60 protein-coding genes (1 of these 60 cut by a window edge) are annotated in these 57415 nt (G+C 65.4%); 55 read left to right on the top strand and 5 right to left on the bottom strand.

All coding sequences use genetic code 11. The features are described from left to right. The 7 genes from LOC60_RS01935 to tuf all read left to right on the top strand — a co-directional run. Positions 1 to 128, top strand: partial view of a 3-oxoacid CoA-transferase subunit A gene (locus LOC60_RS01935; RefSeq protein ID WP_230021167.1) — the end only. The gene continues 556 nt to the left of window position 1, outside the view; 128 of the gene's 684 nt are visible here — the last part of the coding sequence; the start codon falls outside the window, past its left edge; it ends in the stop codon at positions 126 to 128. Then, the gene (locus LOC60_RS01930) at positions 125 to 790 is read left to right on the top strand and encodes a 3-oxoacid CoA-transferase subunit B (protein ID WP_230021166.1); all 666 of its coding nucleotides are present in this window, start codon (positions 125 to 127) and stop codon (positions 788 to 790) included. Before LOC60_RS01935 ends, LOC60_RS01930 begins: the two co-directional genes overlap by 4 nt. 19 nt (positions 791 to 809) lie before the next feature. Then, positions 810 to 1592 (top strand): IclR family transcriptional regulator domain-containing protein, encoded by a 783-nt coding sequence (locus LOC60_RS01925; RefSeq protein ID WP_230021164.1) that lies wholly within the window; start codon positions 810 to 812, stop codon positions 1590 to 1592. 341 nt (positions 1593 to 1933) lie between these two features. Beyond that, complete coding sequence (gene rpsL / locus LOC60_RS01920; protein WP_146361060.1) at positions 1934 to 2308, top strand: 30S ribosomal protein S12; 375 nt, start codon at positions 1934 to 1936, stop codon at positions 2306 to 2308. 1 nt (position 2309) lies between these two features. Then, entirely contained in the window at positions 2310 to 2780 is a 471-nt protein-coding gene (gene rpsG / locus LOC60_RS01915) for a 30S ribosomal protein S7 (RefSeq protein ID WP_146361062.1), read from the top strand. Positions 2781 to 2890: 110 nt separating this feature from the next. Next, positions 2891 to 5005, top strand: a complete 2115-nt coding sequence (gene fusA, locus LOC60_RS01910) for an elongation factor G (RefSeq protein WP_230021162.1) — start codon at positions 2891 to 2893, stop codon at positions 5003 to 5005. A gap of 219 nt (positions 5006 to 5224) precedes the next feature. Then, complete coding sequence (gene tuf, locus LOC60_RS01905; protein WP_230021153.1) at positions 5225 to 6415, top strand: elongation factor Tu; 1191 nt, start codon at positions 5225 to 5227, stop codon at positions 6413 to 6415. A gap of 49 nt (positions 6416 to 6464) precedes the next feature. Here the strand turns inward: tuf and LOC60_RS01900 are convergent, their stop codons facing one another. From LOC60_RS01900 to aroA, 3 genes are read right to left on the bottom strand one after another with little or no spacing between them, the layout of a single operon-like run. Then, complete coding sequence (locus tag LOC60_RS01900) at positions 6465 to 8477, bottom strand: oxidoreductase (RefSeq protein ID WP_230021150.1); 2013 nt, start codon at positions 8475 to 8477, stop codon at positions 6465 to 6467. Positions 8478 to 8484: 7 nt separating this feature from the next. Beyond that, positions 8485 to 9723 (bottom strand): acyl-CoA dehydrogenase family protein, encoded by a 1239-nt coding sequence (locus tag LOC60_RS01895; RefSeq protein WP_230021147.1) that lies wholly within the window; start codon positions 9721 to 9723, stop codon positions 8485 to 8487. Further along, on the bottom strand, positions 9720 to 12767 hold the full coding sequence (gene aroA, locus LOC60_RS01890; protein ID WP_230021144.1) for a 3-phosphoshikimate 1-carboxyvinyltransferase: 3048 nt from the start codon (positions 12765 to 12767) through the stop codon (positions 9720 to 9722). Before aroA ends, LOC60_RS01895 begins: the two co-directional genes overlap by 4 nt. 395 nt (positions 12768 to 13162) lie before the next feature. On the opposite strand from aroA, the gene LOC60_RS01885 reads away from it, so the two are divergent. From LOC60_RS01885 to glmM, 35 genes are all read left to right on the top strand, one after another. Next, positions 13163 to 18781, top strand: a complete 5619-nt coding sequence (locus LOC60_RS01885; RefSeq protein WP_230021142.1) for a hypothetical protein — start codon at positions 13163 to 13165, stop codon at positions 18779 to 18781. A gap of 85 nt (positions 18782 to 18866) precedes the next feature. After that, the gene (locus tag LOC60_RS16150; RefSeq protein WP_269440128.1) at positions 18867 to 18998 is read left to right on the top strand and encodes a hypothetical protein; all 132 of its coding nucleotides are present in this window, start codon (positions 18867 to 18869) and stop codon (positions 18996 to 18998) included. A gap of 508 nt (positions 18999 to 19506) precedes the next feature. Further along, positions 19507 to 19815, top strand: coding sequence for a 30S ribosomal protein S10 (rpsJ, locus tag LOC60_RS01880; protein WP_146361073.1), 309 nt, complete (start codon positions 19507 to 19509; stop codon positions 19813 to 19815). Between the two features lie 17 nt (positions 19816 to 19832). After that, the gene (gene rplC / locus LOC60_RS01875) at positions 19833 to 20489 is read left to right on the top strand and encodes a 50S ribosomal protein L3 (RefSeq protein ID WP_227918739.1); all 657 of its coding nucleotides are present in this window, start codon (positions 19833 to 19835) and stop codon (positions 20487 to 20489) included. 4 nt (positions 20490 to 20493) lie between these two features. Further along, positions 20494 to 21108, top strand: coding sequence for a 50S ribosomal protein L4 (rplD, locus tag LOC60_RS01870; RefSeq protein ID WP_227918737.1), 615 nt, complete (start codon positions 20494 to 20496; stop codon positions 21106 to 21108). Continuing rightward, positions 21105 to 21410: a 50S ribosomal protein L23 gene (rplW, locus tag LOC60_RS01865; protein ID WP_066295939.1), complete on the top strand. Its 306-nt coding sequence runs from the start codon at positions 21105 to 21107 to the stop codon at positions 21408 to 21410. Before rplD ends, rplW begins: the two co-directional genes overlap by 4 nt. 30 nt (positions 21411 to 21440) lie before the next feature. Continuing rightward, entirely contained in the window at positions 21441 to 22280 is an 840-nt protein-coding gene (gene rplB / locus LOC60_RS01860) for a 50S ribosomal protein L2 (RefSeq protein ID WP_230021140.1), read from the top strand. 12 nt (positions 22281 to 22292) lie between these two features. Beyond that, on the top strand, positions 22293 to 22574 hold the full coding sequence (gene rpsS, locus LOC60_RS01855; protein WP_104052734.1) for a 30S ribosomal protein S19: 282 nt from the start codon (positions 22293 to 22295) through the stop codon (positions 22572 to 22574). 38 nt (positions 22575 to 22612) lie between these two features. Then, the gene (gene rplV, locus LOC60_RS01850; protein ID WP_227918735.1) at positions 22613 to 22978 is read left to right on the top strand and encodes a 50S ribosomal protein L22; all 366 of its coding nucleotides are present in this window, start codon (positions 22613 to 22615) and stop codon (positions 22976 to 22978) included. After that, positions 22979 to 23821, top strand: coding sequence for a 30S ribosomal protein S3 (gene rpsC, locus LOC60_RS01845; RefSeq protein WP_227918732.1), 843 nt, complete (start codon positions 22979 to 22981; stop codon positions 23819 to 23821). Then, the gene (gene rplP / locus LOC60_RS01840) at positions 23822 to 24238 is read left to right on the top strand and encodes a 50S ribosomal protein L16 (protein ID WP_055239353.1); all 417 of its coding nucleotides are present in this window, start codon (positions 23822 to 23824) and stop codon (positions 24236 to 24238) included. Between the two features lie 2 nt (positions 24239 to 24240). Beyond that, complete coding sequence (gene rpmC / locus LOC60_RS16145; RefSeq protein ID WP_269440127.1) at positions 24241 to 24570, top strand: 50S ribosomal protein L29; 330 nt, start codon at positions 24241 to 24243, stop codon at positions 24568 to 24570. After that, the gene (gene rpsQ / locus LOC60_RS01830; RefSeq protein WP_279326965.1) at positions 24567 to 24872 is read left to right on the top strand and encodes a 30S ribosomal protein S17; all 306 of its coding nucleotides are present in this window, start codon (positions 24567 to 24569) and stop codon (positions 24870 to 24872) included. The genes rpmC and rpsQ overlap by 4 nt, the downstream gene beginning before the upstream one ends. A 384-nt stretch (positions 24873 to 25256) precedes the next feature. After that, a complete protein-coding gene (gene rplN, locus LOC60_RS01825; protein WP_055239356.1) occupies positions 25257 to 25625 on the top strand; it encodes a 50S ribosomal protein L14 in 369 nt (122 codons plus the stop codon). Positions 25626 to 25628: 3 nt separating this feature from the next. After that, positions 25629 to 25988 carry a 50S ribosomal protein L24 gene (gene rplX, locus LOC60_RS01820; protein WP_230021138.1) on the top strand — a complete coding sequence of 120 codons (360 nt, stop codon included), beginning with the start codon at positions 25629 to 25631 and terminating at the stop codon, positions 25986 to 25988. Then, complete coding sequence (rplE, locus tag LOC60_RS01815) at positions 25988 to 26557, top strand: 50S ribosomal protein L5 (protein WP_230021136.1); 570 nt, start codon at positions 25988 to 25990, stop codon at positions 26555 to 26557. The genes rplX and rplE overlap by 1 nt, the downstream gene beginning before the upstream one ends. Before the next feature lie 90 nt (positions 26558 to 26647). Further along, complete coding sequence (gene rpsH, locus LOC60_RS01810) at positions 26648 to 27046, top strand: 30S ribosomal protein S8 (protein ID WP_146361106.1); 399 nt, start codon at positions 26648 to 26650, stop codon at positions 27044 to 27046. 18 nt (positions 27047 to 27064) lie between these two features. Continuing rightward, positions 27065 to 27601 carry a 50S ribosomal protein L6 gene (gene rplF, locus LOC60_RS01805; protein WP_230021134.1) on the top strand — a complete coding sequence of 179 codons (537 nt, stop codon included), beginning with the start codon at positions 27065 to 27067 and terminating at the stop codon, positions 27599 to 27601. Between the two features lie 2 nt (positions 27602 to 27603). Continuing rightward, on the top strand, positions 27604 to 27987 hold the full coding sequence (gene rplR / locus LOC60_RS01800) for a 50S ribosomal protein L18 (protein WP_230021132.1): 384 nt from the start codon (positions 27604 to 27606) through the stop codon (positions 27985 to 27987). Between the two features lie 29 nt (positions 27988 to 28016). Further along, positions 28017 to 28697, top strand: coding sequence for a 30S ribosomal protein S5 (gene rpsE, locus LOC60_RS01795; protein ID WP_227918719.1), 681 nt, complete (start codon positions 28017 to 28019; stop codon positions 28695 to 28697). Next, on the top strand, positions 28697 to 28909 hold the full coding sequence (rpmD, locus tag LOC60_RS01790; protein ID WP_146361114.1) for a 50S ribosomal protein L30: 213 nt from the start codon (positions 28697 to 28699) through the stop codon (positions 28907 to 28909). Before rpsE ends, rpmD begins: the two co-directional genes overlap by 1 nt. Before the next feature lies 1 nt (position 28910). Continuing rightward, a complete protein-coding gene (gene rplO, locus LOC60_RS01785) occupies positions 28911 to 29366 on the top strand; it encodes a 50S ribosomal protein L15 (protein ID WP_230021131.1) in 456 nt (151 codons plus the stop codon). A gap of 244 nt (positions 29367 to 29610) precedes the next feature. Further along, positions 29611 to 30921, top strand: coding sequence for a preprotein translocase subunit SecY (gene secY, locus LOC60_RS01780; protein WP_230021129.1), 1311 nt, complete (start codon positions 29611 to 29613; stop codon positions 30919 to 30921). Next, positions 30918 to 31490 (top strand): adenylate kinase, encoded by a 573-nt coding sequence (locus LOC60_RS01775; RefSeq protein ID WP_230021127.1) that lies wholly within the window; start codon positions 30918 to 30920, stop codon positions 31488 to 31490. Before secY ends, LOC60_RS01775 begins: the two co-directional genes overlap by 4 nt. A gap of 46 nt (positions 31491 to 31536) precedes the next feature. Next, a complete protein-coding gene (gene map, locus LOC60_RS01770) occupies positions 31537 to 32361 on the top strand; it encodes a type I methionyl aminopeptidase (RefSeq protein ID WP_230021125.1) in 825 nt (274 codons plus the stop codon). Between the two features lie 301 nt (positions 32362 to 32662). Beyond that, positions 32663 to 32884, top strand: coding sequence for a translation initiation factor IF-1 (infA, locus tag LOC60_RS01765; protein WP_055239372.1), 222 nt, complete (start codon positions 32663 to 32665; stop codon positions 32882 to 32884). Between the two features lie 83 nt (positions 32885 to 32967). Beyond that, positions 32968 to 33081 carry a 50S ribosomal protein L36 gene (gene rpmJ, locus LOC60_RS01760; protein ID WP_012397712.1) on the top strand — a complete coding sequence of 38 codons (114 nt, stop codon included), beginning with the start codon at positions 32968 to 32970 and terminating at the stop codon, positions 33079 to 33081. 201 nt (positions 33082 to 33282) lie between these two features. Beyond that, on the top strand, positions 33283 to 33660 hold the full coding sequence (gene rpsM, locus LOC60_RS01755) for a 30S ribosomal protein S13 (RefSeq protein ID WP_230021123.1): 378 nt from the start codon (positions 33283 to 33285) through the stop codon (positions 33658 to 33660). A gap of 66 nt (positions 33661 to 33726) precedes the next feature. Then, positions 33727 to 34128, top strand: a complete 402-nt coding sequence (gene rpsK, locus LOC60_RS01750; protein ID WP_049829160.1) for a 30S ribosomal protein S11 — start codon at positions 33727 to 33729, stop codon at positions 34126 to 34128. Between the two features lie 176 nt (positions 34129 to 34304). Next, the gene (locus LOC60_RS01745; protein ID WP_230021113.1) at positions 34305 to 35315 is read left to right on the top strand and encodes a DNA-directed RNA polymerase subunit alpha; all 1011 of its coding nucleotides are present in this window, start codon (positions 34305 to 34307) and stop codon (positions 35313 to 35315) included. 65 nt (positions 35316 to 35380) lie between these two features. Next, positions 35381 to 35935 (top strand): 50S ribosomal protein L17, encoded by a 555-nt coding sequence (gene rplQ, locus LOC60_RS01740; RefSeq protein ID WP_230021111.1) that lies wholly within the window; start codon positions 35381 to 35383, stop codon positions 35933 to 35935. A gap of 38 nt (positions 35936 to 35973) precedes the next feature. Beyond that, positions 35974 to 36903, top strand: a complete 930-nt coding sequence (locus LOC60_RS01735; protein ID WP_230021109.1) for a tRNA pseudouridine synthase A — start codon at positions 35974 to 35976, stop codon at positions 36901 to 36903. 320 nt (positions 36904 to 37223) lie between these two features. Then, positions 37224 to 37667, top strand: a complete 444-nt coding sequence (gene rplM / locus LOC60_RS01730; protein WP_227918698.1) for a 50S ribosomal protein L13 — start codon at positions 37224 to 37226, stop codon at positions 37665 to 37667. Positions 37668 to 37706: 39 nt separating this feature from the next. Beyond that, positions 37707 to 38204: a 30S ribosomal protein S9 gene (gene rpsI, locus LOC60_RS01725; RefSeq protein ID WP_227918696.1), complete on the top strand. Its 498-nt coding sequence runs from the start codon at positions 37707 to 37709 to the stop codon at positions 38202 to 38204. A 434-nt stretch (positions 38205 to 38638) separates the two neighbouring features. After that, positions 38639 to 40009, top strand: coding sequence for a phosphoglucosamine mutase (gene glmM, locus LOC60_RS01720; protein ID WP_230021107.1), 1371 nt, complete (start codon positions 38639 to 38641; stop codon positions 40007 to 40009). A 43-nt stretch (positions 40010 to 40052) separates the two neighbouring features. Here the strand turns inward: glmM and coaA are convergent, their stop codons facing one another. Continuing rightward, positions 40053 to 41033, bottom strand: a complete 981-nt coding sequence (gene coaA / locus LOC60_RS01715; RefSeq protein WP_230021102.1) for a type I pantothenate kinase — start codon at positions 41031 to 41033, stop codon at positions 40053 to 40055. A 123-nt stretch (positions 41034 to 41156) separates the two neighbouring features. Between coaA and glmS the strand changes: the two genes are divergently transcribed. From glmS to treZ, 6 genes are all read left to right on the top strand, one after another. Beyond that, a complete protein-coding gene (gene glmS / locus LOC60_RS01710) occupies positions 41157 to 43043 on the top strand; it encodes a glutamine--fructose-6-phosphate transaminase (isomerizing) (RefSeq protein WP_230021100.1) in 1887 nt (628 codons plus the stop codon). 13 nt (positions 43044 to 43056) lie between these two features. Further along, complete coding sequence (locus LOC60_RS01705) at positions 43057 to 43407, top strand: holo-ACP synthase (RefSeq protein ID WP_230021099.1); 351 nt, start codon at positions 43057 to 43059, stop codon at positions 43405 to 43407. A 9-nt stretch (positions 43408 to 43416) separates the two neighbouring features. After that, positions 43417 to 44949, top strand: a complete 1533-nt coding sequence (locus tag LOC60_RS01700; RefSeq protein ID WP_230021097.1) for an NAD(P)H-hydrate dehydratase — start codon at positions 43417 to 43419, stop codon at positions 44947 to 44949. A gap of 74 nt (positions 44950 to 45023) precedes the next feature. After that, entirely contained in the window at positions 45024 to 47204 is a 2181-nt protein-coding gene (glgX, locus tag LOC60_RS01695) for a glycogen debranching protein GlgX (RefSeq protein WP_230021095.1), read from the top strand. Beyond that, positions 47201 to 49531, top strand: coding sequence for a malto-oligosyltrehalose synthase (gene treY / locus LOC60_RS01690; protein WP_230021094.1), 2331 nt, complete (start codon positions 47201 to 47203; stop codon positions 49529 to 49531). The genes glgX and treY overlap by 4 nt, the downstream gene beginning before the upstream one ends. Beyond that, complete coding sequence (gene treZ, locus LOC60_RS01685; RefSeq protein ID WP_230021093.1) at positions 49528 to 51270, top strand: malto-oligosyltrehalose trehalohydrolase; 1743 nt, start codon at positions 49528 to 49530, stop codon at positions 51268 to 51270. The genes treY and treZ overlap by 4 nt, the downstream gene beginning before the upstream one ends. A 31-nt stretch (positions 51271 to 51301) precedes the next feature. Here treZ and LOC60_RS01680 read toward each other — a convergent pair whose 3' ends face one another. Beyond that, positions 51302 to 51589: a hypothetical protein gene (locus LOC60_RS01680; RefSeq protein ID WP_230021092.1), complete on the bottom strand. Its 288-nt coding sequence runs from the start codon at positions 51587 to 51589 to the stop codon at positions 51302 to 51304. Positions 51590 to 51607: 18 nt separating this feature from the next. Between LOC60_RS01680 and mgrA the strand changes: the two genes are divergently transcribed. From mgrA to tsaD, 7 genes are all read left to right on the top strand, one after another. Beyond that, on the top strand, positions 51608 to 52654 hold the full coding sequence (gene mgrA / locus LOC60_RS01675) for an L-glyceraldehyde 3-phosphate reductase (RefSeq protein ID WP_230021091.1): 1047 nt from the start codon (positions 51608 to 51610) through the stop codon (positions 52652 to 52654). Beyond that, the gene (locus LOC60_RS01670; protein WP_230021089.1) at positions 52655 to 53179 is read left to right on the top strand and encodes a GNAT family N-acetyltransferase; all 525 of its coding nucleotides are present in this window, start codon (positions 52655 to 52657) and stop codon (positions 53177 to 53179) included. Then, entirely contained in the window at positions 53176 to 54444 is a 1269-nt protein-coding gene (gene alr / locus LOC60_RS01665; protein ID WP_230021088.1) for an alanine racemase, read from the top strand. Before LOC60_RS01670 ends, alr begins: the two co-directional genes overlap by 4 nt. Beyond that, positions 54441 to 55016, top strand: coding sequence for a tRNA (adenosine(37)-N6)-threonylcarbamoyltransferase complex ATPase subunit type 1 TsaE (tsaE, locus tag LOC60_RS01660; protein ID WP_230021087.1), 576 nt, complete (start codon positions 54441 to 54443; stop codon positions 55014 to 55016). Before alr ends, tsaE begins: the two co-directional genes overlap by 4 nt. A gap of 81 nt (positions 55017 to 55097) precedes the next feature. Continuing rightward, positions 55098 to 55766 carry a tRNA (adenosine(37)-N6)-threonylcarbamoyltransferase complex dimerization subunit type 1 TsaB gene (gene tsaB / locus LOC60_RS01655; RefSeq protein ID WP_230021085.1) on the top strand — a complete coding sequence of 223 codons (669 nt, stop codon included), beginning with the start codon at positions 55098 to 55100 and terminating at the stop codon, positions 55764 to 55766. 29 nt (positions 55767 to 55795) lie between these two features. Next, positions 55796 to 56281 carry a ribosomal protein S18-alanine N-acetyltransferase gene (gene rimI, locus LOC60_RS01650; RefSeq protein ID WP_230021356.1) on the top strand — a complete coding sequence of 162 codons (486 nt, stop codon included), beginning with the start codon at positions 55796 to 55798 and terminating at the stop codon, positions 56279 to 56281. After that, positions 56278 to 57360, top strand: a complete 1083-nt coding sequence (gene tsaD / locus LOC60_RS01645; protein WP_230021083.1) for a tRNA (adenosine(37)-N6)-threonylcarbamoyltransferase complex transferase subunit TsaD — start codon at positions 56278 to 56280, stop codon at positions 57358 to 57360. The genes rimI and tsaD overlap by 4 nt, the downstream gene beginning before the upstream one ends. The last annotated feature ends 55 nt before the right edge of the window (positions 57361 to 57415 follow it).

The following is a 57415-nucleotide window of genomic DNA, read 5'->3' as shown; positions in this document are numbered from 1 at the left end:
CCGCAATTGTGCAGGTCCGCGAGATCGTCGACATCGGCGAGATGGACCCTGAAGTAGTGGTGACCCCCGGAATCTACGTCAACAGCCTGGTCCGCGTGGACCGGGAGAAAGCGCCGGCTGCAGCATGAGCAACCAGACCGAAAAGCTGGGCAAGAACGACCTCGCCGCACTGGTGGCTGGTGATATCGCCCCCGGATCCTTCGTGAATCTGGGCATCGGCCAGCCCACCCTGGTCTCCAACTACCTGCGGCCGGAACAAAACATCACCCTGCATACCGAAAACGGGATGCTGGGCATGGGCCCGGAAGCCGCCGGCGGGGAGGTGGACCCGGACCTGATCAACGCCGGCAAGATTCCGGTGACCGAGCTGCCGGGTGCCGCCTATTTCCACCATGCGGACTCCTTCGCGATCATGCGCGGCGGGCACCTGGACGTGTGTGTGCTGGGCGCCTTCCAGGTTTCCGCCTCCGGTGACCTCGCGAACTGGCACACCGGTGCCCCGGATGCCATCCCGGCGGTCGGCGGTGCAATGGACCTGGCGACCGGTGCCAAGGATGTCTACGTGATGATGTCCCTGTTCACCAAGGACGGACTGAGCAAACTGGTGAAGGAATGCAGCTACCCGCTTACCGGCGTCGGGTGTGTGACCCGCGTCTACACTAGTGAAGCGGTCTTCCTGCTGAAGGAGGACGGTGTCCACGTCCGCGAGACCTTCGGCACCACGTTCGAAGAGCTGGCGGCAAAGATGGACATCCCGTTGATCCGCGGCGCCGCCGACAGCGGGAAGTAACTAATCACATGGGGGACAGGTGAGCGGGACGGTGCCGGCCAGCGACCAGTTTGTGCAGTCGCTGGCCCGCGGCCTGGTGGTGATCCGGGCATTCGACGCGGACAACGTGCAGATGACCCTGAGCGAGGTTTCCCGCCGGACAGGGCTGACGCGGGCCACGGCCCGCCGCTTCCTGCTCACCCTTGTGGAACTCGGCTACGTACGCACCGACGGGCGGACCTTTGAATTGACGGCACTGGTCCTGCAGCTGGGGTATTCCTATCTGTCCGGCCAGTCCCTGCCCCAGCTCGCGCAGCCGGTGCTGGAAGACCTGTCCCGGGAGATTTCCGAATCCACGTCGGCGTCCGTGCTGGACGGGGACGAGATTGTCTATATTGCCCGCATCCATACCCGCCGGCTGATGACCGTTGGCATCAGCGTGGGGACCCGGTTCCCCGCCTATGCCACGTCCATGGGCAGGGTCCTGCTGGCCGGGCTGCCGGAGGACCGGTTCGAGGACTATGTTTCACAAGTCCGTCTGCGCCCGCTGACGGAACGCACGGTCACGGACCCGGACCGGCTGCGCGTCCTGGTGGCGCAGGCGCGGGAACGGGGCTGGGCCATCGTGGACCAGGAGCTGGAACTGGGACTGCGCTCCGTGGCCGTTCCCGTCCTGGATCCCAAGGGGGAGGTGGTGGCTGCCCTGAACACCTCCATGCAGGCGACCGCGGGCCTTACCCTGGAAGAAGCGGCTGCCCGCGTGCTTCCGTACCTGCAGCAGGCCTCGGCCACGATCACCTCGGCCCTGAGTGCCCGCAGCTAGTGACGCTGCCCGCACTTTCCTCCGGAACCCGTTAAGTCTGCTAGACTGAAAACCAATTGTTTGTGTGGCAGTGGATGAAGGCCGCTCGCGTGCCCCCCGTGGAGAGATACTCGGGGGAATGCATTCCGAAAGGAATGGGCGGGCCTGTTTCCGGGTTGCGGGGTCCTTGCGCAACGAATGCCACACTTTTGCACGCCTACGGTCGCTTTCGGCGAGAATATCGGAACTTCTCGGGGCATTGCGGCAACGACTTGAAGCGCGTCGCCCCGGGATCGGCTCTTAGCCGGCAGCGGGGCGAGGCAACCAGAGAATTATCTCGAGAAAAAACGGAGAACACGAAAGTGCCTACGATTCAGCAGCTGGTCCGCAAGGGCCGCTCACCCAAGGTCTCCAAGACCAAGGCTCCTGCCCTCAAGGGCAGCCCGATGCGCCGTGGTGTCTGCACCCGCGTTTACACCACCACCCCGAAGAAGCCGAACTCGGCTCTGCGTAAGGTTGCACGTGTCCGCCTCAACGGCGGCATCGAAGTAACCGCTTACATCCCCGGTGTGGGTCACAACCTTCAGGAACACTCCATCGTGCTGGTGCGCGGTGGTCGTGTGAAGGACCTTCCCGGTGTCCGCTACAAGATTGTCCGCGGTGCCCTCGATACCCAGGGTGTCAAGAACCGCAAGCAGGCTCGCAGCCGCTACGGCGCGAAGATGGAGAAGAAGTAATATGCCCCGCAAGGGTCCGGCCCCCAAGCGGCCGCTCGTACTGGATCCCGTCTACGGCTCCCCGCTGGTCACGCAGCTGATCAACAAGGTTCTGGTAGACGGCAAGAAGTCCACCGCAGAGCGCATCGTTTACGGTGCACTTGCAGGCGCACAGGAGAAGACCGGACAGGATCCGGTTGCAGCCCTGAAGAAGGCCATGGACAACATCAAGCCGAGCCTTGAGGTCAAGTCCCGCCGCGTTGGCGGCGCCACTTACCAGGTTCCGGTTGAGGTCAAGCCGGGCCGTGCAACCGCACTGGCCCTGCGCTGGCTGGTTGGCTACTCCAAGGCCCGCCGCGAGAAGACGATGACTGAGCGTCTGCGCAACGAAATCCTGGACGCTTCCAACGGTCTTGGTGCAGCTGTGAAGCGCCGCGAGGACACCCACAAGATGGCCGAGTCCAACAAGGCCTTCGCCCACTACCGCTGGTAATACGCCAAGCTGACGGCAAACGCTGATGGCCCTGTGGCCCGCATTTTGCGGGCCCGGGGCTTCAGCCGGATAAGCGCCGTTGACGGAAGCAACCAAAAAAGGGAGAAACCGTGGCACTTGACGTGCTTACCGACCTGAATAAGGTCCGCAACATCGGCATCATGGCCCACATTGATGCCGGCAAGACGACTACCACCGAGCGCATCCTGTTCTACACGGGTGTCAACCACAAGATCGGCGAGACCCACGACGGTGCCTCCACGATGGACTGGATGGCACAGGAGCAGGAGCGGGGTATCACCATTACCTCCGCAGCCACCACGTGCTACTGGGACAACAACCAGATCAACATCATCGACACCCCGGGTCACGTTGACTTCACTGTCGAGGTTGAGCGGTCCCTGCGCGTCCTCGACGGCGCCGTTGCTGTCTTCGACGGCAAGGAAGGCGTTGAGCCGCAGTCCGAGACTGTCTGGCGCCAGGCCGACAAGTACGACGTTCCGCGCATCTGCTTCGTCAACAAGATGGACAAGCTCGGCGCTGACTTCTACTTCACCGTAGATACGATCATCAACCGCCTCGGTGCCAAGCCGCTGGTCCTCCAGCTGCCGATCGGCTCCGAGAGCGAATTCGAAGGCGTCGTTGACCTCATCGAAATGCGTGCACTCACCTGGCGCGGCGACGCCAAGGGTGACGTGACCATGGGCGCCAAGTACGAAATCGAGCCGATCCCCGCAGAACTGCAGGAAAAGGCCGAATCGTACCGCGCACAGCTCGTCGAGACCGTTGCTGAAGCCAGCGACGAACTGATGAACAAGTACCTCGAAGGCGAAGAGATCAGCATTCCGGAGCTGAAGGCCGGCATCCGTAAGCTGACCATCAACTCCGAGGTCTACCCGGTTCTGTGCGGCTCTGCCTTCAAGAACCGCGGTGTGCAGCCGATGCTGGACGCCGTCGTCGACTACCTGCCCAGCCCGCTTGACGTTCCGAACATCAAGGGCCACGACATCCGCGACGAAGAGGTCATCCTCGAACGCGCCGCAGATGCCAACGCTCCGTTCTCGGCTCTGGCATTCAAGGTCGTGACGCACCCGTTCTTCGGCCGTCTGACCTACATCCGCGTGTACTCCGGTCACGCTGCTTCCGGCGCCCAGGTCATGAACGCGACCAAGCAGAAGAAGGAGCGCATCGGAAAGCTCTTCCAGATGCACGCCAACAAGGAAAACCCGGTCGACGAAATCACGACGGGCCACATTTACGCCGCCATCGGCCTGAAGGACACCACCACGGGCGATACCCTGTGCGACCTTCAGGAACCGATCGTGCTGGAATCCATGAGCTTCCCGGAGCCCGTGATTTCCGTGGCCATCGAGCCGAAGACCAAGGGTGACCAGGAGAAGCTCTCCACGGCCATCCAGAAGCTCTCCGAAGAGGATCCGACCTTCCAGGTCTCCCTCGACGAAGACACCGGCCAGACCATCATCGCCGGCATGGGCGAGCTCCACCTGGACATCCTGGTGGACCGCATGCGCCGCGAGTTCCGCGTCGAGGCAAACGTGGGCAAGCCCCAGGTTGCCTACCGCGAAACCATCCGCCGTGCAGTCGCCAAGCACGACTACACGCACAAGAAGCAGACCGGTGGTTCGGGTCAGTTCGCTAAGATCCAGATCGCCATCGAGCCGCTGGATACGTCCGACGGCACGTTCTACGAATTCGAGAACAAGGTCACCGGTGGTCGCGTTCCGCGCGAATACATCCCCAGCGTTGACCAGGGTATCCAGAGCGCACTTACTGACGGCGTGCTCGCCGGTTACCCAGTTGTCGGCATCAAGGCGACGCTGCTTGACGGCGCGTACCACGACGTCGACTCCTCGGAAATGGCGTTCAAGATTGCCGGACGGCAGGCTTTCAAGGAAGCCGCCCGTATGGCAAGCCCTGTCCTGCTTGAACCGCTGATGGATGTTGAAGTCCGCACCCCTGAGGAATACATGGGTGAAGTTATCGGTGACATCAACTCCCGTCGCGGCCAGATGCAGTCCATGGAAGATGCAGCCGGCGTAAAGGTCATCCGGGCACACGTCCCGCTGTCCGGCATGTTCGGTTACATCGGCGACCTGCGGTCGAAGACCCAGGGCCGCGCCGTGTACTCCATGTCCTTCAACAGCTACGCCGAGGTCCCGAAGGCAGTTGCCGACGAGATCATCCAGAAGACGCGCGGCGAGTAAAACTTGGAGGGTGGACCGGTTTACGCCGGGCCGCCCGCCGTGTGCGGCCGGTCCGGGCTTCGGCCCGGACCGGGCGCATAGCCAGACTGAGCGGCCTTGCGAGGCTGCTGCGGAAATCGGCAATTTCATCAAATAAACAGCCCCAAGTAGACTTACATCAGTTTCAGTTGCGAAAAGCGCGGCTGGAGATTGAGTCTTCTAACTCTCTAGGAGGAACCCGTGGCGAAGGCAAAGTTCGAGCGGACTAAGCCGCACGTCAACATCGGCACCATTGGTCACGTTGACCATGGAAAAACGACGTTGACCGCTGCCATTTCGAAGGTGCTTGCTGACAAGTACCCTGATCTGAATGAAAAGCGCGATTTCGCTGCTATCGACTCTGCACCTGAAGAGCGCCAGCGCGGCATCACCATCAACATCTCGCACATCGAGTACCAGACCGAGAAGCGCCACTACGCACACGTAGACGCCCCCGGCCACGCTGACTACATCAAGAACATGATCACTGGTGCAGCACAGATGGACGGCGCAATCCTCGTGGTTGCCGCTACCGACGGTCCGATGGCCCAGACCCGCGAGCACGTTCTGCTTGCCCGCCAGGTTGGCGTTCCCTACCTGCTGGTCGCACTGAACAAGTCCGACATGGTTGACGACGAAGAACTGCTCGACCTCGTGGAAATGGAAGTTCGCGAACTGCTGAGCTCCCAGGACTTCGACGGCGACAACGCTCCCGTCGTCCGTGTTTCCGGCCTCAAGGCTCTCGAAGGCGACCCCAAGTGGGTTGCAGCCGTCGAAGAGCTCATGGAAGCCGTTGACAACAACGTGCCGGACCCGGTTCGCGACAAGGACAAGCCGTTCCTGATGCCGATCGAGGACGTCTTCACGATCACCGGTCGTGGAACCGTTGTCACGGGCCGCGCCGAGCGCGGTACCCTCGCCATCAACTCCGAGGTCGAGATCGTCGGCATCCGTCCGGTCCAGAAGACCACGGTTACCGGTATCGAGATGTTCCACAAGCAGCTTGACGAAGCATGGGCCGGCGAGAACTGTGGCCTGCTGCTCCGCGGTATCAAGCGCGAAGACGTAGAGCGTGGCCAGGTTGTCGTAAAGCCGGGTTCCATCACCCCGCACACCGACTTCGAAGCCAACGTCTACATCCTGTCCAAGGATGAAGGCGGACGCCACAACCCGTTCTACTCGAACTACCGCCCGCAGTTCTACTTCCGCACCACGGACGTAACCGGCGTCATCACCCTCCCCGAGGGCACTGAAATGGTTATGCCCGGCGATAACACTGAGATGAGCGTTGAGCTCATCCAGCCGATCGCAATGGAAGAGGGCCTCGGCTTCGCTATCCGCGAAGGCGGCCGCACCGTTGGATCAGGCCGCGTCACCAAGATCATCAAGTAATTTGATGATTTAGCCTGAACCTCACCGGTTCTTAGCAGGGCCCCGTTGCTTATGGCAGCGGGGCCCTGCTGCTTTTAACCGCAGGGCCGGCCTGCGTTCCTTTCCCGTTGAGCAGCCGTGCCACCGCGGTACCGGCAGCCAGGCCCTGCTCGAACGCCCGGACGGCATTCAGCCCCGTGGCGTCCAGGGCACCGCCGATCACTGTGACGGGGATACCCCGTGCGGTCAGCTGCGCCTCGTGCGGATTGTGGGACACCTGTCCCGCGGCCAGGACGACGTCGTCCGCGGCCAGCAGCTTCGCTGCGCCGTCCGGGTCCCGGACCCGAAGCCCCGCGGCGGTTATCTGCAGCGGCGTGGTGTTGGCCAGGGTCCGGACACCGGCGGCCCGGATCTCCTGCAGCACCGCCCACCGCGTGGAGGGGCCGATCCCGTCACCGATCCTGCCGCCCCGGCGCAGGATGGTTACCTCCCGGGGACCGCCGGGAACTGCGGCGTCGGCCAGCAGGCGGGAAAGGTCCACTGCAATACCGCCGGCACCAATAAGAACGACGCGGCGGCCCAGCCGCGCCGGGTCGGCAAAGGCCTGCCGATAGTCCAGCACCGGGAGCAGCCCGGCACCGGGCAGGCCCACGGTCCGGGGCAGGACACCGGTAGCCAGGACCACGTGCAAGTAGCCGGCCAGCTGCTCGGTGTCGGGAGCGGCACCTGCGAGGACGGAAACGCCCAGCCGGCCCAGTTCATGGCTGAAATAACGGATGGTCTGCAGGAAGTCGGCCTTGCCGGGCACCTGCCCGGCCAGCCGGAACTGTCCGCCGATGCTGCCCTCCTGCTCGTACAGGTCGACCTTGAGTCCCGACCCCGCCAGCGTTGCGGCGGCCTGCATCCCGGCCGGGCCGGCTCCCACTACTGCAACGCGCACACGGGACGCACCGGGCGGCGGGACCGGCCGCAGCGGGAACTGGGCTTCCCGGCCGGCCCGGGGGTTCACCAGGCAGGAGACCGGTGCGGCACCCAGCGAGCGGTCGATGCAGGCCTCGTTGCAGGCTATGCAGGTATTGACGAGGTTCGAGTCGCCGCGCCGGGACTTAGCCACGATCGCAGGGTCGGCGAGGAAGGGCCGGGCCATGGAAACCAGGTCGGCGTGCCCGGCCGCCAGGGCCCGCTCGGCCAGCTCCACCGAGTTGATCCGGTTGCTGCCAATGACCGGGACGGCCACCTCCGCAGCCGCCAGTGCCGCACGGATTCCGCCCGCAATTTCCATCCAGCGTCCGTGCGGAACCATGCCCTGTACGGAGGGGACCCTGGACTCGTGCCAGCCGATGCCGATATTGACCGCGTCGGCGCCGTCCCGGGCCAGCGCCAGCGCCAGATCGGCCGATTCTTCCGGCGTGCTCGATCCGGCCACGAAATCGGCGCCGGACGTGCGGTAGATGACCGGGTAGCCTTCGCCCACCGCGCTGCGGACCGCCTGGAGCACCGCCCGCGGAAAGGCCTGCCGCCGCTGCGGATCCCCGCCCCAGCGGTCACGGCGGAGGTTGGTCAGCGGTGAGGCAAACTGGTTGATCAGGTAGCCCTCGGAGCCCATGATCTCCACGGCATCAAACCCCAGGGCACGCGCAGTACCGGCACCGGCGGCGAAGTCCGCAAGGGTGTCATCGATCTGCGCCTGCGTCAGTGCCCGCGGCAGGGTGCGGGAAAAGGGAACCTCCGACGGGGCGACCGGGCGGAGACCGTAGGTGGTTTCACGGGCATAGCGTCCCGCGTGGAACAGCTGCAGGGCGAGCCTGCCGCCGGCGGCATGCACGGCGTCGAGCATCGGGGACACCAGCGCCGCCGCTTCGGGTTCGTTGATCAACAGATAGTTGGGGCCGCCGGCGCCGGCACGGTTCACTGCGGCACCGCCCGTAACGATAAGCCCGGCCCCGGCGGCCGCCCGCTCCCGGTAGAACGCGGCCAGCGCGCCGGGGTCGTCCTCACGGTTCAGGTGCATGGAGCCCATGACGATCCGGTGGTCCAGGCGCAGGGAACCGATGGAAACTGGGGAGAAGACCCGGTCCAGCACGCCGGTATCAGGGCCGGACAGCGGGCGCCGCCGATTCCGGGACCAGACCGGCGTCGGCCGACGGCGCCTGGGCCCGGCCTAAAATGCCGCGGGCAATCACTGTCTTCTGGATTTCGTTGGTCCCTTCTTCGAAGCGCTGCGCCCGCGCATCGCGGTACACGCGTTCCATGGGCATGCTCTTCCAGTACCCGACGCCGCCGTGGACCTGCAGGGCCTTGTCCGTTACCCGGGTGAGCATGTCGACGGCGGTCAGCTTGGCCATGGAGGAAAGGGAGCCTGCATTGGCGGTGCCGTCCTGCCAGGCCTGGGCGGCATGCAGGGCCAGCGCCCGGGCCGCCTCGATGTCGGCGGCGTTCTCCGCGAGGGCGAAGGCGACTGCCTGCCGGGCGGCGAGCGGCTTCCCGAAAGTGGTGCGGTCCAGTGCATAGCGGACCGCGAGCTGCTGGGCACGCTGGGCCAGGCCGACGCAGCTCATCGCGACGGAGATCCGGCTGGGGGTGAGGAAGCCGCCCAGGGCGACGGCCAGCCCGTCCCCCTCCGCGCCGAGGCGGTTGGCCACGGGGACGGGGGTCCGGGTGAAAGTGAGGGAGGCATGGTCGGTGCCGCGGACACCCATGGTCTCCGACGTGTCTTCCACCTCGACGCCGGGGGCATGCCGGTCCACCAGCAGCGCCACGGTGCCCCGGCTGCCTGTGCTGCCCGCCAGACGGGCAAAAAGCAGCCAATAGTCGCAGCGCACTCCGAAGGTGATCAGGTGCTTGCGGCCGGTGAGGTAATAGGTGTCACCCGTCCGCTGCACGCTCGCAGTGATGTCCGCGCCCGTGCCGTTGCCGGGTTCCGTCAGGGTGAAGGCAACGATGAGGTCGCCGGCGACCGACGGGAGGACGAATTTCCGCCGCTGGTCGGCGTCGGCATACGGATTCATGGCCCGCCAGGTCCCGTTGACCACGTGCACGATCATGCGGACCGAGGCATGCGAACGGGAAAAGACCTCCATCAGCCCCATCCACTGGACGAAACTCAGCCCCCGGCCGCCGAGCTCCGCGGGTGCTGCGAGGGAGAGGAACCCGGCTCCGCGCAGCTCCTTCCACAGGGCATCGGGCACCGATCCGCTGGATTCGATGATCCCGGCCCATTCCTCGCCGGGACCCTCAACCCACGCTGTTACGGCCGTGAGCAGCTCAAGGTACTCCGGCTCCGGGATGCTGCTGCCCCGTCCATCGGCAGTGACGGCTGCACTAATCATCGGGTGCTCCAATCGGGTGCCGGGAAACTGCGGGCGGCTTCGCGCAGCAGGAACTTCTGCACCTTGCCGACTGCGTTGCGGGGAATGGCATCAAGCAGTTCGAGGCGTTCGGGCCAGTAATGCCTCGAGACGCGGTGCCGGTCGAGGAAAGCGGTGAGATCCGCCAGCTGCGGGTGCATGCCTGCCGCCGGGACCACAAAGGCGCAGGCCCGCTCGCCCAGCCGTTCATCGGGCATGGCGGCCAGGGCAACATCCCGCACGGCAGGATGCCGGTAGAGCAGCTGCTCGATTTCTGCCACCGGGATTTTCTCCCCTCCGCGGTTGATGATGTCGCGAACCCGCCCGGTAATGCGCAGGAATCCGGCGTCGTCGAGGATCGCCGTGTCGCCCGTGCGGTACCAGCCGTCTTCGGTAAAGGCTTCCTTGGTCAGGTCCGGGCGGTCAAGGTATCCGTCAAAGACGGTAGCGCTGCTGAGTTCGAAGTTGCCTTCCGCACCGGGCGGCAGGAGATGCCCGGCGTCGTCGACAATCCGGGTCCGCACCCCCTCCAGCGCGCGCCCGTCGGTGCCCCACATCTGTACCGGTTCATCCCCGGGGGAGGCCAGGGTGCCCAGGCAGGTTTCGGTGGTTCCGAACGCACCGCAGATCCCGGCACCCAGGACGCGGGTGGCCCGCTCGGCCAGGTGCCGGGGAACCGCCGCCCCGGTGGCTACGAAGATGCGCAGGCTGGCCGGAGCGGGGGCACCTGCGTCGACGGCGGCAACCAGGTCGGTCAGGAACGGGGTGGCCGCCTGGACGAAGGTGGCCCGCCAGCCGCGGATGAGCTTCAACGCCTGTTCGGCGTCCCAGACCGGCTGCAGGATCTGCGGGCAGCCGAGAACGAACGAGAGCCACATGCCGTAGAGGAAGCCGGTCTGGTGGGCCAGTGGCGACGGGATGAAGACGGCGTCGTCGCTGGTGAGGCCCAGGTGCGCTGCGGCCATGGCCGCCGCACGGCTAAGGGTTTCATGGCGGTGCACCACACCCTTCGGTTCGCCCGAGGTGCCGGAGGTGAACAGCAGCTGTGCTGCGTCCCCTGCATCCGGGGCAGGCCGTGCACGGAGCACGGTCCCGGGATGCGCCCGGCGCAGGGCACTGCCCCAGTCCGTGAACCGCGGGCCGCCGGGAACGGAGGGGAGGGGAAGCGGCGACGCCGGATCCCGCAGCACGAGGACATCCGCCAGCGGGGGAGGCGGCACCGCATCGGTTCCGTCCGCGCGCTGCAGCAGCCCCGCGAGTTCCTCGGCCGGCCGGCGTCCGCGGAACTCTTCAACGGCAACGAAGACGCGGGCGCCCGCCCGGTGCAGTGCCAAGGCGACCTCGCGCTCCCGGAAAATCGGCATGACCGGCGCGGCGACGGCGCCCAGGCGAAGGACGGCCACGGTGAGGATCACGAATTCGCTCCGGTTGGGCAGCTGGAAGGCCACCCGGTCACCTGATGACACCCCCAGCTCCAGCAGTGCGGCTGCCGCACGGTCCGCCTGTGCGTCGAGTTCGGCCCAGGTGAGGTGCCCCGATGCGCCGGTGCCGCCGTCGGCCACCGCCGTTTCGTTGGGCCGTTCGGCGGCCCACCGCCGCACCCAGTCCGGGCCGGTCACGGCTGCGGATGCCTCAACGGCGGCCGGTCCGGTGATACTTCGGGAACGGGTGCCCCTGGCGGTCCGGGCGGGGCGGGCGGGCCGGCTCGGGCGGGGACGCCGGATCGCTCCGTCTTCGACCTGCATCCGCAGCCCGAAGGCTGTCATGGCCTCCAGGTATTCGGGATAGGAGATGCGGTAGGCATTCGGATAGGTGAGGGTGCTGCGTCCCTCCGCTGCAGACGCCGCCACGGCCAGGGACATCAGCACCCGGTGGTCGTTAAAGGAGGAGAGGTCCGCTCCGTCGAGGCCGCCGACGCCGCGGATCGCCAGGGTGGAGCCCTCCACGGTGAGGTCGGCGCCCATGGAGTTCAGCTGCAGCATGGCGGCCACCCGGTCGGACTCCTTCATCCGCACATGGTCAATGTTGCGGAAGACGCTGCGGCCCGTCGCGAAGCAGGCCAGCACGGACAGCACAGGGAGCATGTCCGGCACGCGGCGGCAGTCCACGTCCACCGGCTGCAGGTCCAGGCCCGGGTGGCGGACCCGAACCGCATCCGCCGCCGGATCGTAGGCCATGGGGACCCCCATTTGCGCTGCCAGATCCAGAAAGTCCGCCTCGGGGTGGTCCGAGCCGGCCGAGGAGACTGCGTGCAGGCCGGTGAGGGCTATGTCCGCGGGATGCAGGGCCGCGGCAGCCAGGCCGAACGCGGCCGACCCGATATCCGGCGGCATTTGCAGATCCGCCGGCACCGCCTGCTGGTTCGGCGGGATCCGAAAGCGCCGAAAGTCCGCCGAGGCCTCCACCTGCAGTCCGAAGTGCGCCATCATGGCGAGGGTCAGTGCCACATAGCTGCCCTCGTTCTGCGGGCCGTCCACCACCACAGTGGTTTCCGTACGGGCAAAGGGCGCCAACAGCAGGAGCCCGGAAATCCACTGTGACAGCGTTCCGGATATGTGGACAACGCCCCCGAGCGGCCGGCCGTGGGCCACGCGCAGGGGAGGGCAGTTCCCCTGCGCGGCGATGTCCACCCCCATCTCGCCCAGGGCTGCCAGCAGTGCGCCGATGGGACGGCGCTGGAAGTATTTCTGCCCGGTCACGACGACGTCGCGTGTTCCCAGCGACGCAAGTCCGGCCATAAAGTACAGCGTGGTTCCGGAGCTGCCGGCGGAGACGGTGGCGCGCTGCGGGCGGTACGGCCCGCCATGGACAACGAAGGTGTCATCCTGCACCTCTATTTCCGTCCCGAGCCCGCGCAGCGCGGCTACCGTGTACTGCACATGGCGGGCGTCGGTAAGCCCGGAAATCCGACTGGTGCCGGGCGCAAGGGAAGCCAGTATCAGCGCCCGGTGGGCGTGGTATTTGGAGTTGGGAACCTGCACCGTTCCGGAGATGCCGGCGTGCGTTCCAAGAACCGAAAGATACATGGCCGAAAGGCCTTCCCGTTCGTCTGGTGCCTCCCGCGGGGCCGTCCTGCCTCCCACGGGGCCGTCCTGCGCCGACGCTACCAGTTCGGTATCCGGGCCGGAACGGCCCGCGGGCAGACCGGCAGGTTCCTCCGGTGTTTCCCTCCGGGGTTTTCCTCCAGGGTTTCCCTCCGGGGTTTTCCTCCTGTGTTTCCCTCCGGGGTTTCCTCCGGGGCGTCCCCGCCCGGGACCGCCGCCGGTTGTGGACGTGCCGTGTCGGGACTATGCCTGCACAGGGGCCCCGGAAGCTGCCCGTGCGGAACCTTGCCCACAACGGGATCGAATAGTTACCGGGATGTGAGCTGCGGCACCCTAGGATGGTCTGCAGTCGAGCTCAACCGGAAGGTAGCAGTTTCATGGGGGTCTTCCTTTTCCTGGCCGCAGTCGCGGCCAGTTTCGCCATAGGGCGGGCGGCAGGCAAGAAAGCGGTCCAAACCGTGGACAGCCACGGCAGGCCGCTGCCGCCGCCGGCCCAGATCTACGAAGAAGGCTACCGGGCGGGCTTCAGGGACGCGGCAACGCGTTCCGGATTGCCGGCTCCGGCTGGTGCCCCGCAGCCTTCCGCGGCTTCGGGGGTGTCCGCCGCACCGGCTCCTGCTGCACCTGCTCCTGCGGGGCAGGCCCCTGCTGCTCCTGCGGGGCAGGCCCCTGCTGCACCTGCTCCTGCTGTACCTGCTCCTGCTGGGCAGGCACCCGTGGCTGCGACAGTCCCGGCCCCGGCGGCCGCCCCTGGAACCATGCCGCCCGCCGTGCCCCTTGCACCCGCTGCTACGTATGTCTCCTCATATGCGGCTCCCTCGTCCGTGTCCCCTGCAGCGGCTTCGTCCCCTGCAGCAGCTTCGCAGCCCGCCTTTGCCGGAGGGCCCGGCGCCCGAACCCCGAGTGCTCCGGTCCCGCCCCGGCCGGTTGCTCCCAGGCCGGCTCCGCCGGTCAAGACGGAAGCGCAGCTGAAGGAAGAAAAGCACCGCCGGGACCTCCGCAACATCAACATCACGCTCTACTCCGCCAGCCTCCTGCTGGTGGCTGCGGCGGCGCTGTTCATCGGCCTGGCCATTCCCGCAGAGGCCCGTTTCTTCGGCGTCGTCGCTGTCACTGCACTGTTCTACATATCCGGACTGGTCGTTTACTCCCGCAGCACCCGCCTTCGGCCCGCAGCCGTTGCCTTCACCGGTACGGGGCTGGCCTTGATTCCGGTGGTCGGACTCGCCTTGTTCAATTTTGTGCTTCCGGACGGTCCCGCGGCCTGGCTGGTCACTTCGGTGGTTGGAACGGCGGCGTTCGCCTACGCCGCGGCAAGAATCGAAAGCAGGGTGGTCACCTATCTGGCCCTGACGTTCCTGCTGTCCTCGGGCCTGGCCTCGGGTGCGGCACTGAGGTGGGGAATCGTCTGGTATTTCCTCTTCACCGTTATCCTCGCCACCTTGATCAGCCTCGCCGCCGTCCGGCGTCCCGGATGGCTGAACAATCTCTATGTTGATGCCTTTGTCCGTTCCCACCGGTACCTGGTTCCGGCCACGGCCATCGCTTCCGTCCAGATCGCCGGGCAGTTGAGCTCGGCGCAGCTGGGCGTACTGTTCCTCGCCTTCGCCCTCTATTACGCCGTGATGCTGGGGCAGGGTCCCGCCCGGGATCAGCTCGTCAACAGCTACGGATTGAGGGCTGCGGGCACCGTGGGCCTTACGGCTCTGTTCTATTCCTTTACGGACAGTACGCAGTTGACGTTGCTGGCCTTCGCAGTGCAGGTGGCGGCACAGACCGCAGGGGTCCTGCTGCGCAGGCCCGTGTACGGCGCCGCGGCCCTGCTGCAGGTGGCCTCCCGGAGCACCGGGCTGCCGTTGGACCGGGAAACCGAAAACCTTCCCCCGACGGCAGAACCGGTATCCGCCAGGGATGCCGGCCCGCACGCTACGGCCGCGTCAGGCGGCGGAGAGCCGGGGTCGGCGCCGCCCGCCCCGCCGGAACTGCCCGCACAGGCACCTCCCGCACAGGCCGCACCCACGGCACCGGTATCCGGATCCGGATCCGCGGCTGAACCCGCTGTCAGCCTCAGGAAGAAGCCGGTTGTTGCTCCCGAAGTGGCTGCCCGCAGGTTCTTCCGCGTGGATGTGGCTGCCCTGCTGGTCCTGCAGGCGTGCACGGCACTGGCGGCCGGACTCTGGTACGTGCTTCGCGAGTGGCAGGCTTCGGGAAGTTCCGCTGCGTTCACCGGGACAGCCCTCGTAGTCCTGGGCACGTATCTCGCCGCCGCCTGGAAACTGGGCGGACGCCTTGAGTTCGCTGTCCTGGTGCCGGTTGTCCTCGCCTTCGTGCCGAACATGTTGATGCCCGGCCGCGCACTGTGGCCGGGTGTCCTGGCCACCGCAGTCCTTGGGGCCTATCTGGTGGTCCGCGCGGTGCGGGGCCGTGCGGAGCAACGCCCCGTGTTCGTCCTGGCCGCGCGCGCTGCGGCGGTCCTGCTGGTACCGCTGACTGTCCTTGCGGCACTTGCCGGGGTGGACGGGGTGAACGCAGAAGCCTGGGCCCTGGCTGCGGCTGTCCTTGCCCTGACGGTCAACCAGGTCGTTTCGGTTCTCCGCACCAGGCGTGGAAAGCCGGAACATTTTTCGGGTGCCGCCATCAGTGCAGCGGCTGCGGCTGCCGCGCTGCTGACCCTGCAGCTTCGCTTCCAGGAGTCGCCGGGAACGGTGTTGACCCTGGTGGGGCTATGGACCGTTGTGGCCGGAAATGTACTGACATCCGCGCTGCGGCCCGGCGGTCGGTATGCTGCGGCTGCGCCTGCCGGATTTGCGGCTGCGGCGCTGATCGGAGCGGGTGTCCTGGGTATCAGGGGCTACGAGCTGCTTGCAGCCGCCGCTCTTTGCTACTGCGCGGTGCTGGCATGGAAGCCGGCGCCCAAACCGCACCGGACCTACTACATAGCGGCAGGACAGACCCAGCTTGTCGCCCTGGCTGCGCTGATAACGGCAGACCTCGGAGCAGGAGTGCACGGGATTTTCATCGCCATGGCGGTTTGCCTGGCGGTCGAGCATCTGCTGCGGATCATCCTGGACCGGAAACTCCGCGGGCTCGGATTGTCCCGGACACTTCTGTGGGCGACCCTGGCCGTGCTGGCGATGCTGCCGCCGCTTTACTACATCCTCACTTACACGGCGGCACGCTGGGGTACCGGAGTTGTCCTGCTGCTCATCGGCGCCGGTTCCGCGGTCCTCACCCAAAGCGCCTACACGCTTGGTGCCGCGGGCCGGACCCGCTTTGGTTTCCACGGCAGCGAGGGAGCCCCCGCGTTCGGTGCCTCTGCCGGTATGCCGGCCGGGAATGCCGGCGGCACACGCCGGGAGCACGAACCGAAAACCGGCGCTGCCGCTGCAGCAGCCCTGGTGCTGCTGCTGGCCATCGGGGTGCGGACAGTGGACGAAAGCGGAGCAGCGGTTGCCACCCTGGCTGTCCTCGCAGGAGCACTGGCCGCCAACCTCCTCACGGCACTGATGCTCCGGCGCAGCTGGGCGGCACTGACGGCACCTGCCGGCTTCGCCGCCGCCGCCGTCGTCGGAGCAGGGATCCTTGGGATCCCGGGCTACGGGATCCTGCTGACGGTGGCCCTTGCCTACTGCACGTACCTCATCCTGGGGCGGGATAATCCCTTCCGCGGCGCCTATCTCCTGGCTGCCCAGGTCCTGGCTGTTGTCCTGGCCGGGCTGGCGGCTGCTGACCTGACCGGCGACGTTCATCAGGTTTTCGCTGCGGTGGCCGTAGCCGTCGCCGTCGGGCAGGTGCTGCGGACCCTCCTTGCCGGGAGGCTGGACCCCCTGGGCCTCGCATCGTGGGCGCGGTGGGGCGGTCTGGCCGCATCCGCGGGAGTTCCCCTGGCATATTTGGCATTGCAGGGACCGACAGGGCGAAGCGGCATGCTGATGTTCCTTGTCCTGTGCGCCGCCGCTGTGGGAGTGCTCAGCCAGCTGGCTGCCGTCGTCGGGCTGCGGCGGGGCAGGACGATTCAGTCCGCTGCCGGGTTCCTCACGGCGTCCGCAGTGGTGGTGCTGCTCGCAACAATCGGTTCCCGTGGAATCGAGGGACAGGGAACCGGCTGGACGTTGGCGTTGCTCTGGACCGCGTTGGCCGCAAACACGGCCACGTCGCTGCTGCTTTCCGGCAGCTATCGGGCAGCGGCACTGGCAGGATTTGCCGCTGCGACAGCCGTGGGCGCCGGCATTCTGGGACTGCAGGGCTACGAACTGCTGGTCCTTGCAGCACTGGCCTACTGTGCGTACCTGGCGTTGAAGGGGGACGAGCCGAACCGTGGACCCTACCTGCTCGGAGTGCAGGGCCTGATAGTGGTCCTGACGGTCCTCGCGGCCGCCGACCTTGGAGCAGGTATGTACGGGCTGTACATTGCCGGCGGGGTGGCGCTTGCGGTGCAGCAACTGGTCCGCACACTGCTGCACCGCCGCCTGGACGCAGCCGGATACTCCGAAACGTCGCAGTGGCTAAGCCTGGTGCTGCTGGCACTGCTTCCGGCCTATTACGGACTCCAGGCCGGAAGCGCTGTCCACCGCGGGGTCGTGGCCCTTCATCTGTTCCTGCTTCTCATCACTGCTGCTGCGGTGTTGGTCCGGGGCCGGATGGGCAGCCATCCGCGGTCAGCCTGGGTGATCTATCCGGCAGCGTATGCGCTGGCGGCGCTTCCGCTGGTCCTTACCGACCTGCTGGAGTTCAGCATCCTGGGGCCGATCCCGGATCCGATCCTCTCGGTTGGAGGGGTTGGGGCGGTCCTGCTTGCCCTGGCCGCGGGGGCCATGTGCGGGGAAGCACGCCGGTCGCTGGACAGGCCCACCCGTACGGCCCTGCTGGCAGCTGCATGCGTTTACACCGTCGCCGTGATGGTGATCCCCCCGTTCGCGGAGAACAGCTTCCTGCCGGCCGCCGCGTTCATCCTGGGCGGAGCGATCTTCCTGGTTCTCTCCTACACCCGCAGCCGCCCGTGGCTGGCCGTTGGGCTGGCTCCCATGCTCACGGTGGGCATGGTGTTCCTGTTCCAGGGACTCTTTGACACAGTCCTGGCAGGCCTGGGGGAGGCGGGCTTCGCGTACCTCCTGCCGATCTGGGCGGCTGCCGCTGTTCTCCAAGGGGTCCGTCTCCTCACTCCCGTCCATCCGGTCGAAGCGTCGCAGCCCGGTGGAGCCGCGTCCCCGGCCGTTTTCCCCGGCCGGCTGCGCCGGCGGATCCTGGGCTCGGCTTCCGCCCTTATCCCGGCTCTGGCCGGCATACCTGCAATGGCTCCGGATGCGTCAGCCGCGGCCGGTGCACTGACCGTGGTCGCTGCCGTGGCCCTTGCCCTGCTCGAAGTTCCCCGCCGGTTCCGCGAGCCGGCTGTCCAGGCGGCGGTACTCGTGACCGCACTCGCAGTGCAGCGGATCGGCTGGCTCGCCCTGGGCGGGGTCAGCGGATTCTGGTCACTGCAGTATTGGGCCGCAGTCCTGGCCGGGATGGCTGCCTATGAGTTCCTTCGCCAGCGCGACCAGCGGGGCACCGTGGTCCTGGCGGTTTCGGCCGTCATCCTTTCCGCCAGCGGGCTCTCCACGGTCATTTCCGGGGGAGGGGGACGGCAGCTCTGGGCTCTGGTGGCGCATGCGGGGCTCCTGGCGTTCGGTCTGCTCGCCAGCAAGAGACTGTTCACCCTCTGGGGTGCAGCGGGTGTTGCGTTGGCGGTGCTCTGGTACCTGCGCGGCTACACCTTCCTGCTTCTGGCACTGCTGGGCATCGGGCTGATCGCCCTGGCCGTCTGGCGGCTGACACGCGTCCGGACGGACGAACCGGGGAACACCACACCACCTAGCCCCGTTTCCGGCTACACGCAGTCGCCGCCGGCACAGGGGAGTACCCCGTTGGCGTCCGGCGGCCCGAACACCGGCGGCGGGGAAGGCACGGTGCCGGAACCGCCGCGGATGCAGACCCCCGAGGAGGACCGCACACACTGACTCCGGGTCTGGTCCCGGAGCGCGCAGACGACGGAGGGCAGCCGCGCCCGCTGACGCCGGGACCATGGTCCGCTAGGCTCGGAGCATGGAACTTGTCATCCTTCTGGGTATCGGAGCCGCATTAGCTGCAGGCATCGGATGGTCCCGTAAGCGGTTCCGTCCGGAAATTGAGCGGGCGAAGCAGATCCGCCGGGCCAACCGGGACGACAGGCCCTGACTTTTTAAGGTGCCGCCCGCGGTGCGTTAGACTGGTGGAAGTTGACACGCTGCCAACCTGGGAGGTTACTCCGGGAGCGGCGTGCAGGACGGAAAAGACCGGACCGGGGAAGGCCGGAGGGAGACCTCCGGCGCAGATGCCTGATTAGCCATCTGTGCCCGAGTCTGGCAGACTAGAGAAGTTGTTCAAGCGCTTTTGTGCCCACACGCGCCCGTATTCCTGCGAACAGCAGGGACCAGGCAGTGGTGAGATTGCGTCCCGGTCAGGATAATGCCTGATGCAGGGTCGGATCCTTCAGGGAAAGAGCCCATATATAACCCGCCCCTACTCTTGCTCGGCGTCGTCGGTCTCAACACCGCGACACGCCCGAGCGCGGGGGTCGGAGCCTCGGCAGGGTGAGGAACCCGGAATTATCCGGATTCAGTCTGTTGGAGGGGCGCCAGGCCGTAAGGCAGTTCGGTGCAAAAACTGTACAGAGAGCATTACTCGAAGAAAGAGGCACGACGCCATGGCGGGACAAAAAATCCGCATCCGGCTGAAGTCGTATGACCACGAGGTCATCGACGTATCAGCACGGAAGATCGTTGAGACGGTCACGCGTGCAGGCGCAACGGTAGTAGGCCCTGTGCCGCTGCCCACGGAAAAGAACGTTTACGTTGTTATCCGTTCGCCGCACAAGTACAAGGACAGCCGCGAGCACTTTGAAATGCGCACGCACAAGCGCCTGATCGACATCATTGACCCCACGCCTAAGGCCGTTGACTCGCTCATGCGTCTCGACCTGCCTGCAGACGTGAACATCGAAATCAAGCTGTAGGGGGGGAGCGGATACTTATGTCTACTTCACTTACACGCCAGGTAAAGGGACTGCTGGGCACCAAGCTCGGCATGACCCAGGTTTGGGACGAGAACAACAAGCTCATCCCCGTAACCGTCGTCCAGGCTGACTCCAACGTCATCACGCAGCTGCGCAACGCGGAAAAGGACGGCTACACCGCCGTTCAGATCGGCTACGGCCAGATCGATCCGCGCAAGGTGACCAAGCCGCTGGCCGGCCACTTTGAAAAGGCCGGCGTCACGCCGCGCCGCCACGTAGTTGAACTGCGTACCGCAGACGCCGACACCTATGAGCTGGGCCAGGAACTCTCTGTTGAGATGTTCGCAGCCGGCCAGAAGGTCGACGTCACCGGAACCTCCAAGGGTAAGGGCTTTGCCGGTGTCATGAAGCGTCACGGCTTCCATGGCGTTGGTGCCTCCCACGGTGCACACAAGAACCACCGTAAGCCGGGTTCCATCGGTGGCGCATCCACCCCGGGCCGCGTCTTCAAGGGCGTTCGGATGGCGGGCCGCATGGGCGGCGTCCGTCACACCACCATGAACCTCACGGTTCACGGTGTGGACGCCGAGAAGTCGCTCCTGCTGATCAAGGGTGCCGTTCCCGGCGCCCGCGGCCAGGTCGTCCTCGTACGCTCTGCCGTGAAGGGAGATTAGTCTCATGGCTAACGAAACCACTGTTGAATTCCCCGCAGAGATCTTCGACGTTCAGACGAACGTACCGCTGCTCCACCAGGTGGTAGTTGCTCAGCTTGCAGCCGCCCGCCAGGGTACGCACAAGACGAAGACGCGCGCCGAGGTAAGCGGCGCAGGCCGCAAGCCGTTCAAGCAGAAGGGCACCGGCCGGGCTCGTCAGGGCTCCATCCGTGCTCCTCACATGACCGGCGGCGGCGTAGTCCACGGACCGACGCCCCGCGATTACAGCCAGCGCACCCCCAAGAAGATGAAGGCTGCTGCACTGCGCGGCGCCCTGTCGGACCGGGCACGCAACGGCCGTATCCACGTCCTCGAATCCCTGGTTGAAGGCACCAAGCCTTCCACCAAGGACGCACTGAGCGCCCTGCGTTCGGTTTCCGACCGCAAGAACCTGCTCGTTGTTATCGAGCGCGCCAACGATGTTGCCGCACTTTCAGTGCGCAACGTTCCGGCTGTTCACGTGATCTACGTAGATCAGCTGAACACCTATGACGTGCTTGTTGCCGACGACGTGGTCTTCACCAAGGCTGCCTACGACGAGTTCGTCGGCAAGAACACTGTCAAGGAGGACGCCAAGTGAGCGCGACCACCGCTAAGGATCCGCGCGACGTAGTGCTTGCACCCGTCGTCTCGGAAAAGAGCTACGGCCTGATTGACGAAGGTAAGTACACCTTCCTGGTCGACCCCCGCTCCAACAAGACCGAGATCAAGCTGGCCGTGGAGAAAATCTTCTCCGTCAAGGTCGACTCGATCAACACCATCAACCGTGCCGGTAAGCGTAAGCGCACCAAGTTCGGATGGGGACAGCGCAAGAGCACCAAGCGCGCAATTGTCACCCTCAAGGACGGCACAATCGACATCTTCGGCGGTCCGCTCAGCTAGGGCGGAGACCACTTTAACGAGGAATAAATAATGGGAATCCGTAAATACAAGCCGACTACTCCGGGCCGTCGCGGCTCGAGCGTAGCCGACTTCACCGAAATCACTCGGTCGACGCCGGAAAAGTCGTTGGTACGTCCGCTGCCCAAAAAGGGCGGCCGTAACAACACCGGTAAGATCACGACCAGGCACAAGGGTGGTGGACACAAGCGTCAGTACCGTCTGATCGACTTCCGCCGCCACGACAAGGACGGCGTCAACGCACGCGTTGCCGAGATCGAATACGATCCGAACCGTACCGCCCGCATTGCGCTGCTGCACTACGTTGATGGCACCAAGCGTTACATCATTGCTCCGAACAAGCTCAAGCAGGGCGACTTCGTAGAGGCAGGCGCCGGCGCTGATATCAAGCCCGGCAACAACCTGCCCCTGCGTAACATCCCCGTGGGTACCACCATCCACGCCGTTGAACTGCGTCCGGGCGGCGGCGCCAAGATGGCCCGCTCCGCCGGTGCATCCGTTCAGCTCGTTGCCAAGGAAGGCCGCTTCGCCCAGCTGCGTCTGCCCTCCGGCGAAATCCGCAACGTCGACGTCCGCTGCCGCGCCACCATCGGCGAGGTCGGCAACGCCGAGCAGTCGAACATCAACTGGGGCAAGGCCGGCCGTATGCGCTGGAAGGGCGTACGCCCGACCGTCCGTGGTGTCGCCATGAACCCGGTCGACCACCCGCACGGTGGTGGTGAAGGTAAGACCTCCGGTGGACGCCACCCGGTCAACCCGAACGGTAAGCGCGAAGGCCGTACCCGCCGTTCCAATAAAGAGAGCGACAACCTCATTGTGCGTCGCCGTCGTTCCGGCAAGAACAAGCGATAGGAGCCTGGAAACATGCCACGCAGCCTGAAGAAAGGCCCCTTCGTCGACCAGCACCTGTTTCTCAAGGTAGCGGCCGAAAACGAAAAGGGCACCAAGAACGTCATCAAGACGTGGTCACGCCGTTCGATGATCATCCCCGACATGCTCGGGCACACGATCGCCGTACACGACGGACGTAAGCACATTCCGGTGTTTGTCACCGAGTCGATGGTCGGGCACAAGCTCGGCGAATTCGCTCTGACGCGGACATTCCGCGGCCATGTGAAGGACGACCGCAAGGGCAAGCGCCGCTAGGCGCTGCTCTTTCGGCAGAAGACGAGAGAAGGAAAGCAATGGAAGCCAAGGCAATTGCGCGTCATATCCGCGTAACGCCTATGAAGGCCCGGCGCGTCGTCAACCTTGTTCGTGGCAAGCAAGCGAATGAGGCTCTGGCAATTCTGAAGTTTGCCCCCCAGGCAGCTTCGGAGCCGGTACTTAAGGTAATTCAGTCGGCTATGGCCAATGCACGTGTCCTCGCGGACCGTGACGGCGTGGCCTTCGACGAGGGTGACCTCTTCGTCAGCGAAGCATTCGTTGATGAAGGACCCACCATGAAGCGGTTCCAGCCGCGGGCCCAGGGCCGCGCCTACCGCATCAACAAGCGGACCAGCCACGTCACCGTGGTAGTCGCAACCCCTACGATCGAGGAGGAACGCTAAGTGGGACAGAAGGTAAACCCGCACGGGTTCCGACTCGGCATCACCACTGACCACGTATCGCACTGGTTTGCTGACAGCAACAAGCCGGGCCAGCGTTACAAGGACTTCGTCCGCGAGGACATCAAGATCCGTCAGCTGATGTCCACCGGCATGGACCGCGCCGGCATCGCCAAGGTTGAGATCGAGCGCACCCGTGACCGTGTCCGTGTGGATATCCACACCGCACGTCCGGGCATCGTGATCGGCCGCCGCGGCGCCGAAGCAGACCGCATCCGCGGCGAGCTCGAAAAGCTCACCGGCAAGCAGGTCCAGCTGAACATCCTCGAGGTCAAGAACCCCGAGATGGAAGCACAGCTTGTTGCCCAGGGTGTTGCTGAGCAGCTCTCTTCCCGCGTGGCTTTCCGCCGTGCGATGAAGAAGGCCATCCAGTCCGCACAGCGTGCAGGCGCCAAGGGTATCCGTATCCAGTGCTCCGGTCGTCTGGGCGGCGCTGAAATGAGCCGTTCCGAGTTCTACCGCGAAGGCCGTGTGCCCCTGCACACCCTCCGCGCGCAGATCGACTACGGTTTCTTCGAAGCCAAGACCACCTTCGGCCGTATCGGCGTGAAGGTCTGGATCTACAAGGGCGACGTTACCGCTAAGGAACTGGCTGCACAGCAGGCTGCTGCACCGTCCCGCGGACGCTCCAACGATCGTCCGGGCCGCGGCCCGGCCGACCGCGGTGACCGTGGCGGCGACCGCCGTCGTCGTCCCGAGCGCGGCGACAAAGCCGCCGCGCCCGCTGCTGCAGAGGCTCCGGCCGCTGAGGCAGCTGCCCCCGCAGCAGAAGGAGGACAGGCTTAAATGCTTATCCCACGTCGAGTCAAATACCGTAAGCAGCACCACCCGGGTCGCTCCGGCGCTGCAACCGGCGGCACCGCCGTCAGCTTCGGCGAGTGGGGTATCCAGGCTCTGACGCCTGCGTACGTCACCAACCGCCAGATTGAAGCTGCGCGTATTGCCATGACACGCCACATCAAGCGTGGCGGTAAGGTCTGGATCAACATCTACCCGGACCGTCCGCTGACGAAGAAGCCTGCTGAAACCCGTATGGGTTCCGGTAAGGGTTCTCCGGAGTGGTGGGTTGCAAACGTCAAGCCGGGCCGGGTTCTCTTCGAACTCTCCGGTGTTTCCGAAGAGGTAGCTCGTGAGGCCCTGCGCCTGGCGATCCATAAGCTGCCGTTGAAGGCACGCATTGTGCGTCGCGAGGGTGGTGAATAGAAATGGCAGTTGGATCAAAAGAGCTGACAACTGAGCAGCTTGACGGCTTCGATAAGGACCGTCTCGTAGAAGAACTGCGCAAGGCCAAGGAGGAGCTGTTCAACCTCCGCTTCCAGTCGGCCACCGGCCAGCTGGAAAACCACGGTCGTCTGCGTGCAGTCAAGCGCGATATCGCCCGCATCTACACGGTGCTGCGTGAGCGCGAGCTGGGCATTCGTCCCGAGGTTACCGCTCCCGTTGAGGAAGCAGCACCCGAGGCACCGAAGAAGTCAAAGAAGAAGGCTGACAAGTCTGAAGCTGAAGCCAAGGTCGCTGAGGATGATGCCAAGTGAGCGAAAACAAGAATGAGGCAGCAGTGACAACTGACGCAAACGGCGCCGATGCCCGCGGGTACCGGAAGACCGCACGCGGCTACGTGGTCTCGGACAAGATGGACAAGACCATCGTCGTCCAGGTTGAAGACCGCGTGAAGCACGCCCTTTACGGCAAGGTTATTCGCCGGACCGAGAAGCGCAAGGCCCATGACGAGCAGAACGCTGCCGGCATTGGTGACCTCGTGCTGATCGCCGAGACCCGGCCGCTGTCCGCTACCAAGCGGTGGCGCCTGGTCGAGATCCTCGAAAAGGCCAAGTAACCTAGTAGTAAGAAGTACCGGCGGCCCGCCGGTGTGTTCACTGCCTCAGGCGGGGAACACGCCGGCACCGTCCACAGCGTGAGGGCCCCGGCCGCGTTATCGTCTTCGATTTCGCATCCGGGGCCTTTTCGCGATAAACTTGAAATCTTGTCTGTGTGGTGGGGAAGTATGTCCGGAATCCGGTCCCGAAGGGGAACTGGAAACCGACCGGCTATCTCACCGCCGAATGAGACAAAAGCCCGATAATCTTGTTCGACTCCGCGTAGGCGGCTGCACTGGCGTGCGGCCGGCCGCCCGGGGTTGAGTACCAGTATTACGGGGTCCACCCATATCCGTTCCGCCAGGCTCAGTAGAAGAGAACCGGCGCGACGACAGGAGTAATAAGTGATTCAGCAGGAGTCGCGACTGAAGGTCGCCGACAACACGGGTGCCAAGGAAATCTTGACCATCCGCGTTCTCGGTGGATCCGGCCGTCGCTACGCAGGCATTGGCGACACCATTGTTGCCACCGTCAAGGATGCAATTCCCGGCGGCAACGTCAAAAAGGGCGACGTGGTCAAGGCCGTCATCGTCCGTACCAAGAAGGAACGCCGCCGCCAGGACGGTTCCTACATCAAGTTCGATGAGAACGCTGCAGTGATCTTGAAGAACGACGGCGACCCCCGTGGTACCCGTATCTTCGGGCCGGTCGGCCGCGAACTTCGCGACAAGAAGTTCATGAAGATCATTTCGCTGGCTCCGGAGGTGCTGTAGTCCATGGCAAAAATCAAGAAGGGTGACCTCGTTCAGGTCATCACCGGTGCAAAGGCTGAGCGCGGCGGAGACCGCGGTAAGCAGGGCAAGGTTCTGAAGGTTTTCCCCGAGAGCAACCGCGTTCTCGTTGAAGGCATCAACCGCGTCACCAAGCACACCAAGGTTGGCCAGTCCTCCCGTGGTTCCAAGACCGGCGGCATCGAGGTTGTTGAAGCCCCGATCCACGTTTCCAACGTCGCAGTTGTCGACCCGGAGACCAAGAAGCCGACCCGCGTTGGCTTCCGCACCGCAACCGTCGAAAAAGATGGCCGTGAGCGCATTGTGCGTATCCGCGTGGCCAAGGGCTCTGGGAAGGACCTCTAATGACTGAGACTGTCACCAAGATCGTTCCCCGTCTGAAGACCCGCTACGCAGCGGAGATCAAGCAGACCCTGCAGGACGAATTCAACTACTCGAACGTCAACCAGGTTCCCCGCCTCGTCAAGGTGGTTGTGAACATGGGTGTTGGAGATGCCGCCAAGGACTCCAAGCTCATTGACGGCGCTGTCCGCGACCTCACCCAGATCACGGGCCAGAAGCCCCAGGTCACCAAGGCACGCAAGTCCATCGCACAGTTCAAGCTGCGCGAAGGCATGCCGATCGGTGCGCACGTTACGCTGCGCGGCGACCGCATGTGGGAATTCGTTGACCGGCTGGTTTCCCTGGCACTGCCCCGTATCCGTGACTTCCGCGGCCTGAACGGCAAGCAGTTCGACGGCAACGGCAACTACACGTTCGGTCTGACCGAGCAGTCGATGTTCCACGAAATCGATCAGGACAAGATCGACCGCGTACGCGGCATGGACATCACCGTGGTTACCACCGCAAAGACCGATGACGAGGGACGCGCGCTGCTGAAGGCGCTCGGCTTCCCGTTCAAATCCGAAGATTAATTACTACGTAACAGGTCCGACGGAAAACCGTGAGGCAACGCCGCACGGGACTCCTGCAGGAAACCGTTACGAGGGAGGGCAAGAGCCCAAATGACAATGACAGATCCTGTCGCAGATATGCTCACGCGTCTGCGCAATGCAAACTCGGCATACCACGATTCCGTGTCCATGCCTTACAGCAAGCTCAAGGCGCGCGTTGCTGACATCCTGAAGGCCGAGGGCTACATCGCCGGCTGGAAGGAAGAAGAGGCCGAGGTTGGCAAGAAGCTGACCCTGGATCTCAAGTTCGGTCCGAACCGCGAGCGTTCCATCGCCGGTGTTCGCCGCATCTCCAAGCCCGGTCTGCGCGTTTACGCGAAGTCCACCAACCTGCCGCACGTGCTGGGTGGTCTGGGTATCGCAATCCTGTCGACGTCGTCAGGTCTCCTGACTGACCGCCAGGCCGCCAAGAAGGGTGTAGGTGGGGAAGTCCTCGCCTACGTCTGGTAGCAGGGAAGGGAAAGAAAAATGTCACGTATTGGACGTCTGCCCATCCCGGTTCCTGCCGGAGTAGATATCGCCATCAACGGCAACGTTGTATCCGTCAAGGGCGCCAAGGGCGAGCTGAGCCACACTGTGCCCAGCCCGATCACGGCAACGCTTGAAGACGGCACCATCACCGTTACCCGCCCGAACGACGAGCGTGAATCCCGCTCCCTCCACGGCCTGACCCGCACGCTGATCAGCAACATGATCACCGGCGTGACCGAGGGCTACAAGAAGGATCTGGAAATCGTTGGTACCGGTTACCGCGTTGTTGCGAAGGGTTCGGACCTCGAGTTCGCCCTCGGCTACAGCCACCCGGTCCCCGTCGCGGCCCCCGAAGGCATCACGCTTACCGTGGTTGGCCCGACGAAGGTCACCGTGTCCGGTATCGACAAGCAGCAGGTGGGCGAGGTTTCCGCCAACATCCGCAAGCTGCGTAAGCCCGACCCCTACAAGGGCAAGGGTATTCGTTACGCCGGCGAGATTGTCCGCCGCAAGGTCGGAAAGGCTGGTAAGTAACCATGGCCATCAGCATTAATAAGAAGCGAAACAGCAAGAGCAAGTCTGCCCTGCGCAGCCGTCGCCAGCTGCGTATCCGCAAGCGGATTTCCGGAACCGCGGTTCGCCCGCGCCTCGTGGTCAACCGCTCTGCCCGCCACATCTTCGTCCAGGTTGTCGATGACACCCGCGGCGTAACCGTGGCTTCCGCCTCCACCATGGAAGCGGATCTGCGTGCCCTGGACGGCGACAAGACCGCCAAGGCCAAGCGCGTCGGCGAACTCGTCGCTGAGCGGTCCAAGGCCGCCGGCGTCGAATCCGTTGTCTTTGACCGCGGTGGTAACCGCTACCACGGCCGTATTGCTGCAGTTGCAGACGGCGCACGTGAAGGTGGGCTGGCACTGTGACCGAGGTAAACAAGGAAAAGGAAAATCAGGTGACTGAAGCTACAGCTGCTGAGGCAACTGAGACCAAGGAAGCCGCAGCCACCGGTACCGACGACCGCCGCGGCGGACGTCGCGGCGAGCAGCGCGGCTCCGACCGTGGAGGCCGCGGAGAACGCGGTGGCCGCGGTGGCCGCGACGGCGGACGCAACGATGAGAAGGACAAGTTCATTGAACGCGTCGTGACCATCAACCGCGTTGCCAAGGTGGTCAAGGGTGGCCGTCGCTTCAGCTTCACCGCCCTCGTTGTTGTCGGTGACGGCAACGGCATGGTCGGCGTTGGCTACGGCAAGGCAAAGGAAGTTCCCTCCGCTATCGCGAAGGCCGTTGAAGAAGCCAAGAAGACCTTCTTCCGCGTCCCGCGCATCGGTGGAACCATCCCGCACCTCGTCCAGGGTGAAGCTGCTGCAGGCGTTGTCCTGCTGCGTCCGGCTTCCCCCGGTACCGGTGTTATCGCCGGTGGTCCGGTCCGCGCCATTCTCGAATGCGCCGGTATCCACGACGTCCTGTCCAAGTCGCTCGGGTCCTCCAACGCCATCAACATCGTGCACGCCACGGTTGATGCGCTGAAGCGCCTCGAGGAGCCCCAGGCAGTGGCAGCACGCCGCGGCCTTCCGCTCGACCAGGTCGTTCCCTACGCGATGCTCCGCAACATGCAGAAGGCAGGTGCCTGATGTCGACTCCGAAGAACGTTGCCGTTAGCACGGCTCGGCTGGAAATCACTCAGATCAAGTCCACCATCGGTGGTAAGCAGAATCAGCGCGACACGCTGCGTTCACTGGGCCTGAAGCACATCGGCGACTCCGTCGTCCGTACTGCTGATGCAGTGACCGTTGGCATGATCAACACGGTTCCGCACCTCGTGAAGGTTGAGGAGGCGAAGTAACATGCCCGAAGAAAACAGAACTCTTAAGGTCCATCACCTGCGTCCGGCACCCGGTGCCAAGACGGCTAAGACCCGCGTTGGCCGCGGTGAAGGTTCCAAGGGTAAGACGGCAGGCCGCGGTACCAAGGGTACGGCTGCCCGCTACCAGGTCAAGGCAGGTTTCGCAGGCGGACAGCTTCCGCTGCACATGCGTCTGCCGAAGCTGCGCGGCTTCAAGAACCCGTTCCGGGTCGAGTTCCAGGTTGTAAACCTGGACAAGATCTCGGAGCTGTTCCCCGAAGGCGGCGCCGTGGACATCGAAGCACTGGTTGCAAAGGGTGCGGTTCGCAAGAACCAGCCCGTGAAGGTACTCGGCTCCGGCGACATCACCGTCAAGGTTGATATCTCCGCCAACGCCTTCTCCGCCAGCGCTGCAGAAAAGATCGCCGCAGCCGGCGGATCCACCACCACGGTCTAAGACCACGTGGCGGGTCTGCTTCCCTCCCCGTCCGGACGCTTTATGCGTCCGGACAGGGCAGGGGCGCACGATCCAGCGTTTCACCACTGAACTCCCGGCGGGCCCATCCGGTCCGCCGGGAGTTCAGTTCCGTTTAAGGCAACTACCGCGTCCCGTCCGGCGTTAACGCAGTACGGGCCGCGAGCGGCTAGACTCTGTTTCTGTCACAAGTCCGCATGGGACTTTCCAAACTTCAGGAGGACGCTTGCTTAGCGCTATTGGCCGGGCTTTCCGGACGCCAGACCTGCGACGCAAGCTGTTGTTTACGCTGGGTATCATCACTATCTTCCGCATGGGTGCTTTTATCCCGGCCCCGGGTGTTGACTACGGCAATGTGCAGCAGTGCTTGAATCTGGGTGCCACCTCAGGTGGCATTTACCAGTTCGTCAATCTTTTCAGCGGCGGTGCGCTGCTGCAGGTCTCCATCTTTGCCCTCGGCATCATGCCCTACATCACCGCCAGCATCATTGTTCAGCTGCTGCGCGTCGTGATCCCCCACTTCCAGGCTCTCTACGACGAAGGCCAGCAGGGCCAGTCGAAGCTGACGCAGTACACCCGGTACCTCACCATCGCACTGGGCCTGCTCAACGCGACGACTGTCGTCTCCCTGGCCCGTTCGGGCGCGCTCTTCAACAACCAGTGCGCCCTGCCGATCATCCCGGATGACAACATGGTCACCGTCCTGCTGCTCATCGTCACGCTGACCGCCGGCACCGGCGTCATCATGTGGATGGGCGAGCTCGTCACGGAAAAGGGTGTGGGCAACGGTATGTCGCTGCTCATCTTCACCTCCATCGCGGCGTCCTTCCCCAGCGCCCTCGGCGCCATCCTCAGCGCGCAGGGCTGGACTATCTTCCTGGCCGTCATCGCCGTCGGCGTCCTGACGGTTGCGCTGGTCATCTTCGTGGAACAGTCACAGCGCCGGATCCCGGTGCAGTACGCCAAGCGGATGGTCGGCCGCCGGACGGTCGGCGGCACCAACACCTACATCCCGATCAAGGTGAACATGGCCGGCGTGATCCCCGTGATCTTCGCGTCCTCCATGCTGTACCTGCCCAGCCTGCTGGCGCAGTTCAATACGCCCCGCGAGGGCACGCCGCCGGGATGGGTGGTCTGGATCAACAACTACCTCGTCAGCGGCGACCACCCGCTGTACATGCTGGTGTACTTCCTGCTGATCGTCTTCTTCACCTACTTCTACGTCTCCATCACGTTCAACCCGGACGAGGTCTCGGAGAACATGAAGAAATACGGCGGCTTCATTCCCGGCATCCGTGCCGGCCGCCCCACCGCCGAATACCTGCAGTACGTGCTCTCCCGGATCACCCTGCCCGGCGCCCTTTACCTGGGCTTTGTCGCCCTGATCCCGCTGATTGCTCTGGTGTTGGTTGGAGCTAACCAGAACTTCCCGTTCGGCGGAACGTCAATCCTCATCATGGTTGGTGTGGGACTGGAAACGGTTAAGCAAATTGACGCGCAGCTCCAGCAACGTCACTACGAAGGGTTATTGCGATGACAAGAATGCTCATTATCGGGCCTCCCGGTGCCGGTAAAGGAACTCAGGCGGCCCGCATCTCGGACCGGCTCGGTGTCACGGCAATATCGACCGGAGACATTTTCCGTTTCAACGTCAAGGAACAGACTCCCCTTGGCGTAGAGGCCAAGAAGTACATCGACGCCGGCAACTTCGTTCCGGATTCCGTCACCAACGACATGGTGCGCACCCGGCTGACGGAGGACGACGTCGAATCGGGCTTCCTGCTTGACGGCTACCCGCGCACCGTGGCGCAGGTGGAGGAACTGGACGACATCCTGGCCGGCAACGGCCAGAAGCTCGACGCGGTGCTTCTGCTGACGGCCGACGACGACGAACTCGTCGCCCGGCTGCTGAAGCGTGCGGAGCTCGAAGGCCGCAGCGATGACACCGAAGACGTCATTCGGCACCGCCTGGACCTCTACAAGCAGCAGACGGGCGACGTCGTCGCCCGTTACGAGGACCGCGGCATCGTGACCCGCGTTGACGGACTCGGCGGCATCGACGACGTCACCGAGCGCGTTATGGAAGCACTGAAGGACCTGCGCTAAAGAAGCACCGGCGCTAAAAGTTATCCGCTAGGAAGTTAGAAGACACATGTTCGGCCAGCCTCGAATCGAATACAAAACCAACGAGCAGATGCGCATCATGCGCGAAGCCGGCCTTGTATTGATCTCCGCTCTCGATGCGGCCGTGAAGGCCGCCGAGGTCGGGGTCAGCACACGCGAGATAGACGCAGTATTTGCCCGGGTACTGAAGGAAGCGGGGGCAACCTCGAATTTCCTGGGCTACCACGGCTACCCGGCCACGGTGTGCACCTCCGTGAACGAGGAAGTTGTCCACGGCATCCCGGGGGACCGGGTGCTGCAGGACGGCGACATCATTTCCATCGACGGCGGCGCAGTGGTGAACGGCTGGCATTCGGACTCCGCACGCACCGTGATCGTGGGTACACCGGATCCCGAGGACCAGCGGCTGTCCGATGTCACCGAGAACGCCATGTGGCACGGCATCGCCGCTGCTGCCAAAGGCAAGTTCGTGGGCGACATCGGCGACGCCGTGGACGATTACGTCAGCAGCGTCCCGGGCCGGAAACTGGGCATCCTCGAAGACTATGTCGGCCACGGCATCGGCACCGAGATGCACCAGGCCCCGGACGTGCTGAATTACCGGACCGGACACCGCGGTCCCAAGCTGCGGCCGGGCCTGTGCCTCGCCATCGAACCGATGCTGGTCCGCGGGAAGATCCTCACCCGCACCCTCGACGATGACTGGACGGTTGTCACCGAGGACGGAAGCAGGTCAAGCCAGTGGGAGCACTCCGTTGCCATCCATGAAAAGGGCATCTGGGTCCTCACGTCGCCCGACGGCGGCGCCTCCCGGCTGGAGCCGCTGGGGGTCACCCCGGTTCCGATTCCCTAGGGAGTACGTGTTGTGAACACCCCAGGCAGGCCCCGTTCCCTTCCGGAACGGGGCCTGCCTGGCGTCCGGGGGAGGGAAGGCGGCTATCCGAACCGCCCGTTCAGGGACTGGACAGGTGGAACGATTTAACTTATGGGGGGTCTTCCCGTAGAGTTATCTGTTGGTTGTCTCTACATTCGTGCCCGGATTGACCGCTTTCGATGCTTTGTGCGCCGATGCGGCGGCCCGGACCGGACAGACCAGCCACATTCGAAAAACCGTTGCCGGCGTTCCGCCGGCGACACAGACGTTAGCGGAGGATATGGCCAAGAAAGACGGCGTCATTGAGATCGAGGGCTCGGTAAACGAGGCCCTGCCCAACGCGATGTTCCGCGTTGAGTTGGCCAACGGCCACATTGTGCTCGCACACATCTCGGGAAAGATGCGTCAACACTACATTCGCATCCTCCCAGGAGACCGCGTTGTGGTGGAACTTAGCCCGTACGACCTCACCCGGGGTCGCATCGTCTACCGCTACAAATAAACCGCTGCAAAGACGGACAGCGCACCGGCCTGCCGGTTCACTGACCGTTCAAGCTCAACCCTGCAACCACGCAAAGGAAAACCATGAAGGTCCAGCCGAGCGTCAAGCAGATCTGCGATAAGTGCAAGGTGATTCGCCGTAACGGTCGAGTCATGGTGATCTGCGAGAACCCGCGCCACAAGCAGCGCCAGGGCTAATCTGCTTCTCTAGCTCCGAGGTCCGAAAGGGCACCGGTAAGAGGGCTCCTGATTCAGGGGATCAGCCCACGCGTAGTTAATTCAATATGGCAGTGCAGCGTCTATACGCGTGACGCATACCCCCGGTACGGAGGCCGGGGACCTGGCAACAGGGACGCACTGCTTCAGACCTCCGGTAATAACCAAAGGAGAACCGCCGATATGGCACGTCTCGCTGGCGTTGACATTCCCCGCGAAAAGCGGGTAGTGATTGCGCTTACCTACATCTACGGCGTGGGCAAGACCCGTGCAGAGCAGACCCTTGTAGAGACCGGCATCAGCCCGGATACTCGCGTCAAGGACCTCACCGACGCTGAACTCGTTCAGCTGCGTGACTACATCGAGGGCAACTTCAAGGTTGAGGGTGACCTCCGCCGTGAGGTGGCCGCCGACATCCGCCGCAAGGTCGAGATTGGCAGCTACCAGGGCATCCGGCACCGCCGCGGCATGCCCGTCCACGGTCAGCGCACGAAGACCAACGCTCGTACCCGTAAGGGCCCGAAGCGCACCGTTGCCGGTAAGAAGAAGGCCGGCCGCTAAATAAGCGGTCTTTCGGCCACGGCCCGAATCCGGGCCACCTAAACCAAACTCTTTGTAGGAGAAGTAATGCCCCCCAAGACTCGTGGAGCGGTCCGCAAACCGCGTCGCAAGGATAAGAAGAATATCGCGCTCGGCCAGGCGCATATCAAGAGCACCTTCAACAACACCATCGTGTCCATCACGGACCCGTCCGGTGCTGTTATCTCATGGGCTTCCGCCGGTGAGGTTGGCTTCAAGGGCTCCCGTAAGTCCACCCCGTTCGCTGCTCAGATGGCTGCTGAAGCTGCCGCTAAGCGCGCACAGGAGCACGGCGTCCGCAAGGTCGACGTCTTCGTGAAGGGTCCGGGCTCCGGTCGCGAGACCGCCATCCGTTCGCTGCAGGCCACCGGCCTGGAGGTTGGCTCCATTCAGGACGTCACCCCGAGCGCGCACAACGGCTGCCGTCCCCCGAAGCGCCGCCGCGTATAAGCAGCACTGCGGTTCCGGTTCCACCGGCGGGTAGTCCACTTCGTGGGCTGCCCGCCGGAGGGCACCGGTCCCGGGCTGGCTGTAAGCCGTCCAAGACGCCCGCGGAAGACCCGTCGTCGTCGTTTCCACCATTTGTGTTGCGTCATATAGCGGATGCTCGCTGAAAGGAAATGCAAGTGCTCATTGCACAGCGCCCCACCCTCACCGAAGAAGTCGTAGCCGACAACCGCTCACGGTTCATCATTGAACCCCTGGAGCCGGGTTTCGGTTACACCCTTGGTAACTCCCTCCGTCGTACCCTGCTGTCCTCCATTCCCGGTGCCGCTGTAACCAGCATCCGCATCGAGGGCGTGCTGCACGAGTTCACGACGGTTCCCGGCGTCAAGGAAGATGTCACTGAGATCATCCTGAACGTCAAGAACCTCTCGGTTTCCTCCGAGCACGACGAACCCGTTGTGGCGTACCTGCGCAAGCAGGGCCCCGGCGTGGTTACGGCTGCGGACATCGCTCCGCCGGCCGGCGTGGAGTTCCACAACCCCGACCTGCACATCGCCACGCTGAACTCGAAGGGCAAGTTCGAACTCGAACTGACCATCGAGCGCGGCCGCGGCTACGTGTCGGCCAGCCAGAACAAGTCCGGTGACCAGGAGATCGGCCGCATCCCGGTTGACTCCATCTACTCGCCGGTCCTGAAGGTGACCTTCCGCGTGGAGGCCACCCGTGTTGAACAGCGCACCGACTTCGACCGCCTGATCGTTGACGTTGAAACCAAGGATGCCATTGCACCGCGCGACGCCGTCGCCTCTGCCGGTACCACCCTGGTTGAACTGTTCGGCCTGGCACGTGAACTCAACACCGCCGCTGAAGGTATCGAAATCGGCCCGAGCCCCACGGATGCCGCACTGGCAGCCGACATGGCCCTGCCGATCGAAGACCTCGAGCTGACCGTGCGTTCGTACAACTGCCTCAAGCGCGAAGGCATCCACACCGTGGGTGAACTCGTAGCCCGCTCCGAGGCTGACCTGATGGACATCCGCAACTTCGGCGCGAAGTCCATCGACGAGGTGAAGGCAAAGCTGGTTGAACTGGGTCTGTCCCTGAAGGATTCCCCTCCCGGGTTCGATCTGGCCGCACATGCCGCAGCTATTGAAGAGGACGAGTCCGAATACTCGGACGACGAGCTCTAACTGAAGCAAATTCTTGCCGTTCGGGCCATTGAGCACCGCACGGCACCGTTTGAGGAGAAAAAGTAATGCCTACACCCACCAAGGGTAAGCGCCTCGGAGGCAGCCCGGCACACCAGCGCCTGATGCTGGCCAACCTTGCCGCGCAGCTGTTCGAGCACAAGCAGATCACCACCACGGTGACCAAGGCCAAGCGTCTGCGTCCCTACGCAGAACGCCTGATCACGTTCGCAAAGCGCGGGGACCTGTCCTCCCGCCGTCGCGTCCTGGCCCTGATCTCCGATAAGGGCATCGTCCACGAGCTCTTCACCGACATTGCTCCGGCAGTCGAGAAGCGCGACGGCGGCTACACCCGTATCACCAAGATCGGCAACCGCAAGGGCGACAACGCTCCCATGGCTGTCATCGAACTGGTCCTGGAACCGCTTTCTGCCAAGCAGTCCGTAGTGGCTGAAGCCAGCACCGCAGCGGCAGCAGCCGCTCCGGCGCCGGCCGTCGAATCTGCTGATTCCGCTGAGTCTGCCGACTCCGCCGAGTCCGCCGATTCCGCTGAATCGGCTGAGTCTGCCGACTCCGCTGATGAGGCAGTCGAAGCAAGCGAAGAGACCGAAGAGAAGAAGTAATTCTTCGTTGAAGTCCCGGTGCCCTTAATATGGGTGCTATGACTATTGAAAGGCCCGCCGTCCCCGAAATGGATGGCGGGCCTTTCCGCGTCCGGATGGACCTCGCTTATGACGGTGCCCCCTTCTCCGGCTGGGCCGCCCAGCCCGGGCTCCGGACCGTCCAGGGCCTGGTGGAGGACGCGCTGGCAGTCCTGCTGCGCCGTCCGGTCCGAACGACCGTGGCGGGACGGACCGACGCCGGTGTCCACGCCAGGGGACAGGTGGTGCATTTGGATCTCACCGAGGCCGAATGGCATGAACTCGCACGGGGACGGGACCTGGATCCGGGTGTTTCCCTGCGGCGCAGGCTCCACGGGGTGCTCAACAAGGAGCTGACCATGCCTGCGCGTGAGGCAGGGCTGCAGCGCAGGGCCGTGGACGCGCTCGGCGGTGCAGTGGAAGTGCTGTCCGCCGTACCGGCTCCCGCGGGCTTTGACGCGCGTTTCTCGGCACTCTGGCGGCGCTACAGCTACCGCATCTGCGACCTTCCCGAAACCCGGGACCCATTGTCACGGCATACCACTCTGTGGTTCAAGGAAGCCCTGGACACCGACCTGATGAACGAAGCCGCGGCCGGCGTGCTGGGTATCCGGGACTTCCTCTCCTTCTGCAAACCGCGCATCGGCTCGACCACCACCCGTGAACTCCTGGAGTTCAGTTTCCACCGCGGCGCCGACGGCGTCATCACCACCCATATCCAGGCGGATGCCTTCTGCCACAACATGGTCCGCTCGCTGGTGGGCGGTTCGCTGCTGGTCGGTTCGGGGGAGCGGCGCCCCCAATGGCTGGCGGAACGGATGTTCGCGCGCATCCGGGACTCAAGGTCCCTGCTGGCGCCGCCCCATCCGCTGGTGCTGGAAGAAGTCCGTTATCCGGCCGACGCCGATCTCGCCCGCCGGGCCGAGCTCACCCGCGCACAGCGCAAATAGCGGATCCGGGCATCCACGCCCTAAAATAGGGGCAAATCCAATATCCGGCGCTGGAACCATAACGCGGGGACAGCTTTTGACCTGACTACGCAAGCAGGCTATTGTTTATAGTCGTTGTGCGTGTCCTACCTCGATAGGCCTATGCCCACGGGAGCGGCTCAGTTGCAGAGCCACCTGGCCCCGGGGAAATAGCCGAGATCTCAGGACCACTGGTTAATTCAGTCCTCACCTGACCATCCGGTAACGCATAGAGAAGCTGCACTGTCCATGGCATCCATGGGCGGCGCGCCACCTAAGAAGAAGAAACGAAGGCAAACACCGTGCGTACGTACACCCCGAAGCCCGGCGACATCAACCGCCAGTGGCACGTCATTGACGCCACCGACGTTGTCCTAGGCCGTCTTGCCAGCCAGACCGCAACACTGCTGCGCGGAAAGCACAAGCCGACCTTTGCTCCCCACATGGACATGGGCGATTTCGTCATCATCATCAACGCCGAGAAGGTTGCCCTGACCGGCGCCAAGCTCGAACAGAAGCGTGCCTACCGCCACTCGGGTTACCCGGGCGGTTTGTCCTCCGTCAACTACGCCGAACTGCTGGAGCAGAACCCGGTACGTGCAGTTGAGAAGGCCATCCGCGGCATGCTGCCCAAGAACTCCCTGGCTGCTGACCAGATCAGCAAGCTGAAGGTCTACCGCGGTGCTGAGCACCCGCACGCCGCTCAGCAGCCCAAGACCTACGAAATCAACCAGGTCGCCCAGTAGTTCTGGCCCGCCAACTAAGAAATTAATTCAAGGAGAATCGTGGCTCAGAACACTGAAGAGCTGAATGAAAACACCGAGGAGCTTTCGAGCTACACCTCGGAATCCTCTGACTCGGTCCAGGCCGATGTCAAGGAACGCCCCGCCCTGACCGTCCCCGGCTCCGCCGTCGGACGCCGCAAGCAGGCAATTGCCCGCGTGCGCCTCGTCCCGGGTACCGGCAAGTGGATCGTCAACGACCGCGAGCTCGAGGATTACTTCCCGAACAAGCTGCACCAGCAGGAAGTCAACGAGCCGTTCAAGCTTCTTGACCTCGAAGGCGCATACGACGTCATTGCACGCATCCACGGCGGCGGCCCCTCCGGCCAGGCCGGCGCGCTGCGTCTGGGCGTTGCCCGCTCGCTGAACGAGATTGACCGCGAGAACAACCGCCCCGCCCTGAAGAAGGCAGGCTTCCTGACTCGTGACGCCCGCGTCATCGAGCGTAAGAAGGCCGGTCTCAAGAAGGCCCGTAAGGCACCTCAGTACTCCAAGCGCTAATTCAGCGCTTCCCGGGGCGGCGTGGGGGGGGGGGATGGGCCCCCGGGCCCACCCGCGGGGATGGGGGGAGGCGGCGCAAGCGGCCGGGGGGGGGCCCACCACGTCATATTTCCCCCCTCCCGGGGGCCCTTTGGCGGGCGGTACGCCGCCCCGGGGCCCTCGCGCTGAATTGGCGCCTGGCTCCACAAGCGCCCGTTGGGTGCTTGTGGTTGGCATTAGGGTTTTACCAAAAGGCAGTCGCTACGGCGGCTGCCTTTTGGCGTTAAGGATTGCCGGCAGAGTTGGATTGGCCACACCGATGCCGGTATTTACCCGTCCGGTACGCGCATCGGTCCTTCCCGTTTCGGAGACAGGGGTGCACCGGTGGCAGAATGGGCCAGTAAGTTGCCCGTGAGCGGCTCCCGCTGTGGCTACAACCTGCTTGAGGATACGTAATGACTAGATTGTTTGGAACGGACGGCGTCCGTGGGCTGGCGAACGGGCTGATCACCGCCGAAGTTGCCCTCGGACTCGCTCAGGCCGCAGCAGTGGTGCTGGGCCACCGCCGGGTGGAACAGGGCCGTCGTCCGGTCGCTGTGGTTGCCCGCGATCCGCGCATCAGCGGTGACTTCATCTCCGCCGCCATGGAGGCCGGACTCGCCAGCTCCGGCGTGGATGTCTACGACGCCGGCGTGCTGCCGACCCCGGCCGCGGCCTACCTGGTTGCCGACCTCGGGGCCGATTTCGGCGTCGTCATCTCCGCCTCGCACAATGCCGCCCCCGACAACGGCATCAAGTTCCTGGCCCGCGGCGGGCAGAAGCTTGATGACGCCGTCGAGGACGCCATCGAAGCCGAAATGGCACTTCCCAGCATGCGTCCGACCGGAAGCCAGGTGGGCCGGATCCACCGCTTTGCGGACGCCGAAGACCGCTATGTGATCCACCTGCTGCAGACCCTCCCCAACCGGCTTGAAGGCCTGAAGGTCGTCCTGGACTGCGCGCACGGCGCAGCGAGCGGCTGCTCGCCCCAGGTCTTCGCCGACGCCGGTGCCGAGGTAGTGGTCATCGGCGCCGAACCGGACGGACTCAACATCAACGAGGGCTACGGCTCAACGCACCTCGAGCAGCTGCAGGCTGCCGTCGTGGCGCACGGTGCCGATCTGGGCATTGCCCACGACGGCGACGCCGACCGCTGCCTTGCAGTGGACCACGAGGGCACGGTGGTCGACGGGGACCAGATCATGGCAATCATGGCCGTCGCCATGAAGGATGCCGGCAAGCTCAAGGACAATGCGCTGGTGGCTACGGTCATGAGCAACCTCGGACTCAAGCTCGCCCTCCGCGGGGCAGGCATCCAGATCATCGAAACCGGCGTGGGGGACCGCTACGTGCTTGAGGGGATGCGCCGCGGCGGCTACAGCCTGGGCGGAGAGCAGTCCGGGCACGTCATCTTCTCGGAATATGCGACCACCGGAGACGGTGTCCTGACCGGCCTGCAGCTTGCAGCGCAGGTGGCACGGACCGGCAAGACACTGAAAGAGCTCGCCGGCGTTATGCAGAAACTGCCGCAGGTGCTCATCAACGTCAAGGGCGTGGACAAATCCGCCGTGGAGACCAACGAGCCGGTACGGCTCGCGGTCCAGCAGGCCGGGCAGGCCCTGGGCGAAACCGGGCGCGTGCTGCTGCGTCCCTCGGGTACCGAACCGGTGGTCCGGGTCATGGTGGAGGCCGCGGATATGGAGACAGCGGCCGACACGGCCCGGCGGCTCGCCGAAACGGTTGAAACCCACCTGGCGCTCAGCACCGGCGCCGGAGCAGCGGTCTAGCAGCCGCCCGCCCCGCTGCAGGGGCGGGCGCCTGCGCCGAAGATCAGGTCTTGCGCAGGAGCATCCGCCTCACGGAGTGGTCCGCGTCCTTGGTCAGCACCAGCTGGGCGCGGCCCCTCGTGGGCAGCACGTTGGTGGTGAGGTTCGGCTCATTGATCCGTTTCCAGATGTCCAGGGCCGTGGCCCGCGCCTCTTCATCCGTCAGGTCCGCGTAGCGGTGGAAGTACGACGCCGGATCCGCGAAGGCCCCGGTGCGCAGGGACTGGAAACGCTGGACGTACCATTCCTCGATGTAGGAGGTCCTGGCGTCCACGTAGATGGAAAAGTCGAAGAAATCGCTCAGCGCGAGGCCCGAACGCCCGTCGGCGCGTGTCCGGGCCGGGGCCAGGACATTCAGTCCCTCCACGATCAGCACGTCCGGGCGGCGGACCACCACGTCTTCGCCGGGGACAATGTCGTACGTCAGGTGTGAATACTTCGGGGCCCGAACCTCCTCGGCGCCGCTCTTGACCTCGCTGACAAAGCGCAGCAGCCGGCGGCGGTCATAGGATTCCGGGAAGCCCTTGCGCTGCATCAGGCCGCGTCGTTCCAGCTCTGCGTTGGGGTACAGGAAACCGTCAGTGGTGATGAGTTCCACGTTGGGCGTTTCCGGCCAGCGGCGCAGCATTTCGCGCAGGACCCGGGCAGTGGTCGACTTGCCCACCGCCACGGATCCGGCCACCCCGATCACGAACGGGGTGCGGGTGGTCTTCTCGCCCAGGAACGTGGTGGTGGCACTGTGCAGGCGCCCGGCGGCGGCAACATACAGATTCAGCAGCCTGGAGAGCGGGAGGTAGACCTCCTTGATCTCATCGAGGTTCAGCTGGTCACCGAGGCCGCGCAGCCGGAGGATGTCGTCCTGGTTGAGCGGGGAACGGATCTCATGTGACAGCCGCGACCAGGTCTTGCGGTCCAGCTCGACAAAGGGAGTGAAACTGCTCTCGGGCGGCGGTGCCGCGGAGGACTTTACATGGCGTTCGGTCACCTTAGGAATTCTGCCCTGAACGGCAGGCAAACCCAAACGGCCCGAACCGCGCAAAGGTATCGCAACGGGCTGAAGGGCACCATGCTTTCGGCATCCGGTCCGCGGGCCGGTACGCTTAGTGCTATGTGTGGAATTATTGGATATGCAGGCCGCCCGGACGCCGTTGCAGGTATTAGCGCAGGCGGGCACGGGGCTCTCGACGTCGTCATGGAAGGCCTTCGGCGGCTGGAATACCGGGGTTATGATTCCGCCGGCGTCGCCGTCCTCACGCCCCTCGGTATCGAGTACCGCAAGAAGTCCGGCAAGCTGGCAAACCTGGTGGCAGAACTCGCCGCCGCTCCTTTGACCCCTGCCACCACGGGCATCGGGCACACCCGCTGGGCAACGCACGGCGGTCCCACCGACGAAAACGCCCACCCGCACCTCGCGGACAACGGGCGCCTGGCCGTGATCCACAACGGCATTATCGAGAACTTCGCCGAGCTGAAGGCCGAACTGCTGGACGCCGGTGCGGAATTTGTTTCCGAAACCGACACCGAGGTGGCCGCAGCGCTGCTGGCCTCCATCTACCGGGGTGACGGCGACGCGGACCTGGCAAAGTCCATGCAGCTTGCCTGCCAGCAGCTCGAAGGTGCGTTCACCCTGCTGGCCGTGCACACCGATTCGCCCGGCACCGTGGTTGCCGCCCGGCGTAACTCGCCGCTCGTCGTCGGCCTGGGCGAGGGCGAGAACTTCCTGGGCTCGGATGTCTCGGGCTTCATCGACTTCACCCGCCGCGCCGTCGAGCTCGGGCAGGACCAAGTGGTAACCATCACGCCTGACACCGTGGCGATCACCGATTTCTACGGCGAACCGGCTGTCGGCACCGAGTTCCACGTGAACTGGGATGCCGCCGCCGCCGAAAAGGGCGGTTACGACTCCTTCATGGAGAAGGAAATCAACGACCAGCCGCAGGCAGTGGGGGACACCCTGCTGGGCCGCTCCGACGTCGACGGACGCCTCACCCTCGATGAGCTGCGCGTCAGCCCCGAGGAACTCAAGAACGTCAACAAGATCATGGTGCTGGCCTGCGGCACCTCCGCGTACGCCGGGCAGGTGGCCAAGTACGCCATCGAGCACTGGTGCCGGCTGCCGGTCGAGGTGGAGCTCAGCCACGAATTCCGCTACCGCGATCCGATTGTCGACTCGAACACGCTGGTCGTGGCCATCTCCCAGTCCGGTGAAACCATGGACACGCTGATGGCCGTGCGTTACGCCAAGGAACAGGGCGCGAAGATCCTGGCCATCTGCAACACCAACGGTTCCACCATCCCGCGCGAATCGGACGCCGTTCTCTACACGCACGCCGGACCGGAAATCGCCGTTGCCTCCACCAAGGCGTTCCTGGCACAGATCACTGCCGCCTACCTGCTGGGCCTCTACCTGGCACAGATCCGCGGCAACAAGTTCCAGGGCGAGATCAAGGACATCCTGGCGGACCTGGCCAAGGTGCCGGACAAGATCCAGCAGGTACTGGACAACTCCGGGCAGATCAAGGAACTGGCGCAGCTGATGAAGGACACCCGTTCGGTGCTGTTCCTCGGCCGCCACGTCGGCTTCCCGGTGGCCATGGAAGGCGCCCTGAAGCTGAAGGAACTGGCTTACATCCACGCCGAGGGATTCGCCGCCGGCGAGCTGAAGCACGGACCGATCGCCCTCATCGAGGAAGGCCAGCCCGTGTTCGTGGTGGTCCCGTCGCCCCGCGGCCGGGATTCACTGCATGCCAAGGTGGTCTCAAACATCCAGGAGATCCGTGCCCGCGGCGCCAAGACGATCGTGATCGCTGAAGAGGGCGACGACGCAGTCAAGGCCTACGCGGAGCACGTCTTCTACGTGCCGGAAACCCCCACCCTGCTGGCCCCGCTGCTGACCACCGTGCCGCTGCAGATCTTCGCCTGCGAACTGGCATCGGCCAAGGGATTCGACGTCGACCAGCCGCGTAACCTCGCCAAGTCCGTCACGGTGGAATAAGGAGCGTTACCCGGTGATCATTGGAATCGGCGTCGACGTAGTGGACGTGCCGCGGTTCGGCCGCCAGCTGGAGCGGACCCCGGGCCTCCGTGCCCGGCTGTTTGCCCCGGCGGAACGGGAGTTGAACCTGCGTTCGCTCGCGGCACGGTTCGCGGCCAAGGAAGCCGTGGCCAAGGCCCTCGGCGCCCCCGCCGGCATGAACTGGCAGCACTGCCAGGTCCTGCTGGATCCCGCGGGAGCCCCGCTGCTGCAGGTGGACGGAACGGTGGCCGCCGTGGCAGAGGGCAAGGGTGTGCGGACCTGGCACCTTTCCCTCAGCCACGACGGCGACATGGCTACTGCAATGGTCATCGCCGAGGGCTAGGACAAGCGCATGATCAGCGCGTACACCGGAACTGCGGTCCGCCGGGCCGAGGCCCCGCTGCTGGCCGAAGGCCGGGGCGCCGAGCTCATGCAGCTTGCCGCGTACGGGCTGTACGCGGCGACGGCTGCCCGGTTGACGGCCCGCCGCGGCCGGATCTACGGCTCCGCAGTCACCGTGCTCGCCGGCAGCGGCAACAACGGCGGCGATGCGCTTTACGCCGCCGCCCGGCTGGCCACACGCGGAGCAGCGGCGACGGCGGTGCTCACCTCCGGTGCAGCGCACTCCGAGGCGCTTGCGGCCTTCCGGGCGCAGGGTGGAACGACCCTGGTCCTCACCGATTCCAACGCAGCCGCGCTTGCCCGCGCCGCGCTTGGGGCTGATGCCGTGCTGGACGGGGTCCTGGGCACCGGAGGCAGCGGCGGACTGCGCGGACCCGTCCGGGTGCTCGCGGAGGCGCTGAACGCGGCGCGGAAGAGGGGACAGGCTCCGCTGGTCGTGGCCTGCGACCTGCCCAGCGGCGTGAACGCCGATTCCGGCCAGGTGCAGGGAACCTGCCTGCACGCGGACCTCACCGTCACCTTCGGCGCCGTAAAAACCGGTTTGCTGGCCGGCCCGGGTGCTGCGGCGGCCGGGGAAATCCGCTGCATCGACATTGGGCTGCGCCCGTACCTCGGGACGCCGGACGCCTACCGGCTGCAGGGGGATGACCTGATGCGGCTCCTGCCGGTCCCGACACCCGCAGACCACAAATACAGCCGCGGAGTCCTCGGTATTGCCGCCGGTTCGGAGACTTACCCCGGAGCCGCACTGATGGCCACGGGCGCCGCCCTCGCCACCGGCGTCGGCGTGGTCCGCTATCTGGGGCCCGACGGCGTGGCGCGGCTGATCAACCTGGCGCACCCCGAAGCCGTGTGCAGTCCGGACGAGGTCGGGGACATCCACGTCCAGGCCTGGGTTGCGGGACCCGGTGCCGGCAACGACGAAGACCAGCGCCGCCGCGCCCGGGACGCCATGGCCTCGGGGCTGCCGGCAGTGATCGACGCCGACGCGATCGGCGCCGTCCGCCCCGGGCTGCACCCCGGCGTCGTGCTTACCCCGCATGCCGGGGAACTGACCGCGCTGCTTGGTTCCCTGGGCGAAGACGCCGGGCGGGCGGACATCGAAGCCGATCCCGTGCGGTACGCCCGCCTGGCGGCGGAACGCACCGGCGCCACCGTCCTGCTCAAGGGCTGGGCAACGCTGGCGGCCGCTCCCACGGGCGAGCTTTACAGTCAGGCCGAGGCCACGCCGTGGCTTGCGACGGCGGGAAGCGGCGACACGCTCTCCGGCATCCTGGGTGCGCTGCTGGCTACCGACCGGACGCCGGAGGATCAGCGGGAGCCGGGACACTATGCCCGCCTGGCGGCAGCGGCCGCCCACCTGCACGGCCGTGCCGGGGCACTGGAAGCCGCCGACGGGCCGGTTCAGCCGTCGCTGCTGGGGCCCCGGATTCGCGCAGTTGTTGCGGATCTCACTAAGCAGCGCCGACGCAAATTCAAGTAAGCTCCAACTCTGGGGTAAAAAAGTAAGTAGACATATCAATTACGTGTTGTCAGGGAACTAGTCAGGAGCACTACATGGAAGTTTGGCCGGGAGATGCCTATCCGCTGGGCGCAACCTACGACGGAAACGGCACCAACTTCGCTCTCTACAGCGAGGTGGCGGATTCCGTAATCCTGTGCCTGTTCGATGAGGACGGCACCGAGCACCAGGTTCGGCTGACCGAGGTCGACGGGTATGTCTGGCACTGCTACCTGCCGCAGGTCATGCCGGGACAGAAGTACGGTTACCGCGTGGACGGACCGAATGATCCGGAGAACGGCAACCGGTGCAACCCGAACAAGCTGCTGCTGGATCCCTACGCCAAGGCTGTTGCCGGGCAGATCGACTGGGACCAGGCACTGTTCGGCTATAACTTCGGCGACGAGCATTCGCGTAACGACGAGGACTCCGCCCCGCACATGATGATGGGCGTCGTCATCAACCCGTTCTTCGACTGGGACGGCGACCGCAAGCCGAAGGTTCCGTACCACCAGTCTGTGATCTACGAGGCCCACGTCAAGGGCCTGACCGAGATGCACCCCGACGTACCCGAGGACCAGCGCGGCACCTACGCCGGCGTCGCCCACCCCTCCGTGATCGCGCACCTGCAGAAGCTGGGGATCACCGCCATCGAACTGATGCCGGTGCACCAGTTCGTCAACGACTCGACCCTGCAGGAAAAGGGGCTGTCGAACTACTGGGGCTACAACACCATTGGCTTCTTCGCCCCGCACAACACCTACAGCGCCACCGGCGACCAGGGCCAGCAGGTGCAGGAATTCAAGGCCATGGTGCGCGCGCTGCACCTCGCCGGCATCGAAGTGATCCTGGACGTGGTCTACAACCACACGGCCGAGGGCAACCACATGGGCCCGACCCTGTCCTTCCGCGGCATCGACAATGCGTCCTACTACCGGCTGGTGGAGGACGACAAGAAGTACTACATGGACTACACCGGCACGGGTAACTCCCTCAATGTCGGCAACCCGCACTCCCTGCAGCTGCTGATGGACTCGCTGCGCTACTGGGTCACGGAAATGCACGTGGACGGTTTCCGCTTCGACCTGGCCTCGACGCTGGCCCGCGAGTTCTACGACGTGGACCGCCTCTCCGCCTTCTTCGAACTCGTGCAGCAGGACCCGGTAGTGTCCCAGGTCAAGCTGATCGCCGAGCCGTGGGACGTTGGCCCCGGCGGCTACCAGGTGGGCAACTTCCCGCCCCAGTGGACCGAGTGGAACGGCAAGTACCGCGACACGGTCCGCGACTTCTGGCGCGGAGAGCCCTCCACGCTGGGCGAGTTCGCCTCCCGCATCACCGGCTCGGCCGACCTGTACGAGTCTTCCGCCCGACGTCCGGTGGCGTCCATCAACTTCGTCACCGCCCACGACGGCTTCACGCTGCAGGACCTGGTGTCCTACAACGAGAAGCACAACGACGCCAACGGCGAGGACAACAACGACGGCGAGTCCCACAACCGCTCCTGGAACTGCGGTGTGGAGGGCCCCACGGATGATCCCGGGGTCCTGTCCCTGCGTGCCCGGCAGCAGCGCAACTTCCTCGCCACCCTGCTCCTTTCCCAGGGCGTGCCGATGATCGCCCACGGCGACGAGCTGGGCCGGACCCAGCAGGGCAACAACAACACCTATGCGCAGGACTCCGAGCTGAGCTGGATCAACTGGGAGACGATGGATGCGCCGCTGATGGAGTTCACCGCAGCGGTCAACACCCTGCGTGCCGAGCACCCCACGTTCCGCCGGCGCCGGTTCTTCGACGGCCGCCCCGTGCGGCGCGGCGAGGGCGAGGCGCTGCCGGACATCGTCTGGCTGAACGAGGACGGCTCCACCATGTCCCCGGATGACTGGGACACCCCGGTCAGCCGTTCCCTCGGCGTGTTCCTCAACGGCCAGGGAATCTCGGGCAAGGATGCACGCGGACAGCGGATCACCGACCTGAACTTCCTGCTCTACTTCAACGCCCATGACGAAGCCGTGAAGATCACCCTTCCGGCCAAGGAATACGCACCCATGTGGGACACCGTCATCGACACCGCCGGCGAATACGCCGATTCGGAGCCGGTTGCCGCGGACAGCCAGCTGACCGTGGCTGCCAAGTCCATGGTGGTCCTGCGGGCGCACGAAGAGGAAGAGGAGCACGACCACTCCGTGGCCGCGTCCCTCGCAGCCCTGGCGGCCCAGAACACCGAGGCGGCAGTATGAGGACACCCCTCTCCACGTACCGTCTGCAGATCCGCCCGTCCTTTACCCTGTTCGACGCCGCGGAGCTGGTTCCGTACCTGGCCGACCTTGGCGTGGACTGGGTCTACCTCTCGCCCATCCTCACGGCCGAAGAGGGCTCCGACCACGGGTATGACGTCACCGACCCCTCAACGGTCGATCCCACCCGCGGCGGCCCGGAAGGGCTGAAGGCACTCTCCGACGCCGCTCACGCGGCAGGCCTCGGGGTGCTGGTGGACATTGTGCCCAACCACATGGGTATCGCCACGCCGTACCGGAACAAGTGGTGGTGGTCCGTCCTGGCGGAAGGCCGCAGCTCCCGGTACGCCGAAGCCTTCGACATTGACTGGGACGCCGGGAACGGCAAGGTGCGGCTGCCCGTCCTGGGCGACGGCGACAACGAACTGGACCAGCTCAAGCTGGCCGGCAACGAACTGCACTACTACGACCACCGTTTCCCGGTGGCCGAAGGAACCGCAGCGGAAGGCGACAGCGCGCAGGACGTGCACGCCCGCCAGTCCTACGAGCTGGTGAACTGGCGCCGGGCGGACAACGAGCTGAACTACCGCCGGTTCTTCGGGGTCAACACCCTGGCCGGCATCCGCGTGGAAGAGCCCTGGGTCTTCGACGAGGCGCATGCCGAAATCCGGCGCTGGTTCGACGAAGGCCTCGTGGACGGCCTGCGCATCGACCATCCGGACGGCCTGGCCGATCCCAAGGGCTACCTGGCCCGGCTGCGCGAGATCACCGGCGGCGCGTACATCCTGGTGGAAAAGATCCTGGAACCGGGCGAAAAGCTCGCCGCGGACTGGGAGACCGAAGGCACCACGGGCTATGACGCGCTGGCCGATATCGACCGGCTGTTCGTGGACCCGGCGGGCAGTGAAACCCTGACCGCACTGGTGCCCATGGAACCGTACGCAGAGATGATCCACGGCACCAAGCGGGTCATTGCGGATAACCTGCTGCAGTCCGAGGTGCAGCGCCTCGTGCGCCTGCTCCCGGCGGACAGCGGACTGGACCCGGAAACGGCGGCGGACGCGACTGCGGAACTGCTGGCCTGCTTCCCGGTCTACCGCAGCTACCTGCCCGAAGGCGCAGGGTACCTGACCGACGCCGTGATTGCGGCGAAGGTCCACCGTCCGGATCTTGCGGCTGCACTGGATATCCTGCACCCGCTGCTCAACCCGCTGACGGACGGAGAAACCGACGTTTCCCTGTCCACCCTGGGTGAGCTGGCCGTGCGTTTCCAGCAGACCTCCGGCATGGTGATGGCCAAGGGCGTTGAGGACACGGCGTTCTACCGTTACTCCCGCCTGACGTCACTGAACGAGGTGGGCGCTGACCCTGCGCACTTCTCCGTTGCACCGTTTGAGATGCATGCGCGCCTGCTCCGCCGGCAGCTGGAACAGCCGGCGGCCATGACGGCCCTGACGACGCATGACACCAAGCGCAGCGAGGACACCCGCGCCCGGATCTCCGTACTCGCGGAAATCCCGGAGGAGTGGAGCGAAGCGTTCACCCGCCTCGATGCCCTGGCACCGATGAATGACGGGCCGATGGCGAACCTGCTCTGGCAGACCTTTGTCGGCGCGTGGCCGCTGAGCCGCGAACGTGCGCATGCCTACGCCGAGAAGGCTTCGCGGGAAGCGGCCAGCAGCACCACCTGGACCGCTCCCAATGCGGAATTCGAGGAGCGGATGCATGCAGCCATTGATGCGGCATTCGATAATCCGGACGTCAATGCGGTGATCACTGCGCTGGTCGAGCGGATCCGCGAAGCGGGGTACAGCAATTCGCTCTCCGCCAAGCTCCTGCAGCTGACCATGCCCGGCGTGCCCGATGTCTACCAGGGCACGGAATTCTGGGACCGCTCGCTGGTGGACCCGGACAACCGCCGCCAGGTGGACTTTGCCCGCCGCCGCGAGGTCGCGGCGTCGTTCGCCGACGCCGGTGCCCCCGCACTGGACGAGGACGCCGCAGTGAAGCTGCTGGTCACCACCCGTGCGCTGCAGCTCAAGCACGGCCGGCCCGAGCTGTTCACGGGGTACGTCCCCGTGGCGGTGGAGGGATCTGCTGCCGAGAACCTCTTCGGGTTCGACCGCGGCGGCGCCGTAACCCTGGTGACCCGTCTCCCGCTGGGGCTCCAGCGCCGGGGCGGATGGCAGGACACCGCCGTCGTCCTGGCCGCGGGCACCTACCGCGACGTGATTACCGGAAAAACGCACGAAAGCAGCGGCCGGCTGGCAGCTGCAGACCTGTTCGGCACCTATCCGGTGGCGCTGCTTGTTCGGGAGGACGGCAAATGAGGACCAACTTCGAGGTGTGGGCGCCCAAGGCCGGCACCGTGACGCTGCTGGCCGACGGCCGGCACCTGTCGATGACCCGCGGCGAGAACGGCTGGTGGCACGCCCAGCACGCCGAACTCACCGAGGACATTGACTACGGCTACCTCATTGACGGCGCCGAGACCCCGGTGCCGGACCCCCGGTCCCGCCGGCAGCCCGAGGGCGTGCACGCACTTTCGCGCACCTTTGACCCGGATCTGTACCAGTGGCACGACGCCGACTGGGTTTCCCCGGGGCTCGACGGCGGCGCGATCTACGAAATGCACGTAGGCACCTTCACCCCCGAGGGAACCCTGGACGCAGCGATCGGCCGACTGGACTACCTGGTGGACCTGGGTGTCCGCTTTGTCGAACTGCTGCCGGTCAACGCGTTCAACGGAACCCACAACTGGGGTTATGACGGCGTGCTCTGGTACGCCGTGCAGGAAACCTACGGCGGGCCCGAAGCCTACCAGCGGTTCGTGGACGCCGCCCACCAGGCCGGCCTCGGCGTCATCCAGGACGTCGTGTACAACCACCTGGGCCCCAGCGGCAACTATCTCCCCATGTTCGGCCCCTACCTCACCGAGGGAAAGTCGAACACCTGGGGGGACTCGGTCAACCTGGACGGGCCGCTCTCCGACGTTGTCCGCGAATACATCGTGGACAACGTCCTGATGTGGTTCCGCGACTACCACGTGGACGGACTGCGCCTGGATGCCGTGCACGCCCTGCACGACGAACGCGCAGTGCACATCCTCGAGGAGATGGCTGCCGCGACGGACAAATGTGCCGAAGACCTGGGCAAGCCGCTGTTCCTCATCGCGGAGTCGGACTTGAACAACCCCCGGCTCATCACCCCGCGGAACGTCAACGGCTACGGCCTCGCCGGCCAGTGGTCCGACGACTTCCACCATGCCGCCCACACTAACCTCACCGGTGAAAACGGCGGCTACTACGAGGACTTCGATTCGATCGAAGCCCTCGCGAAGGTGCTGCAGGAAGGGTTCTTCCACAACGGAACGTTCTCCTCCTTCCGGGAACGCGGTCACGGACGTCCGCTGGACAAGGAGGTAGTGACCGCCCGCCAGTTGGTCACTGCCATCCAGAACCATGACCAGATCGGCAACCGGGCAGCCGGCGACCGGTTGAGCGCGACGCTGGGGTACGAGCAGCTTGCCCTCGGCGCGGTGCTTAGCCTGGCCTCGCCGTTCACCCCCATGCTCTTTATGGGCGAGGAATTCGGGGCTTCCACACCCTGGCAGTTCTTCACGTCCCATCCCGAACCCGAGCTGGGGAAGGCCACGGCCGAGGGCCGGCTGAAGGAATTCGAGCGGATGGGCTGGGATCCGGCCACGGTTCCCAACCCCCAGGACCTGACGACCTTCACCAACTCGAAGCTGGACTGGTCCGAGGTGGAAGAGGGGGATCACGGCAGGCTGCTGGACCTGTACCGCAGGCTCCTGGCGCTGCGCGGGGAGACCCCCGACCTGATGGACCCGGACCTGCGCAACGTCCGGGTGGAGTATGACGAGGTGGGCCGCTGGCTGGTGATGCAGCGTGGTTCGACGGCGGTGGCGCTGAACTTTGCCGACACCCCGCGCGAGGTGCCGCTTCCGTTCGGCAGGCAGGCGGAGGTCCTCCTGGAAACCGCGCCGGTTGAGCTCTACGGCGATGCCGTGCAGCTGCCCGCGTACGGCGCGGCCATCCTGGCCGGCTAGGGCACCGAAGCTGAAGGTCCGGCCGGGGCGGTTATCCAACTGCCCCGGCCGGACCGTTTAAGGTGCGTGGCTCTCCGGAGCCGAGCAGCTCCGCGGCGGAAGCGGCGACGGCGGTGCGGATGCCCGGGTTCCCCGCCACCGGGGCAGGAAAGACGGCCGGCAGGTCAAACAGCCGGTCCACCATGCCGGACTCCAGCCCCCGGAACGGATGACTGCCCTGCGGGCGGGCATGGGTCCGGGTGACTGGGAGAGCCTGCCGCGCAGGAACGAGCTCGGCCTGCTGGATATTGCCGAAGGTGTTCAGCGGTAAACGGGACACAGTGGCAGTATGGTGCCCATGACTTATGTTGCTGCGGACAACCGATACGAATCCATGCCCTACCGACGCGTTGGACAGAGCGGACTCCAGCTCCCGGCGGTCTCGCTGGGACTGTGGCACAACTTTGGCGACGACAAGCCCTTTGAAACCCAGCGCGCCATCCTGCGGCGGGCCTTCGACCTCGGCGTCACCCACTTCGACCTGGCGAATAACTACGGCCCGCCCTACGGCTCCGCCGAAACCAACTTCGGCCGGCACTTCCGGGACGACTTCCGTCCGTACCGCGACGAGCTGGTGATCTCCAGCAAGGCCGGTTACGACATGTGGCCCGGCCCCTACGGAAACTGGGGATCCCGCAAGTACCTGCTTTCCTCACTGGACCAGTCACTGGAACGCATGGGCCTGGATTACGTGGACATCTTCTACAGCCACCGCCCGGACCCTGAAACCCCGCTGGAGGAAACCATGGGCGCGTTGGACACGGCAGTGCGTTCGGGCCGGGCACTGTACGCAGGCATCTCCTCCTACTCGCCCGAAAAGACTATTGAAGCGGCGCGGATCCTTCGGGAAATGGGCACCCCGCTGCTCATCCACCAGCCCTCCTACTCCATGCTGAACCGCTGGGTGGAAGACGGCCAGCCGGACCTGTTCGCAGCCCTGGACCAAGTAGGTGCAGGTTCCATTGCCTTCTCGCCCCTGGCGCAGGGCCTGCTCACCAACAAATACCTCAACGGCGTGCCGGAGGACTCCCGTGCGGCTGCCGGAAAGTCCCTGGACCAGTCCCAGCTCTCGGAGGAGAACCTGGAACGGGTGCGGGGCCTCAACAGTATTGCCAAATCACGCGGCCAGAGCCTGGCCCAGATGGCCATCGCCTGGGTACTGCGCAGCCGGCCCGACAGCGCGTCCATCACCTCGGCCCTGATCGGCGCCTCAAGCGTGAAGCAGCTGGAAGACTCGCTGGCAGCCGTACACAACCTGGAGTTCTCCGCGGACGAGCTCAGCCGGATCGACGAATACGCGGTCGATTCCAAGATCAACCTGTGGGCAGCAGCCCTCGACGCGTAAATGGCTGCACTGACCATCCGGCCGGCCCGTCCCGGGGACTGGCCGGCCATCTGGAACCTGATGGAACCCATAGTGCGCGCGGGCGAAACCTACTGCTGGGACACCGGAACCACCGCGGAGCAGGCCCGGCAGCTGTGGCTGGAGCCCGCCCCTGCGGTGGTGTTCGTGGCCGAGAAGGACGGCAGGGTTGCCGGCACCGCACAGCTGCATCCCAACAAGTCCGGCAACGGCAGCCACGTAGCCAACGCGTCCTTTATGACCGCCGCCGAGTTCAGCGGCCAAGGCGTGGCGCGGTCCCTGGGGAAATATGTGCTGGCCGAGGCCGCCCGCCGCGGCTACCGGTCCATGCAGTTCAACGCCGTGGTGGAAACCAACACGCGGGCGGTGGGGCTGTGGCAGTCCCTCGGCTTCTCCATCCTCGCCACCGTGCCCGATGCCTTCCGGCATCCCGTCGAGGGCCTGACCGGCCTGCACATCATGTACCGGACCCTGGACGCGGGCGGGAATGAAAGAATGGAGACGTGAACTTCCCTGAACCGCGGCCCCGGGCCGAGCGAGCCGCCGTTATCGACCTGGCCGCCATCCGGCACAATGTCCGCCATCTGTCCCATGTAGTCAGTCCCGCCCGCGTTATGGCAGTAGTCAAGGCGGATGGGTACGGACACGGTGCGGTGGAGACTGCACGTGCCGCTGTTGAGGCCGGTGCGGCCTGGCTGGGCGTGGCGCACATCAGCGAAGCACTGGCGCTGCGGAAGGCGGGCATCACCGAACCCGTGCTCGCCTGGCTGCACACCCGGGACGCGGAATTCGGTGAGGCCATCCGCGCCAATGTGGATCTCGGGGTTTCCGGGTGGGACCTGGACGCCGTGGTCGCGGCGGCACGGGACCTGGAGATACCGGCGCGGGTACATTTGAAGATCGACACGGGGCTGGGGCGGAACGGCTGCCCCGAGGACCTCTGGGAAGCCTTCGTGGGCCGTGCGCTGGCCTATCAGGAAGAGGGCCTGCTCCGGGTGGTCGGGATCTTCTCCCACTTCGCCGTCGCGGACGAACCGCACCGGCCCGAAACCGATGAGCAGCTGCGGAAGTTCCGCGACGCCGTCGCCGTGGCCGAAGACGCCGGCGTGGACCGCGAGGTACGGCATATCGCCAATACGCCGGGTGCGTTGTCCCGCCCCGATGCGCACTTCGACCTGGTCCGGATCGGGCTGGGCATGTACGGGCTGTCGCCGTTCGCAGGGCAGAGCTCCGCGGAGCTGGGCCTGCGCCCGGCCATGAGCCTGAGAAGCACCATCGCTGCGTGCAAGGAAGTGCCGGCCGGCCAGGGAGTCTCCTACGGGCTGCACTACCGCACCAAGGAACCGACCACGCTGGCACTGATTCCGTTGGGGTACGCCGACGGGATCCCCCGCGTCGCCACCGGCGGACCCGTCCAGGTGGACGGCCAAACGTATCCGGTGGTGGGGCGCGTCGCCATGGACCAGATGGTGATTGACCTGCACCGGACCGGCATTGCCGGCACCCCGGATTCCTTCGAGGGCCGCGAAGTCGTGCTCTTCGGCGGCGAGGGCCAGCCCAGCGTCGACGACTGGGCGGCGGCAGCCGGGAGCATCAACTACGAGATCATCAGCCGGATCAGCGGCCGCGTCCAGCGGGTGTACGTCGACACGGCGGCGGCCGGGGACGCGCCCGCAGAGGCCCCGCCCATCGCCCTGGAAGCTGCCCCCGGAGCGCCCGCCCCTGCGCCGGCGGCCGAAGCCGGGCAGGAACAGGCGGTACGGGCCCAGTGACATCAGCACCTGCCTGGGAAGCGGAATTTCGAACCGCCGGCGCCGAAGAGACGCAGGCGCTCGCCGAACGCCTCGGAGGCATCCTGCGCCGCGGGGACCTCCTGCTGCTGACCGGCGAACTGGGTGCCGGTAAAACCACCTTCACCCAGGGGCTCGGCGCCGGGCTTGGAGTGCGGCCCGGCATCATCTCGCCCACCTTCGTCCTGGTCCGCGAGCATCCGAACCTCGGCACCGGACCGGACCTCATCCATGTGGACGCCTACCGGCTGGGTTCCGAGGGGGAAATCGACGACATTGACCTCGAGGCTTCCATGGACCGCGCCGTCACCGTGGTCGAGTGGGGCCGGGGGCTGGTGGAGCACCTCTCCGACAGCCGGCTGGAAATCACCCTGATCCGTGCAGTCGGCGGCGGTCCCGGAACCCCGTCCCAGGCGGACGGCGAAGCGGAAGCCGGGGCAGCGCCGTCCACCGGCTTCTCCACTGACTTCTCCACCGAAGACACCGACGAGGAACGCACCATCCGGCTGGCCGGCTACGGCCCGCGCTGGCAGCAGGCGCCCGACCTGCGCTGAACCTCCGCGCGAAGGTCACCGGAAAACGGCCGGGAAAGTCCCCGGAAAGCGCCCCGGGGACAGCGCCGTAGAATAGGAACCGTGCTGATTCTCTCCATTGATACCTCCGCCATAGCCAGTGCGGCACTGCTCAACGGGGAGTCAGAGGTTCTGGCGTCCTTCGCCAGCGAAGACACCCGCTCCCACGCGGAAGTCCTCGCCCCCGCAATCGCCGGCCTGCTGGCCGACGCCGGGGTGGCCGGACCGGACCTGGACGCCCTGGTTGTAGGGGTGGGTCCCGGACCCTTCACCGGGCTGCGTGCCGGAATCGCCACCGCCAGGACCCTTGCCTTTGCCTGGGACAAGCCGCTGCACGGGGTGATGAGCCTCGACGCGATCGCCGTCGATGCCGCCCTGGATGCCTGGCGCCTGGGCATTGACGAGTTCGCCGTTGCCACCGACGCCCGCCGCAAAGAGGTCTACTGGGCCGCCTACCGCAGCACCGGCGGCACCCCCGAACTGCTGGACGGCCCGCACGTGACCGATCCCGGCGCGGTTCCCGCCCTGCCTGTCTACGGCGCCGGCGCCGGCCTGTACCCGGAGGCCCTGCACGCCGTGGAGGGTTTCGCCCAGGCGCAGCCGACCGCCGCGGCGCTGGGGCGCACCGCCGTCGTACGCCTGGTTCGCGGGCTGCCGCTGCTGCCCAGCACGCCGCTGTACCTGCGCGACTCCGATGCCAAGGTTCCCGGCCCCCGGAAGCGTGCCCTGTGACCGCCCCGGAGGCCGTGCACATCCGGCGCATGGGCACCGAAGACATTCCCGCCGTCGACGCTTTGGAACGGCGGCTGTTTCCCGTTGACGCCTGGCCGCTGCAGATGTTCCATGACGAGCTGGCCCAGGCCTCCACGCGGTCCTACTACGTGGCGGTGGACCCGGCCGGAACAGTGATCGGCTATGCCGGGCTGATGTGCGTGCTGCCGATCGCGGATGTCCAGACCATCGCCGTCGTGCCCGAAAGCGAAGGCGGGGGCATCGGCTCGCGGCTGCTCACCACCCTGATTGACGAGGCAAAGCAGCGCGGGGCCGAGGACGTGCTCCTGGAAGTCCGCGACGACAACCCCCGTGCCCAGCGCCTGTACCGCTGGTTCGGCTTTGAACAGATCCATGTCCGGCCCCGCTATTACCGCGACGGCGCCTCCGCCCTGATCATGCGGCTGGCCCTGGCCGGGTGGTCCGGCGCTCCGGCGGCGGCCGGGACTGCAACAGAAACGAAGGACAGTAAATGAACCGCACCGACCCCCTGGTGCTCGGCATCGAATCCTCCTGCGACGAGACCGGGATCGGCATTGTCCGGGGGACCGAGCTGCTCACCAACACGGTGTCCTCCTCCATGGAGGAACACGTCCGGTTCGGCGGTGTCATCCCCGAAATCGCCTCCCGCGCGCACCTCGACGCGATGGTCCCGGCACTGCAGGCGGCCCTGTCCGAAGCGGGCGTGAGCCTCGCGGAACTGGACGCGATTGCCGTTACCTCCGGTCCCGGGCTGTCCGGGGCGCTGATGGTGGGGGTCAGCGCCGCCAAGGCCCTCGCGCTGGCCACCGGAAAACCGCTTTACGCGATCAACCACCTGGTGGCGCACGTGGGCGTTGGCGTCCTCGACGGCGGCGCGCTGCCGGAAAACCTCGGCGCACTGCTGGTCTCCGGCGGACACACCGAGATCCTGCGCGTCGCGGACCTCACGAGCGACGTGGAACTGCTCGGCTCCACCATTGACGACGCCGCGGGCGAGGCCTATGACAAGGTGGCCCGGATCCTCGGGCTCGGCTACCCCGGCGGACCGGCCATCGACCGACTGGCGCGGGACGGCAACCCGAAGGCCATCCGCTTCCCGCGCGGACTGACCCAGCCCAAGTACATGGGCACCGCCGAAGCGCCGGGGCCGCACCGCTACGACTGGTCCTTCTCCGGCCTCAAGACGGCCGTGGCCCGCTGCGTGGAGCAGTACGAGGCAGCAGGCCGCGAGCTGCCCGTGGCAGACATTGCCGCGTCCTTCCAGGAAGCCGTGGTGGACGTGATTACCGCCAAGGCGGTGCTGGCCTGCACGGAGCACGGCATTACCAACCTGCTCCTGGGCGGGGGAGTGGCCGCGAACTCGCGGCTGCGGGCCCTGACGGAGGAGCGGTGCTCTGCGGCGGGCATCAAGCTGCGGGTGCCGCCGATTTCCCTGTGCACGGACAACGGTGCCATGGTGGCGGCGCTGGGCGCGCAGGTGGTCATGGCCGGCGGCGAGCCCTCGGGTATCGGCTTCGGCACGGACCCGTCACTGCCGGTCACCAGCATCCACGTGGCAGCGGCCCGGGCCTAGCACCTGCCGCAACGAAGAAGGGCCCCGGCGGAATACCGCCGGGGCCCTTCCTTGC

It is taken from the genome of Arthrobacter sp. zg-Y769 (genome assembly GCF_020907405.1).
Classification (GTDB): Bacteria; Actinomycetota; Actinomycetes; order Actinomycetales; family Micrococcaceae; genus Arthrobacter_B.
Note: the sequence above shows the minus strand (reverse complement) of the source record. Positions and strands in the feature narration are given on the sequence as shown.

Coding starts and splice junctions, on each gene's coding strand:
- LOC60_RS01930 (WP_230021166.1), top strand. CDS start 125: ATGAGCAACCAGACCGAAAAGCTGGGCAAGAACGACCTCGCCGCACTG.
- rpsG (WP_146361062.1), top strand. CDS start 2,310: ATGCCCCGCAAGGGTCCGGCCCCCAAGCGGCCGCTCGTACTGGATCCC.
- LOC60_RS01895 (WP_230021147.1), bottom strand. CDS start 9,723: ATGATTAGTGCAGCCGTCACTGCCGATGGACGGGGCAGCAGCATCCCG.
- aroA (WP_230021144.1), bottom strand. CDS start 12,767: ATGTATCTTTCGGTTCTTGGAACGCACGCCGGCATCTCCGGAACGGTG.
- LOC60_RS01885 (WP_230021142.1), top strand. CDS start 13,163: ATGGGGGTCTTCCTTTTCCTGGCCGCAGTCGCGGCCAGTTTCGCCATA.
- LOC60_RS16150 (WP_269440128.1), top strand. CDS start 18,867: ATGGAACTTGTCATCCTTCTGGGTATCGGAGCCGCATTAGCTGCAGGC.
- rpsJ (WP_146361073.1), top strand. CDS start 19,507: ATGGCGGGACAAAAAATCCGCATCCGGCTGAAGTCGTATGACCACGAG.
- rplC (WP_227918739.1), top strand. CDS start 19,833: ATGTCTACTTCACTTACACGCCAGGTAAAGGGACTGCTGGGCACCAAG.
- rplD (WP_227918737.1), top strand. CDS start 20,494: ATGGCTAACGAAACCACTGTTGAATTCCCCGCAGAGATCTTCGACGTT.
- rplB (WP_230021140.1), top strand. CDS start 21,441: ATGGGAATCCGTAAATACAAGCCGACTACTCCGGGCCGTCGCGGCTCG.
- rpsS (WP_104052734.1), top strand. CDS start 22,293: ATGCCACGCAGCCTGAAGAAAGGCCCCTTCGTCGACCAGCACCTGTTT.
- rplV (WP_227918735.1), top strand. CDS start 22,613: ATGGAAGCCAAGGCAATTGCGCGTCATATCCGCGTAACGCCTATGAAG.
- rplP (WP_055239353.1), top strand. CDS start 23,822: ATGCTTATCCCACGTCGAGTCAAATACCGTAAGCAGCACCACCCGGGT.
- rpmC (WP_269440127.1), top strand. CDS start 24,241: ATGGCAGTTGGATCAAAAGAGCTGACAACTGAGCAGCTTGACGGCTTC.
- rplX (WP_230021138.1), top strand. CDS start 25,629: ATGGCAAAAATCAAGAAGGGTGACCTCGTTCAGGTCATCACCGGTGCA.
- rplE (WP_230021136.1), top strand. CDS start 25,988: ATGACTGAGACTGTCACCAAGATCGTTCCCCGTCTGAAGACCCGCTAC.
- rpsH (WP_146361106.1), top strand. CDS start 26,648: ATGACAATGACAGATCCTGTCGCAGATATGCTCACGCGTCTGCGCAAT.
- rplF (WP_230021134.1), top strand. CDS start 27,065: ATGTCACGTATTGGACGTCTGCCCATCCCGGTTCCTGCCGGAGTAGAT.
- rplR (WP_230021132.1), top strand. CDS start 27,604: ATGGCCATCAGCATTAATAAGAAGCGAAACAGCAAGAGCAAGTCTGCC.
- rpmD (WP_146361114.1), top strand. CDS start 28,697: ATGTCGACTCCGAAGAACGTTGCCGTTAGCACGGCTCGGCTGGAAATC.
- rplO (WP_230021131.1), top strand. CDS start 28,911: ATGCCCGAAGAAAACAGAACTCTTAAGGTCCATCACCTGCGTCCGGCA.
- LOC60_RS01775 (WP_230021127.1), top strand. CDS start 30,918: ATGACAAGAATGCTCATTATCGGGCCTCCCGGTGCCGGTAAAGGAACT.
- map (WP_230021125.1), top strand. CDS start 31,537: ATGTTCGGCCAGCCTCGAATCGAATACAAAACCAACGAGCAGATGCGC.
- infA (WP_055239372.1), top strand. CDS start 32,663: ATGGCCAAGAAAGACGGCGTCATTGAGATCGAGGGCTCGGTAAACGAG.
- rpmJ (WP_012397712.1), top strand. CDS start 32,968: ATGAAGGTCCAGCCGAGCGTCAAGCAGATCTGCGATAAGTGCAAGGTG.
- rpsM (WP_230021123.1), top strand. CDS start 33,283: ATGGCACGTCTCGCTGGCGTTGACATTCCCCGCGAAAAGCGGGTAGTG.
- rpsK (WP_049829160.1), top strand. CDS start 33,727: ATGCCCCCCAAGACTCGTGGAGCGGTCCGCAAACCGCGTCGCAAGGAT.
- rplQ (WP_230021111.1), top strand. CDS start 35,381: ATGCCTACACCCACCAAGGGTAAGCGCCTCGGAGGCAGCCCGGCACAC.
- LOC60_RS01735 (WP_230021109.1), top strand. CDS start 35,974: ATGACTATTGAAAGGCCCGCCGTCCCCGAAATGGATGGCGGGCCTTTC.
- glmM (WP_230021107.1), top strand. CDS start 38,639: ATGACTAGATTGTTTGGAACGGACGGCGTCCGTGGGCTGGCGAACGGG.
- glmS (WP_230021100.1), top strand. CDS start 41,157: ATGTGTGGAATTATTGGATATGCAGGCCGCCCGGACGCCGTTGCAGGT.
- LOC60_RS01700 (WP_230021097.1), top strand. CDS start 43,417: ATGATCAGCGCGTACACCGGAACTGCGGTCCGCCGGGCCGAGGCCCCG.
- glgX (WP_230021095.1), top strand. CDS start 45,024: ATGGAAGTTTGGCCGGGAGATGCCTATCCGCTGGGCGCAACCTACGAC.
- treY (WP_230021094.1), top strand. CDS start 47,201: ATGAGGACACCCCTCTCCACGTACCGTCTGCAGATCCGCCCGTCCTTT.
- treZ (WP_230021093.1), top strand. CDS start 49,528: ATGAGGACCAACTTCGAGGTGTGGGCGCCCAAGGCCGGCACCGTGACG.
- mgrA (WP_230021091.1), top strand. CDS start 51,608: ATGACTTATGTTGCTGCGGACAACCGATACGAATCCATGCCCTACCGA.
- LOC60_RS01670 (WP_230021089.1), top strand. CDS start 52,655: ATGGCTGCACTGACCATCCGGCCGGCCCGTCCCGGGGACTGGCCGGCC.
- rimI (WP_230021356.1), top strand. CDS start 55,796: ATGGGCACCGAAGACATTCCCGCCGTCGACGCTTTGGAACGGCGGCTG.
- tsaD (WP_230021083.1), top strand. CDS start 56,278: ATGAACCGCACCGACCCCCTGGTGCTCGGCATCGAATCCTCCTGCGAC.